The following is a 54,973-nucleotide window of genomic DNA, read 5'->3' on the forward strand; positions in this document are numbered from 1 at the left end:
CCGACGCCGAGACGGCATTCGCGCTGCTGAGCGATGGTCTCCGCAAACTCTGACCGGCGCGCCGAACCCACCCGTGGCGCAGACCGAGCGGTTCCGCGCGACGCAACTAGGAGTCGATGTGGGATCGAGCCAGGCAGAAGGGTTTCGTGGTTGCCGACTCGCCCCATCACCTTCTACCGCGCCCTGGGCCGGTTCACCAGGCGGTCGATCATGCCCGCGACGACGACATCGCCGCCGCCGCCGAATACTTCTCCCCCGGCGGCTGCGATGCAGCCACTCCGGCACAACCTCAAAATCTCACCGACGCAACGCATTACCTTCGGAAACCCAGCGTGGCGTCGTTGAAATCTACACGGAGTCCCCATACGTTAGATGTCATCGAACACACGGCATAAACAAATCTGCCGCACCGAGGGGAACGAGTCCTCACCTGCACTCGGCTTTCCGACACATTCGCCAACTCTCGGCCCACGAAGCCCAGTGATGCCAGCATCGACGAGCGGGCCGCAGAGCGCGTCCTCATCACTCACCCGGTGCCCGCTCATGCCGATTTATGTGATGACTGTGACGGACTGCGCCATGGGGTTGGCGGGGTAGGTCAGGTATCGACGGTCCGTGCGTGGTGTGTGGTGGCGTGGAGGCTGCTCAGCAGTGCGAGGGCGTGGGCACTGGGTGTGGCGGGTTCGGCGTGGTAGATGACCAGTTGTTGGCCGGGGGCGCTGCGCACGTCGAATGCCTGGTAGGTGAGAGTGAGCGGGCCGACGTCAGGGTGCACGAGGTGTTTGGGTTCGCGGGTCTTGCCGCGCACCTGATGGGTGTCCCACAAGACACGGAAATGCTCGCTGCCCTTGCTGAGTTCGGCCACCAGGTGTCGCAGAGCGGGATCGTGGGGATCGAAGCCCGCGGCTACTCGCAGGTTCGCCACCGTAGCCTGAGCGGTCCAGTCCCAGCGTGCGTAGAACCGTTGCCCCGCGGGGTCGAGGAAGGTCATGCGAGCGAGGTTGTCCACCGCGCGGAATGGTGAGAACAGGGCGTCGGCAAGGGCATTGGTGGCCAGCAGGTTCAGGACGCGGTCGAGTACGAAAGCGGGGGTCTGCGGGTAGCCGTCCATGAGTTGTCGCAGTTCAGGACTCACGGTCTGGGGTACCGGCTCGGGTGTGTTGTTCGGTGTGGTGTCGGCCAGTCGGTGCAGGTGCTCGCGGGCATCGGGGTCGAGGTCCAGTGCGCGGCACAGGGCGTCGAGCACCTGCGGTGAAGGGTGGGTCTCACGGCCCTGTTCCAGGCGGGTGTAGTAGTCGGCGTTCACCCCAGCGAGTACGGCGACTTCTTCGCGGCGCAGTCCGGTCACCTTGCGCCTGCCGGAGTACAGCACGCCCGCGTCCGCCGGAGATCGTTGTGCGCGGCGCGCTGGCAGGAACGCACCCAGTTCACCAGTGGCCATGGCCTCAGGGTAGGTCGTGGTCCGCTCGGTTGGGTGGGTGCGGCGCACCCAGCCAGCACACGTCCTGCCATCGTTTGCCCGCGTCGCCGACGCTGGACGGTATGACGAACGACATCGATGTGACCGGAATATGGGTCACCGCGGACGGACACATCCGCCAGGAACTACGCGCCGACGGACGCTACGACGAAGCGCGTGGCGGGCGGCGCAGCGCCTACACCGGCCGCTACACGGTGACCGGGAACCACCTCGACTACGTGGACGACACCGGCTTCACCGCGACGGGCGACATCCGCGACGGCGTGCTCTATCACGAGCATCTCGTCCTCTACCGCGAGTCCACCGCTGACGGTCACCGAGGGCAGGCAAGGCGATGAGCGTGCCACCCGCCGACCGCGAGTTGATGAGCCGTGAGCTGGAGGGCAAGGTCGCGCTGGTCACCGGCGCCGCCCGCGGGGTCGGCGCGGCCACGGTCGCCTGGCTGCACGCCCGCGGCGCGCGAGTGCTGGCCGCCGACCTTCGCCCCGAGGTGGATGATCTCGCCACCCGCTTCAACGGCGTATCCACCCTGGTCGGCGACGTGGCCCTGGAGGACACCGCGGTGCGGTCGGTTGCCGCGGCGCTCGACCGGTTCGGCAGCGTGGACATCCTGATCAGCAACGCCGGTCGGTCGGTGAACAAGCCGATCACCGAGACCACCGCGGCCGACTGGGACGAACTGATGTCGATCAACGCCCGTGGGGCATTTCTGCACGCCCGAGAGGCGTTCCGGTTGATGTGCGAACGCGGCGGGGGTGCGATCGTCACCGTCGGGTCGTTCGCCTGCACGGTCGGCCTGGCCGAGGCGGCGGCCTACAGCGCGTCCAAGGCAGCGCTGGCGCAGCTCACGAAAGTGCTTGCGCTGGAAGGAGGTCCGCACAGTATCCGGGCTAATGTCGTCGCTCCCGGTGTGATCGAGACCGACATGCTCGACAACTTCCGCGCCGACAGCCGGGAGTATCTGCGCTCCTTCGGTGACGCCCACCCCCTGGGCCGCGTCGCGCAACCCGAGGAAATCGCCGAGGTGATCGGTTTCCTGGCCTCGCCCCGGTCCAGCTTCATCACCGGCGCGGTCGTCGCCGCCGACGGCGGCTACACCGCGGCCTGAACTCCCAAGCAACCACAACGAGAGAAAGAGCACCCTATGATTGGACGGCTCGTCGGCAAGGTCGCGTTGATCACGGGCGCGACCGGCGGCATCGGACAAGCTACCGCGGAACTGTTCGCCCGTGAAGGGGCCAGCCTGGTCGTCACCGACCTCGCCCAGGACGCGGTGGAAAGCCTCGCCGCGTCCCTGCAAGCCGAGGGCGCCGATGCGCTGGCGGCCCGGTTGGACGTCTCCTCGCAGGAGAACTGGAACGAGGCGATCGAACTGGCCCGGCGACGCTTCGGCCGCCTCAATGTCCTGATCAACATCGGCGGCGTCGTGGACTGGCCCGGTATCGAGGAGACCACCAAGGACGCCTGGGACCGAGTGATCGCGGTCAACCAGACCGGCACCTGGCTCGGGATGAAGACCGCTATGCCTCTGCTGCGCGCCTCCGGCAACGCCTCGGTCATCAATACCTCCTCGGTGCTCGGGATCGTCGGCAGCGGTGCCGCCGCCGCGTACCAGGCATCCAAAGGAGCGGTGCGGCTGCTGACCAAGACCGCCGCCGTCGAATACGCGACCCGCGGCGTCCGGGTCAACTCGGTGCACCCCGGGGTCATCGCCACCTCGATGATCCAGGAACTACTCGACGAGCAGGGCGATCGACAACCCGACATCGTGCGCACCCCCATGCGCCGCGCGGGCAGCCCCGCCGAGGTCGCTCCCATAATGCTGTTCCTGGCCAGCGACGAATCCTCGTTCGTCACTGGAGCCGAGTTCGTCGTCGACGGCGGACTCACCGCACACTGACGGTCAGCCCGAAAATCACCCGGAGCGCCCGAACATCCGCACATGCCGCTGGCCGAGCGGTCCCCGCGCTGCGCAGGGCCGGGTCGGTGTGGGACCGAGACGTGCAGAATCGTTTCATCGTTGCCAACTCGAAACGCCATCTGCTGTTTCTCGACGTCGACGGGACCTTTGCTTCCACACAAGGACGGCACGTCGCCGGTGAGCGAAATGGATTGGGCGGCATGGCAACATCCGTCGAACCCGGCCCTGTCCGCGCTGAACCCAGACCTCGGAGACCGACTGCTGGCATTGGACTGTGACCTGATGTGGGCCACAGGGTGGGGCGAGAACGCCAACCATGTACTGGTTCCGGTCCTGGGCCTGCCGGTACTGCCGGTGATCACACTTCCCGAGTACCCCGGCGGCGACCATTACGAAGACGAGTTGCATTGGAAAACGAGGACTTTGGTCGCTACCGCCGCCAGCCGCCCATTCATCTGGGTCGATGACGAGATCAGACAGCAGGATCGAACCTGGGTCGTAGACAACCATCCCGCGCCCGCCCTCCTCCATCGGATCGACGGCGCCTCAGGTCTCCTGGACGTTGATTTCACGACCACCACAGACTGGATGCGGGCATCACCATAAGTGCGCGAAATCGGGCATTTGGCCCCTCATTCTATCCGCGCTCGCCTCCCGCGCACTGAAATCAAGCTGGTGTCCGAACACGCGCTCGTGCCGAATTGGGTTCGCCAGTCCGGAATGCACGTCTGCTGGGCGGAACCGTTAGAGCTGATCTCGGACCGCGCTGTGGTGGTCGGGGGTGCCCGCGTCACGCGAACCGACGGGCTGCGGACACTCCCTCGTCGATATCCGCTTCAACAGGACCCAGCGCAGCTCGCAGATCGGCGGCGGTCAAACGCCGCCCGGCCGTCAGCAGCGCGTCGAAAGCGGCTTCGTCGATCACGAAATCCTGGTCGTGGTCCAGATCCTGCTCTGCTGCGGCCTCCTCGATCAGCTCCCACGCGAAATCTCCACCGTCCGCCGGGGTTGTTCTCAGGCTGTCGAATCCGTCCGTCGCCTCGTACTCGACGCGCTGCCAGAGTGTTCCATCGAAGCCGTAGGCGAAAGCGACTGGCGGGCCCCAGCTCTGCTTGTTGCGGTCGAGCGCATCGATCGCGTCCCGCCACCAGTCGGGAACCCCCGCGAGCACGTCGGTTTCCTCGAAACGCTCCATACCCTCGCCAAAGAACGTGCGAGAGAACTCGTGATCGCGCCCGTACAGCACGGCCCGTCCGCCGGGTAGTGGCATCAGCTCCAGCCAGTTGCCGCCACCATCGTCGTAATGCATGAACAGCTCAGGAGACCGCTCCGCCTCGATGTTCGAACGGCGGCGGACTGCGCGGACACGACCCGCGTGCCGGCAGCTGGCTCCACCTCTTCTGTGGTTCCGGCACCAAATGACCGTGGTTCCGCGAAAGGTTAGCAACGAGTACGGACAACCTCTCCTGTCTCGATCAGGATTCGTGCCTTCCCGCACTTGTTGCGCGGGCAGAGCTCGCTGATGCCGCATATCGCGTGTCAGGGTCAGGCATTGGTCTCAGCGGCGGGAACGCGGCCAAGATCACGGTCCCCGAGGCGGTAGCTGTCGCCCTCACAGGAGACGACCTCGGCGCGGTGGACCGGGCGGTCGATCATGGCCGCGGCGACGACGTCGTCGCCGAATACTTCAGGCTTGCAAATCTTGGGCTGGCTCGATCGAAATGATTCGAAGTAGCTAGCGATACAAAGGGCTCGCGTCACGCTGATCCAGCGAAGCCACAGAGGCAGCTCCGGCACCACGCCGAAACACTGTTATAAACTTTTCATCGCTGACGCATAGCCCGAGCGGCGGCCGGCGCACTGTCATCCACCAGATACCGGCCGCGCCAAGCGATTTCAGCTGGCCTTGTTGTACGCCGCTACCACATCCGCCTGAATACGACCCCGGCTCGACACGTTGTAACCGTTGCGGCGCGCCCAATCCCGAATCGCCGCGGTCTGCTCACGATCAGTCGACGAACGGCCGACCACACGACTGCCCTTACCCTTCGGGATACGGCCCACCTTCCGCGCAGGCCCGGTCCACTGCTCGAACACACCACGCAGCTTGCCCGCGTTCTTCGCCGACAAGTCGATCTCGTACTCCACACCGTCCACCGCGAAACGAACCGTCTCCTCCGCCGTCGACTTACCGTCATAGTCGTCCACCAACTCGACGATGACCTTCTTCGCCATACGATCCGCCTTCTTCGTCAGAAAAACGAGAACAACAAACAACCATAAACCGCTCGCGAAACAATAAACGAAAAAACGAGCGGAACACAACCAGGTGACTCCTCCCGAACCTCGACCGACGCAACCATCCACCCGCCGCGGAGACAAGCCTCGGCACCCGGACTCCTACCTCCGCCACCAAACAAATCCCACAAGCCGCGACGCCAACACCCACCTGTCTCACCTTGACCAACCCGTTGACCCAACCCGCGAAGGTCGACGCGATCATCCGCAAGATGGACTCGAGAGCGCCGCGCAATCACCATCGCGGGCCACCAGCATCCACGGCCAGACTCCCATCCCCGGCCACCCCGCGACAGCACGCGACACGCCGAGGGACACGCCGTACGTGGCGCCGACGAGACCCGCGCAGCAGCCACACCGAGCGCAAAATCGCAGGCCCGACCCCTGATTCCCAGGCCGCATACAGGCCGTCACAGGGTCGCCGACGAGACCGAGCAACACCCACCAACACCCCGAAACCGCAGGTCACGGCAGAACGGCTGCGGAGGAGGCGGGGTCAAAAGTACAGTATCCATATGCGGTCCATTTGGAAGGGCTCGATTGCATTCGGCCTGGTGAATGTCCCGGTGAAGGTCTATACGGCCACCGAGGACCATGACATCAGGTTCCATCAGGTGCATGCCAAGGACGGCGGGCGGATCAAATACGACCGGGTGTGCACGGTGTGCGGGCAGTCGGTGCAGTACGCCGATATCGATAAGGCGTACGAGTCTCCGGAGGGCGACAAGGTCGTGCTCACCGACGAGGATTTCTCGAAACTGCCGGTGGCGGAGAAACACGAGATCCCGGTGTTGCAGTTCGTGCCGTCGGAACAGATCGACCCGATTCTGTTCGACCGGAGCTACTACCTGGAGCCGGATTCCAACACGCCGAAAGCGTACGTGCTGCTGGCGAAGACGCTCGACCAGGTGGACCGGGTGGCGCTGGTGCATTTCACGCTGCGGCAGAAGACGCGGCTGGCCGCGCTGCGGGTGCGCGACGGGGTGCTGGTTCTGCAGACGCTGCTGTGGCCCGACGAGGTGCGCTCGGTCGATTTCGAGTCGCTCGACGGTGCCGCCGAACCGCGCAAACAAGAGATCTCGATGGCCGAGACGCTGGTCGACAGCATGTCCGACGATTTCGATCCCGGTCTCTATACCGACGAATATCAGATCGAGTTGAAGCGCCTGCTCGACGAGGCGATCGCGTCGGGGTCGAACAAGGTGATCCAGCGTGAGGAGCCCGCCCCCGCGGAAATGGATGCCGAGGTCGTCGATCTGGTGGCCGCGCTGCAGCGCAGCCTGGAAGCCACCGGCCGCCGGCCCGAGTCGAAATCCGGATCCGGCGGTAAGACCGCGGAAAAGAAGCCGGCGAAGAAGGCCGCCAAGAAAGCCGCGCCCAAGGCGGCCGCCAAGACGGCGAAGAAGACCACCAAGCAGACGGCCCGCAAAGGCGCCTGAGCGGGTCGCCGCGGCATACGCCCGGCGGCTGGCAAACTGGCCGGCATGCAGTCCGATATCGCCATCGTCGCCATGGGCCTCGGGCATCTGCGCGAGGTACTGGACCTCGGGGCCGAGGTGTTCGACACCGAGGCGAAGCCCTATACGTCCTGGTCGCTGACCTCGGTGGCCGAGCATCTCGACAGCCCGGACGCCTCGTGCTGGGTCGCGCTCGATTCCGACCGCGTGGTCGGCTTCGTGCTCGGGTCGATGGAGTTCGAGCTGCGCGAGGACTGGGCGTATCTGGAATGGATCGCCGTCGCACCGGATATGCAGGGCCGCGGCATCGCGGGGCGGCTGGTGGAGATCTGCTGCGCGGCGTTGTTCGCGCGGGGCGCGCGGCGCATCGTCACCGATGTCGAGTCCGGCAATACCGCGTCGGCGACGATGATGGCGCGTCACGGCTTCACCGACACGACCACGGTCACCCTGTTCGTGCGGCCCCATCCGGACGAGCCCGAGACCGCCGACGCCGAGGCCGCGCCGGGCCTGTCCCCCGCCACCAAGCGCACGTTCGCCCGGACCGGCCGGCTGCGCCGCTGACTCGTCCCGAACTTGTCGGTGCCCGGGCCTAGTGTGGTCGCCATGACACAGACGGATGCGACGATGGCGGCGATCACCGAGGCGATCACCCTTGGGCGGCAAGGGGATTCGGCTGTCGCGCGGGAGCGATTGGTGGCGCTGTGGGAGGAGATCGGCGCGGGCGGCGATCCATTGCATCGCTGCACTCTCGCGCACTACGCGGCCGACCTGTTCGACCACGCCGCGGAGTCGCTGGTGTGGGATGTGCGCGCCCTCGACGCCGCCGATTCGCTCACCGACGAACGGGCGCAGCAGCACCATTCGTCGCTGAGCGTGCAGGGCTTCTATCCCTCGTTGCATCTGAATCTGGCGGACAATTACCGCCGGCTGGGCGCCTTCGAGGCCGCCCGCCGCCACCTGGATGCCGCCGAGGCTCGGACCGGAGTGCTGGAAGACAACGGCTACGGGTCCGTGGTGCGGGCCGGAATCGAGAACGTGCGCCGGGCTCTCGCCGAGGGCTCCACCGAGCGACTACCCACGCACTAGCCCTACTTGCGGAACTTCGCCTCCAACTCGTGCAGCGCGGCCTCCAGTTCGGCCCGGTCGTCGGTCCGGAATATGCCGTCGAATCCGGCCTCGGCACGGACGGCGGCCTCGACCTCGGGATCGTGATAGAGGCGGGCCACCGCGAGTAGTCGCGGATCGTCCTTGTCGGCGGCGCGAGCGGCGAAGACGTTGACGTACTGGCGCAGTTCGGGGCGTTGCGGATCGTCGGTGAAGATCACCTGGTCGCGGCCGAGTCCGGCCTGGCGGGCGAAGGTGTCGTCGACGAAGGCCGCGTCCACGCTGTCCAGTGACTGGGCCGTCAGCGTCGGATCGATGGTGGTGAGCCGCACCTTGGAGGCGGCGGTGTCGACGTCTTCGAGCTTGGAGTCCCAGCTCGCGCCGCCCTTCAGCACGATCAGTCCGGCGGCCGACAGGCCCAGCAGCGGCCGGACCTGATTGGCGGGGTTGTTGCTCAGGGTGATCTGGCCGCCGGGCGGGATATCGCCCACCGATCGGTGTTTCTTCGAATACAGGGTGAGGGGGTAGATTTCGGTCGCACCGATCGGCACGAGCGAATCATCGTTGCGTGCATTGTAATTCGCCAGATAGCGAATGTGCTGGAACTTGTTGAGGTCGATACGGCCCTGCGCCAGTGCCGGATTCGGCTGATTGTAATCGGTGAAATTGACGTACTCGACCGTAATACCTTGCGCCGCCGCCTTTTCCCGCAAGACATCCCAGTGCGGCAGCGCGAGATCGTTCACACCGATCCGGACCACGTCGGGCCGGTGTTGCCCACCACAGGCCGTGAGCACGGCGGCCAGCAGGAACAGGGCGGCAATCGCCGGAAATCGGCGCAGAACTCGCATTGTCGGCAACCTAGCGCCGCGGATCGGCACCGACGAGGGTTTCGCTCACCTCAATCGCAACCGTTGTCGACGCCCGTCCCGCGCCGCTTGGATGGCCGAGGTCCTATCGCCACGAACATTCGGGAGCACGAGTGAAATTCCATCGGATACTGGTGACCCCGGTCCTGGTAGCCACCGCGGCCCTCACCCTCACGGCCTGCGGCGGCGACTCCTCCTCCGACGACGTCGTGCGCATCGGCACCACCGACCGCGACCACTCCTGGGACGTATTCGAGCAGAAGGCCAAGGAGAAGGGGATCAACCTGAAGATCACCAACTTCTCCGACTACAAGCAGCCCAATCTCGCGCTGTCACAACGGCAGATCGACGTGAACCTCTTCCAGCACCTGCAGTTCCTCGGTCAGTACAACGTCGCCAACAACGACGACCTGACTCCCGTCGGCGCCACGTACATCGTGCCGCTGGGGTTGTACTCGAAGAAGCACAAGCAGGTCGCCGACATCCCGCAGGGCGGCGAGGTCGCGATTCCCAACGACCCGACGAATCAAGCCCGGGCACTGAACGTGCTACAGAAGGCGGGGCTGGTGAAGCTCGCGCCCGGCGTCGCCCAGCCGACCCCGGCCGACGTGGACAAGAACGCGTCCAAGGTGAAGGTGACCACGGTCGACGCCGCGCAGACCGCGCTGTCGCTGGACTCGGTCGACGGCTCGGTCATCAACAACACCTTCCTCGAACGCTCCGGCGTCGACCCGAATTCGGCGCTGTTCAAGGACGATCCGAAGGATCCGGCCGCTGAGCCCTACATCAATGTGGTCGTCACCCGCGCCGAGGACAAGGACAAGGCGGTCTACCAGACGGTCGTCGATCTCTGGCACGATCCGGAGGTGCAGCGGGCGCACGCCGAGATCACCAAGAACACCGCCGTCGAGGTGCGCCGCTCCGGGCCGGAGGTCCAGCAGATCCTGCAGCGCGTGCAGGACGGCATCCGAGCGCAGAAGTGAGCGCCTCGGACACCGCCCCGCCGGCCGTCGAATTCCGTTCGGTCAGCAAGGTTTTCACAGTCGGCAAGCAGCAGAGCACCGCACTCGACGCGATCGACCTGCGCATCGAGTCCGGTGAGATCTTCGGTGTCATCGGCTATTCCGGCGCCGGGAAGAGCACGCTGGTGCGGCTGATCAACGGATTGGAGAAGCCCACCGGCGGCACCGTGCTGGTCTCGGGAGACCCGATCACCGGTGTCCCCGAGGCGCGGGTGCGGCGGCTGCGCCGCGATATCGGCATGGTGTTCCAGCAGTTCAACCTGTTCCGGTCGCGCACGGCGGCGGGCAATATCGAGTATCCGCTGAAGGTGGCGGGGTGGCGGCGCGACGAGCGCAAGGCACGGGTCGCGGAGCTGCTCGACTTCGTGGGCCTCGCGGACAAGGCGCGCAGCTACCCCGATCAGCTGTCGGGCGGGCAGAAGCAGCGCGTCGGCATCGCGCGGGCACTGGCCACGTCGCCGTCGCTGCTGCTGGCCGACGAGGCCACCTCGGCGCTGGACCCGCAGACCACCGGCGAGGTGCTGCGGCTGCTGAAGAAGATCAACCGGGAGCTGGGTGTCACCATCGTGGTGATCACCCACGAGATGGACGTCATCCGCGCCGTCGCCGACCGCGTCGCGGTGCTCGCGCAGGGCCGCATCGTGGAACTGGCCCACACCTTCGACGTGTTCGCCGCACCGCGCGCCGAGGCGACCCGCACGTTCATCGAGACCGTGCTGCACAATCGGCCCAGCGCCGAGGAACTGCGCCGGCTGGGCGAACGCCACGACGGCCGGCTGGTGACCGTCGACGTCGACGACCAGCGCGGCCTCGGCGCGGCGCTGGCGAATGCCACGCAGGCCGGGGTGCGGTTCGAGATCGTCTACGGCGGAGTCGGGGCCTTGCAGGACAAGACCTTCGGCAGCGTCACCCTCGCGCTGGACGGGCCCGCCGACGCGGTCGCGAAGGTGGTCGACGACCTGGAGCGGAGGACCGCATGAACCTGGCTGCCGCGCACACCGATTGGGACAAGCTGCGGCCGGTGCTCACCGAATCCATCGGCACCACCATCTATCTGGTGGCGGTGACGTTCGTGGTCGGCGGAATCATCGGGCTGTTCCTCGGGACCGCGCTCTACACCACCCGCAAGGGCGGCCTGCTGGCGAACGCGCCGATCCACCTGCTGCTCAACGTCCTGGTGAACGTGGTGCGGCCGATCCCGTTCATCATCCTGCTGGCCGCGCTGGGACCGGTGACGCTCGAGGTGGTCGGCACCACGATCGGCACGGAGGCGGCGGTGTTCGTGATGATCGTCGCGGCCTCGTTCGGCATCGCGCGCATCGTGGAACAGAATCTGGTCACCGTCGACCCGGGTGTCATCGAGGCCGCGCGCTCGATGGGCGCGGGGCCGCTGCGCATCATTCTCACGCTGCTCATCCCCGAGGCGCTGGGGCCGCTCGTGCTCGGTTACACCTTCGTGGTGATCGCGATCGTCGACATGTCGGCCATGGCGGGCACCGTCGGCGGCGGCGGGCTCGGCGACTTCGCGCTCGTCTACGGCTATCAGCGCTTCGACTGGCAGGTGACGCTGGTCGCGACCCTGATCATCATCGCGGGCGTGCAGGGCGTGCAGTTCGCGGGCAACTGGCTGGCGCGAAAGGTGTTGCGGCGCTGAATATTCAGGACTCGGGCCGGATCTGCATGAGGAGGTCCCATTCGACCTCCGGGAGGTGGCGGCCGGCGGCGGCCGCGACGATATCGCGGACCGTGCCGTCCAGGTGCGCGGTGGTCCGGCGGGCCAGGTCGACGCCCCAGCTCAGCGTGCACAGCACCTTCCACCAGCGGAACCGGTCGGGGTCGAAGCGCCCGCCCGCCGTCTCGTAACCGCGGACGAACGGTTCGCGGCCGGCGAAACCACCGATTTCGGCGGCGTCGGCGCGGAACCGCCACCTCCGCAGCGCCGACCAGGCCGCGTCGCGCATCGGGTCGCCGAAGCGGCGGGCGCCCTCCCAGTCCAGCACCCCGCGCACACCGTCGCCGTCGACGATCAGGTTGCCGTTGCGCATGTCGTTGTGCAGCAGCACTTTCCGCTCCGGCGCGGGCGGCACTCGCCGGTCCAGCCAGCGCAGGGCGGCGGCGAACACCGGACGGTCGGGCAGCAGTGCGCGGACGCCGCAGTGGGCGGCGGCGAGGTCGACGGCGACCGGGTCGTCGTCGATCGTTCCGGGTAGCCGGTCGGGCGCCGCGGCGGGGTCGACGAGGTGCAGCTGTGCCATCGACCTGCCGAGCTGGTAGGCCACCCGCTCTCCGATGCCGGCGGCGTGCACGAGCCGTAATACCTTGCGCGGCACCGTTTCCCCGTCCATGTGCTCGGAGACGACGAACGGGACGCCGACGAATTCGGGATGGGTGCACACGGCGACCACCGGCGGTACGGGGACGCCGTGTTCGCGGGCGAGTTCGCGCACGGCCGCCTCCGCGGACACGGGCAGGTGTTCGACCACGGGCGGCACGAGTGTCGCGACCAGCCGCCGGGTGCGGCCGTGGCGGCGCGCGTCGAACAGGACGGTGCGCCGCCGCGCGCCCGCCGAGATCTCGCGCAGGTTCGAAACACCTACCGTGCCACCGAGTTCCGCGGTGAGGAAGCGGCTCAATCCGGCACAGATGCTGCCGTTCACGTCCCCTCCCAGACGTCGTATCCGGGCGTGGCGACGGCCAGGTCCGCCCGCACGATCTCCCGCAGCGCGCGCCAGTGTTCCGCCTCGGAGGTGGCGGAGTCGGCGACGGCGAGCAGTTCCCGTTCGGGCAGCGCCGCCGCCGGGTTCGATTCGATCTCGCGGCGTACGGTCCGCGCGATGGCCGCGCCCACCCGCGCCCGCTCCCATTGGTGCTCCGGCAGTTCGGGCAGCAGCACATCCTCCAGCAGTTCGGCGAGCGCCTCCAGCATTTCCCCGGCAGTCGGTCGATACTGCATCCGGTCCTCCCTCGCACCCGCTTCCCCAGCATGACACGAAACTCGCCGCCGCCCACCGCCTTTCACCTCGAACACTTCGAGCAATCCCGGCATCCCAGCGGCCCGCGCCCTCACCACCATGCCGAAGGAAGGCCGACCCTGTTGAGCCAGGTGCGCACCGACGAGGCCCGGCACAAGCGTTGATCGGTCTGCGTAGGCCGACGTTCGTCTTGCGGGGTTGTAGAACCGCCGGTGCGGCGGTCCGCTGTTACCCCGCGCGCTCGCCGGTTCGCATGTAGCGGGCGGCGAGGTGCCAGACGGGGCGCTTCGTGCCCGCGCCGAGTCGCTTGCCCCAGCTGGAGCCAGCGGACGCGACCTCGGTCGCCGCGGCGGGACGGATTGCGGTGAGTCGCAAGCCGTGCGCCGCGAACGGCACCGCCAGGGCGGCGAGGGTGTGCGGTTCGTCGAGGGCGGGGATTCCGGGCAGCGCGTCGTGTTCGGTGACCGATAGCAGAATCTCCAGGGACGCTTGGGGTTTCATGAGGGAGGTGAGGCCGGTGAGGACCGCCGGGTCGGCGGTGAGCAGGCCGCGGAGCAGCGAACCCCACGGGAAGTACACCGTCACCTCGTCGGCGACCCCGGACAACTCGACCGGCGGATGCTCCACCGCCGCCGCGACGAACAAGGCGTTCGCCGCACCACGCCGCGGTTGCGCTGCCCGGCGGGACGATTCGGCCATCCCGGCCGCGTTCGCGTCGACGCCGATCACCAGTCGCCGCGGATCGGCCGCTGCCGCCGCCAATACCGCCCGACCGTCCCCGGTACCCATATCGATCCGCACCGCCCCATACCGAGCGATCAGCTCCTCGGCTTAACCGATGTCCACTTCCCGGACCCGCTTACCACAAACAATTCGCATGCCCGCCACGCTAGCCACGCGAATCCCGCCTCGCATCCGAATTTTCGCCGCGCCCGGGACAACCGCCGCTCGCCCACAGCACCGCAACGACTCCTCCACGTTGCGCCCGACGATCACGACCATCCCCGACGCGGCAGCCTGCCCTGGATCTCGGCAGGAGAGAAACGATGCGGATCTCCCCGAACCGCGGCGGGCCGAACACAACCACGGCCGACCCGGAAAGCCGGGCCAGCCGTGGAATTCATGCCGGGTGAGGCGTTGACCCGTGTCCGCCCGGATTACTTGGTCAGGCGGCGTTGGCTGTGCAGGCGTGCAGGACGATGGTGGCTGGGCGAGGGCTGGCACTGCCCAGGTCCGGGAAGGGCGGGGCGCTCAGGCCCAGTACGTCGCGGGCCTGCTTCTCGGCCTCCGCCTGGGTGGGGCCCCAGCCGACGGCGACGCGCCGGTCGACCCCTTGCGCCACCGCACCGCATCCGTCGGTGAAGTGCAGCACGACGCGGCAGTCGGCACGGCCGCAGTGCTGGTTGGCGGCGGCGTCCGCGGCGGCGGGGTCGCTGTAGTTCACCGCCGACGCGACCGTGCCGGTGCTGTCGGACAGCGAGATCGCCCCGTGCAGGGTGTCGGCGGCCGCGGCGGGCCCGGCGAGCCCGAACCCCGCGACCGTCGTGCCGGCCAGCACGACCACTGCCTTGGCTACCAAGGACATAAAGGATTCCACTCCGTTTCGAGAAGACAATGTGACGGAGAGAATCCTTCTCCACCGCGGCACGCTCTGTCCACCACCGCGGCGCGCCGAGCGCTATTGGTCCTCGTCGGTCTCGCCGCCGCTGCGCAGTGCCTTGTCCAGTTCGCCGCGCAGGCGGTTGGCGTTCTCCTCGTCTCCGGCGTCCTCGGCGGTGGTGATGTCCTGGCGCAGCTGGGCGATGATGTCATTGAAAGCCACGGTGGTTACTCCTTCCGTCGTGGTCCTACCCTCTGCGGATGTCCCGTTGCCGAAGATCGAAACGGTGTGGTGCGGGAGTGCTCCGGCGCACGCGGTGGGCGGACGGCGTTCGTGCCGGTGGTGGGCGCTTCCCCGCGGTGGCCACGGTCGGCGGACTGCGCGAAATAGACTGTGGCGCGTGCGTGAGACGGTGAAAGTCGGCGGTGGGCAAGCGGTGAGCTACATCGATCACGGTGGCTCGGGGCCCGCGGTGTTGCTGCTGCACAGTTACCTGATGGACGCGGAGATGTTCGCGCCGCAGGTCGCCGCGTTCGGCGACGCGTTCCGGCTGATCGCCATGGACGAGCGTGGGCACGGCGGCACGCCCGCCGACGGGCCGTTCACCTACTGGGACGTGGCGCGCGACGCGCTCGGGCTGCTCGACGCGCTCGACGTCACCCGGTGCGCGGTGGTCGGGACGAGCCAGGGCGGATTCATCGGCCTGCGGATGGCGCTGCTGGCACCGGACCGGGTGACCGCGCTCGCGCTGCTCGGCACCTCGGGCGCCGCGGAGGATCCGGCGGTGGCCGACGGTTACCGCCAGGCGGCCGCCGCGTGGCGCGAACACGGCCCGACCCCCGAACTGCTCGACCTCAACGCCGCGATCTGCCTGGGCTCGCACGACTCCACCGCCTGGCGCGCCAAATGGCGGCAGGTGTCGGCCGACCACCTCGATCGCGTGCTGACACCTCTGGTCGAGCGTGACGACCTCCTCGACAGGATCCCGGAAATCGACTGTCCCGCAGTCGTTCTGCACGGCACCGCCGACGCCGCCTACGCCGTCGAGAAGGCCCGGGAACTCGCCGACGCCCTCCCCCGCGCCGCCGCCCCCGTACTCGTCGAGAACGGCGCGCACTTCCTCAGCCTCACCGACGCCGACGCGGTGAACCCGGTCCTGCGCGAGTTCCTGCTCGCGTCGGCGGGGCTCGAGTAGTCCCGAGCAAAGCGCATTGGATCCCCTCCGGAGCACACCGGCAGGCAGTCACATCAGGCGACTGCCGCGACAACCATAAGGGTGGACGGCTGCCGCAACAGTCCGGGGAGGACGACAGCCGCAACGGCGCTGGGGCGGCGTGACAGTGCGGAGGAACGGTTCGGCCCGGTGCGCCGACGGTAGCGTCCGTTTCCCGCCGGACGTGGGGGCTCGGCGTTTCTAGCGTCGGAGCTATGGAACTCGATACCGATACCCGTGCCGCGGTGCTGCGCGCTCCCGTGGTGTGGTTCATGGCGCTGGCTGCCGCGCTCGGCACCGCGAGCATCTATCCGTTGCAACCGGCGATCGCGGAAGTTGCTGGGGCGCTGGGTGTTTCGCTGTCGGTGGTGGGCACGGCGCTGGCGTGCGGGCCGGTTGGTTACCTCGCCGGGCTGGCGCTGCTGGTGCCGCTGGTCGATCGGTTCTCCCCCGCGCGGGTGCTGTCGTGGCAGTTCGGTGCGCTGGCGGTCGTGCTGGCGGGGAGTGCGGCGGTCGGTTCGCCGTGGCTGCTCGGGCTCGCCGTCGGGCTGATCGGGGCGGGATCGTCGGTGGGCGCGCAATTGAGTTCCGTGGCAGGGCGTTTCGCGCGGGCGCGGGAGCGGGCGACCGTGCTGGGGATCGTCACCGCCGGGATCTCGGCGGGAATTCTGTTGGGGCGCATCGCGGGTGGCTGGCTGGCGAGCGTGATCGGGTGGCGGTCGATGCTGCTCGTGTTCGCGGTGGCGTGCGCGGCCGTCGCGGTCGCGGCGCGGCTCGTGCTGCCCGCCGCCGCGGGGTCGGCGACCGGCAGCTATCTGGCGACGCTGCGCGGTATGCCCGGGCTGTATGTCCGGTATCCGGTGTTTCGTTCGGCCGCGGGGCGGGGTGCGCTGTGGTTCTTCGCGTTCTGCGCGGTCTGGTCCGGGCTCGCGGTCGCGCTCTCCCAGCCGCCGTTCTCCTACTCTCCCGACCGCATCGGCCTGTACGCCTGCGCCGGACTGCTCGGCATCGCCGCCACCCGCGTCTCGGGCGCTTGGACCGACCGTGTGGGCGCGCGTCGGGTGATCCTGATCGGCTTGCTCCTGGCCGCCGCCAGTGCGGTGACGCTCGCGGCGTCCCTCTCGAACACCGCGATCACGCTGGCCTGCCTGGGTTTGTTCGATGCCGGACTGTTCGCGGCGCAGGTCGCGAATCAGAGCACGGTCCTGGCCCTCGACCCGCCCGCGCCCGCCCGATTCAACGGCGCTTACATGACCGTGTACTTCGTCGGGGGCAGCCTCGGCACCGCGTTCGGAGCCGCCGCCGTCGGCTGGTTCGGGTGGACCACCACGGCGGTTCTCGCCGCCGCGGCCATCGGCGTCGCCGCGGCGGCCGGTCTTGCGGGGCGATGGTCGCCGGGGCGAGAAGCGAGCGTCCGGGTAGCCGAACGAACCACCGTAGACAGCTCGCGGTGAGATGCGGCCCGGCAGCGGCGCGGTGATCTACCTGATGACAACGGAAGACTGTTCGCGACAACCGTCGAGGTTGGCCGTTTACGATTCAGGGAGCGTCTCGATGTGTCCGAATCGCGGGGCGGCTGTGGTTTCCGAGTCCGAGAAGCGAGATGGTCGCGTGCCGGGTGGACGTGTGTGTGCTGCGTTGACGGCGCTGGTGGTCGTCTCGGCCGTGCTCGCCGCGTGTGCCGCCGACGACGATGCCCTGACCGCGCCGCCTGGAGCCCGGCCGCCGCCCAGCGGAGTGCGGCTGCCGCCCGCCGGTGCGATCGCGGATTATCAACTGGGCGGGCCCTATTCACCGCCCGAGGAGGTGGCGGTGGTGACGCGGGACAGTACCGCGCCACCGCTGCCCGGCCGGTACAACATCTGTTACGTCAACGCCTTCCAGACCCAACCCGGGGAGCGCGACCGCTGGTTGCGAGAGCATCCCGAACTCGTGCTGGCCGACGACTCGGGCACGCCGATCACCGATCCCGGCTGGCCGGACGAGTTGCTGCTGAACACCTCCGGCGAACCGCACCGCCGCGCGATTGCCGACATCCTGTCCGCGACCATCCGCCGGTGCCGCGACACCGGTTATCAGGCCGTCGAATTCGACAATCTCGACTCCTACGACCGATCGCAGGGACAACTCACCTCGGCGGACAACCTCGCCCTCGCCGCCCTCCTGGCGACCGGGGCGCAGGGGTCCGGACTGGCCGTCGCACAGAAGAACTCCGCCGAACTCGCCGAGACCGCGGCGGCCGCAGCGGGATTCGACTTCGTCATCGCCGAGGACTGCTTCCGCTATGCCGAATGCGACAGCTACCGAAGCGTTTACGGCGACCTGGTCCTCGACATCGAGTACACCGACACCCTCGGCCTGCCGTTCGACCGAGTCTGCCACGACCCGGACCGGGCGCCCTCGACCATCCTGCGCGACCGCGCACTGGTCCCCGCCGGCAGCCCCGGACATGTCTACGCGCACTGCTGATCCCGTCCGCCGAATCGCCCGAATGCCACGAATGTCCGGCGCGGCTGCTAGTTTGCGGGACGTGGATCTGTTCGCGCGCGCTTGGTCGGCATTGCGAGTCGCGGTAGACGGACTCGCGGACGAGGATTTCGACCGGCCGTCCGGATGCACGGGCTGGCTGGTGCGGGACCTGGTGTGCCACTTGATCATCGACGCCCAGGACGTGCTCATCACGCTCGTCACTCCCGCCGACACGGAACCGACCCGGGACGCGGTGACCTACTGGGAGATTGCCGACACACCGCCGAGCGGACTCGATCCGCTCGACGCGCTGACCGTCCGGCTCGCCGCCGCCTACGAGGAACCGCGGCTGCTGAAATTCCACCTCGACGACGTCGGCGCGGCCGCGGGCCGGGCGGCCGAACTCGCCGATCCGCGGCTGTGGCTGGCCACCCGCGACGCGGTGATCACCGCGGGCGACTTCCTCTCGGCCTACGTGCTGGAGTGGACGCTGCACCACCTCGACCTGATCGCGCATGTTCCGGACGCGTCGCCACCGCCCGCCGAAACCCTCGCCCGCTCCCGCGAAATGCTGGAGAAGATCGCGGGCACGGCCTTCCCCGCGACCTTGTCCGACATCGACGCCCTGCGCATCGGCACGGGACGCCGCGCGCCCACCGACGAGGAACGCGCCCAGCTGGGCGCACTGGCGAACCAGCTGCCCTTCGTCCTCGGCTGAGCAGCGCCGCGAATCACCAAGGGCCGATGAAGAATTCGAGCACAGCGAGCACGAGCGCGCCCGCCACGGCCACACCGAACGCGGCCGCGACGCTGAGCCCCACCACGCGCCGCGTATCGGTTCCGGCCGCCCGCTGCACCAGCCAGCCGACGACCGTGCCCGCCACCGCGAGCACCACCACCCCACCGAATATCAGATAGAAAACGCTGGCCAGCGCCGCATCACCGGCACCCGACCAGCCCCGCGCGTACTCGCCGAACGGCACCGGGAACCGGTACGAAATCGCCACCGCCGCCGCCGCGATCGGCGCGGTCAGCACCGCCGCCACGCCACCCGCGAACGGCCCCACCCAGCTCAGGCGAGTGGGACCACTCAACGGCACGAGCCGATCTTTGGCAGGCACACCACGACCCGCGAGCAAGACCCGCCCACGCGGCGTACTAAACCGTGAACCCGAGGGCGCGCAGCTGTTCGCGACCGTCCTCGGTGATCTTGTCCGGACCCCACGGCGGCATCCAGACCCAGTTGATCTTCAGATCCTCGACCAGGCCGCTGCGCACCAGGGCGTTGCGGGACTGATCCTCGATGACGTCGGTCAGCGGGCAGGCGGCCGAGGTGAGCGTCATGTCGAGAATCGCGACGTCCTCCTCCAGCCGCAGTCCGTAGACCAGGCCCAGATCGACGACGTTGATGCCCAGTTCCGGGTCGACGACGTCGCGCATCGCCTCTTCGATGTCCTCGAGCTGCCGCTGTTCCTCGGCGGACAGCTGCTGCTCGCCGGCGGGCGTCTCGGCGGCGGCCTGCGTCTCGGCGGGTGTCTCAGTCATGGCGTTCCCCGTTCGTGGAAAAGCTGGTGCGCTGGTTGTCCTCCGCGGAGGTTATCCGGACCACGGCGTCCTTGAACGCCATCCAGCCCAGCAGCGCGCATTTCACGCGCGCCGGATACTTCGAGACGCCGGCCAGTGCGACGCCGTCGCCGAGCACCTCCTCGTCGCCCTCGACGGTGCCGCGGCTGGAGATCATCTCGCTGTAGGAGTCGACCGTCTTCAGCGCCTGCTGCACCGGCAGGCCGATGACCTGATCGGTGAGGATCGAGGTGGCGGCCTGGCTGATCGAGCAACCCTGCCCGTCGTAGGAGACGTCGGCGACATCGCCGTTGTCGTCGATGTGGACGCGCAGGGTCACCTCGTCACCGCAGGTCGGGTTGACGTGGTGCACCTCGGCACCGAACGGGTCCCGCAGGCCGCGGTGATGCGGGTGCTTGTAGTGGTCCAGGATCACTTCCTGGTACATCTGCTCCATGCGCATGATCTATGCAACTCCGAAGAAGCTCTGTGCCTTCCGCACGGCGGCCACCAGTGCGTCCACCTCGTCGACGGTGTTGTAGACGGCGAAGGAGGCGCGGACGGCGGCGGGCACGCCCGTGCGCCGCAGCAGCGGCCACGCGCAGAAGTGCCCGACCCGCACGGCGACGCCCTCGTCGTCGAGAATCTGGCCGACGTCGTGCGCGTGGATGCCGTCCACCACGAACGACACCGCCCCGCCGCGGTCGACGTTCTCGACCGGGCCGACGATCCGCACACCCTGCAGCGCGCTCAGGCTCTCGAGCGCCGCGCCGGTGAGCGTGTGCTCGTGCGCCGCAACGGCTTCCATGCCGAGCTCTTCCAGATACCGCACCGCCGCACCCAGGCCGACCACCTGCGAGGTCATCGGCACACCGGCCTCGAACCGCTGCGGCGGCGGGGCGTAGGTGCTGTGGTCCATGTACACGGTCTCGATCATGGAACCGCCGGTGATGAACGGCGGCGTCTGCTCGAGCAGCTCGTAGCGGCCGTACAGCACGCCGACACCCGACGGCCCGAGCATCTTGTGCCCGGAGAACGCGGCGAAGTCGACGCCCAGCGCGCGGAAGTCCACCGGCATGTGCGGCACCGACTGGCAGGCGTCGAGCACCGTCAACGCGCCGACGGCCTTGGCGCGCCGGACCAGCTCCTCGACCTGGCCGAAGGCGCCGGTCACATTGGAGGCGTGGGTGAACGCCACGACCTTGGTCCGCGACGACAGCTCGAGCGAATCGAGGTCGATGCGGCCGTCGTCGGTGACGCCGTACCACTTGAGCGTCGCGCCCGTGCGGCGCGCCAGCTCCTGCCACGGCACCAGGTTCGCGTGGTGCTCGAGTTCGGTGGTGACGATCTCGTCGCCCGGACCGACGTGGAACGGGAACCGGTCGTCGGCGAAGGAGAAGGCCACCAGGTTCAGCGATTCGGTCGCGTTCTTGGTGAACACGATCTCGTTCGCGTCGACGCCGACGAAGCGCGCGATGTCGGCGCGGGCGCCCTCGTAGGCGTCGGTCGCCTCCTCGGCGAGCTGGTGCGCGCCGCGGTGCACGGCGGCATTGTTCTCGGTGAGGAAGCGGCGCTCGGCGTCGAGCACGGCCGTCGGCCGCTGCGAGGTCGCTCCGGAATCCAAGTAGACCAAGGGTTTTCCGTCGCGCACGGTGCGGCTGAGGATCGGGAAGTCGGCCCGGATCTTCGCGACGTCGAGGGCACGCGACCCGGGGACCCGGCTATCGGAAACCGTAGCGGTCATCTCAGGCTCCAGCGGTGGCGGCCGCGGCGGAGGTGAACCGCACGTAGCCGTTGGCGTCCAGTTCCTCGGCGAGCTCGGGCCCGCCCTCGGCGACGATCCGGCCGCCCACGAACACGTGCACGAACTGCGGCTGGATGTAGCGCAGGATGCGGGTGTAGTGGGTGATCAGCAGGATGCCGCCGTTCTCGCGCTCCTTGTAGCGGTTGACGCCCTCGGAGACGATGCGCAGCGCGTCCACGTCCAGGCCGGAGTCGGTCTCGTCGAGGATGGCGACCTTCGGCTTGAGCAGGCCCAGCTGCAGGATCTCGTGGCGCTTCTTCTCGCCGCCGGAGAAGCCCTCGTTCACCGAGCGGTCGGCGAAGGCCTGGTCGATCTCCAGCTCGCCCATCGACTCCTTGACCTCCTTGACCCAGTGCCGCAGCTTCGGGGCCTCGCCGCGCACCGCGGTGGCGGCCGTGCGCAGGAAGTTCGACATCGAGACGCCGGGCACCTCGACCGGGTACTGCATCGCCAGGAACAGGCCCGCGCGCGCCCGCTCGTCGACGGACATCGACAGCACGTCCTCGCCGTCCAGGGTGATCGAGCCCTGGGTGACGGTGTACTTCGGGTGGCCGGCGATGGCGTAGGACAGCGTCGACTTGCCGGAGCCGTTGGGGCCCATGATGGCGTGCGTCTCACCGGACTTCACCGTGAGATCGACGCCCTTGAGGATCTTGATCGGCTCCCCGGACTCGTCCGGGTTGGCGACCTCGACGTGCAGGTCCTTGATTTCGAGGGTGGTCATGAAGTTCCTTCTGGGGCTGTGGTTCCCGGCCACGCCGGGAGGACGGATGGTCTAGGCGCCGACGGCGGCGAGTTCGGCCTCCACGGCCGCCTCCAGCCGCTCCCGGACCGCGGGCACCGCGATCTTCTGGATGATCTCGTGGAAGAACCCGCGCACCACCAGACGGCGCGCGGCCTCCTCCGGGATGCCGCGAGCACGCAGGTAGAACAGCTGCTCGTCGTCGAAGCGGCCGGTTGCCGAGGCGTGTCCGGCGCCCACGATCTCGCCGGTCTCGATCTCCAGGTTGGGTACCGAGTCGGCGCGGGCGCCGTCGGTGAGCACCAGGTTGCGGTTCAGCTCGAAGGTGTCGGTGCCCTCGGCCTCGGCGCGGATCAGCACGTCGCCCACCCACACGGTGCGGGCGTCGCCCTTGGGCGAGTGCGGATCTCCCTGCAGCGCGCCCTTGTACATCACGTTGGACTTGCAGTTCGGCACCGCGTGGTCGACCAGCAGGCGCTGCTCGAAGTGCTGCCCGGCGTCAGCGAAGTAGAGGCCGAGCAGTTCGGCGTCGCCGCCGGGGCCGGCGTAGCGCACCGTGCCGGTCAGGCGCACCAGTTCGCCGCCGAGGGTGACCGAGGTGTGCCGCAGCGTGGCGTCGCGGCCCAGCTTGGCGTGGTGCGCGGTGGCGTGCACCGCGTCGTCGGCCCAGTCCTGCACCGCGACCACGGTCAGCTTCGCGCTGTCGCCGAGTACGAATTCGACGTTCTCCGCGTAGGTTCCGCTGCCGCGCTGGTCGATGACCACGGTGGCGGCGGCGAAGGCGTCCAGCCGGACCTGCAGGTGCCCGTAGGCGGTCCTGCCCTCGCCCGGGCCGGTGATCGTGATCGACACCGGTTCGGGCACTTCGGTTTCCCGGCCGACCGACACGACGGTGGCCTGCTCGAAACCCGAGTACGCCTGCGCGGCGACACGATCCGAGGGCACGCCGCCCTCGCCGAGGCGGGCGTCGTCGCGCCCGACCGTCTCCACCGAGACGCCGGCGACCTCGTTCACCTCGACCGTCGCCTGCCCGTCGCGGGTGGCGGTGCCGTCGTGCAGGCCGCGCAGCCGGCGCAGCGGGGTGAACCGCCACGCCTCGTCCTTGGCGGAGGGCACCTCGAAGGCGTTCACGTCGAACGACGAGAACACCTCGCCCTTGTTGATCGCGGGGGTGCGAGCGCCGGGGTTCTCCAGGGCCTCCGCCACGTTCTCGACCGGCATCAGCCGACCGCTCCTTCCATCTGCAGTTCGATCAGGCGGTTGAGCTCGAGCGCGTACTCCATCGGGAGTTCCTTGGCGATCGGCTCGACGAAGCCGCGCACCACCATCGCCATCGCCTCGTCCTCGGTCAGGCCGCGGCTCATCAGGTAGAACAGCTGGTCCTCGGAGACCTTGGAGACGGTGGCCTCGTGGCCCATCGTCACGTCGTCCTCGCGGATGTCGACGTAGGGGTAGGTGTCGGAGCGGCTGATCGTATCCACCAGCAGCGCATCGCATTTCACGGTCGACTTGGAGCCGTAGGCGCCCTTGTTGACCTGGACCAGGCCGCGGTAGGAGGCCCGGCCGCCGCCGCGCGCCACCGACTTGGACACGATGGTCGAGGAGGTGTGTGGCGCCAGGTGCAGCATCTTGGAGCCGGTGTCCTGGTGCTGGCCCTCGCCCGCGAACGCCACCGACAGCACCTCGCCCTTGGCGTACTCGCCGGTCATCCAGACCGCCGGGTACTTCATGGTGACCTTGGAGCCGATGTTGCCGTCGATCCACTCCATGGTCGCGCCCGCCTCGGCCTTGGCCCGCTTGGTGACCAGGTTGTAGACGTTGTTCGACCAGTTCTGGATGGTGGTGTAGCGGCAGCGGCCGCCCTTCTTCACGATGATCTCCACGACCGCGGAGTGCAGCGAGTCGGACTTGTAGATCGGCGCGGTGCAGCCCTCGACGTAGTGCACGTAGGCGCCCTCGTCGACGATGATCAGGGTGCGCTCGAACTGGCCCATGTTCTCGGTGTTGATCCGGAAGTAGGCCTGCAGCGGGATGTCGACGTGCACGCCCGGCGGCACGTAGATGAACGAACCGCCCGACCACACGGCCGTGTTCAGCGCGGAGAACTTGTTGTCGCCGGCCGGGATGACCGAGCCGAAGTACTCCCGGAACAGCTCCGGGTGCTCCTTGAGGCCGGTGTCGGTGTCGAGGAAGATGACGCCCTGGGACTCCAGGTCCTCGCGGATCTGGTGGTAGACCACCTCGGACTCGTACTGGGCGGCCACACCGGCGATCAGCCGCTGCTTCTCCGCCTCGGGGATGCCCAGCTTGTCGTAGGTGTTCTTGATGTCCTCGGGCAGCTCCTCCCAGGACGCCGCCTGCTTCTCCGTGGAGCGCACGAAGTACTTGATGTTGTCGAAGTCGATGCCCTCGAGGTTGGAGCCCCAGGTCGGCATGGGCTTGCGGTCGAAGATGCGCAGCGCCTTCAGGCGGACGTCGAGCATCCACTCGGGCTCGTTCTTCTTGGCCGAGATGTCGCGCACGACCTCTTCGGACAGGCCACGCTTGGCGCTGGCACCGGCGGCATCCGAGTCGGCCCAGCCGTAGCCGTAGTTACCCAGCGAGGCAATGGTCTCCTCCTGGGTCAGCGGCTGCGCCTGGTCGGCGGTGGTCGTCATTCGGCACTCCTTCCGGAGTCGTTCGTGTTCGCCGCTGCGGGCTGTGCAGCGGTCTGTCGGGCGTTCGATGTCGGGTCTTCGGTGGCCTGGTCGGGGCCGGCGGCGTTGGGCAGCACGAACAGCGGCACGTGCGTGGTGCAGGCGCAGTCGCCGTTGGCGATGGTGGCCAGCCGCTGCACGTGGGTGCCCAGCAGCTCGCGGAACGCCTCCAGCTCGGCGGCGCACAGTTCCGGGAACTCCTCGGCCACGTGCGACACCGGGCAGTGGTGCTGGCAGATCTGCACGCCCGCGCCCACCTTCCGGGTGGACGCCGCGAAACCGGCCTCCGAGAACGCCTCGGCGATCTCCTCGGCCTTCGCGGCGGTGGATTCGGGCGTGTGACCGGCCAGTCTGTCGATCCCCGCGACGATCGTCGCCACCCGCTTGCGGGCGAATTCGGCGATCGCGGAATCTCCGCCGATCTCGCGCAGCTGGCGCATCGCCGCACCGGCCAGATCGTCGTAGGCGTGGCCGAGCCGGCCCCGCCCCGTCGCGGTGAGCTGGTACTGCTTGGCGGGACGGCCGCGGCCCTGCTGCTGCCACGGCGCCGAGCGGGTGGCGCGGGCCTCGCCGGATTCGATCAGCGCGTCGAGATGGCGCCGCACCCCGGCCGGGCTCAGGCCCAGGCGCTTGCCGATGGCCGTGGCCGTGATCGGGCCCTGTTCCAGCAGCAGCTGGATCACGGCCTCGCGGGTGTGCCCCTCACCGGCGGGCGCCGCGGGCGCGACAGTGTTCCGGGCGCCTGTTCGACGCCCGGTGTCTGCCTTCGTCCGCAAACCCACGGTTTTCACAACATCAGTGTGACGGAATTCCTTCCCGCATTCTAGTAAGGGTGACCTGACCGAACCGACCGGAAGGCGTCCGCCCGGACGTTCGCCGGTGCGCCCGAGCTCCGTCGCTGCGGCGGATACCTACGGGGCCGAGAACGCGAACTCGTTTCGGCCGCAACGAAAGCCGTCGGCGCTGTGCGAGCCTCGGAAGTCTCCAGGTGTTCGCCGCGCCGACCGATACGGGCGCCCGCATCCCGGACTGCGACCAATCCCACACCCTCCGATCCTGGTCGGATCGAATAACGAAACAGTCGCGGACCGACTCCCGGCCCCGCGGCGGGGACGTGTCCCGTTCCACCCGGTGCGCGAACTAGGCTCTCTGTTCGTGGCGGTATTGGAGGGCGCGCGGCGCAGAACTATCGACATGGGTCGCCGGGCTCTGGGCCTGGACGTCCCCGCCGCCGATCACACCATCGCCGTGCTGCACACGGCCGAGTCCGAGGTCCCCGGACTGGACCCGCGGGAGACGGTGCAGTTCAAGCGGATTCGGCTGCTCGGCGCGACCGGGTCGGTGCTGATGGCGATCAGCGCGCTCGGGGTCGCGGCCCAGCCGGTGGTGCAGAACCCGGTGTCGGGCGTGCGGGTGATCGGGGTGTTCGCGCGCTGGCAGACCTCGTCGCTGGCGCTGTGCATGATCGGCACGGTGCTGGTGGTGATGGCGTGGCTGCTGCTGGGCCGCTTCGCCGTCGGCGGTTTCGGCGGCGCGCCCGCGCACCGGCTCAGCCGGTCGCAGCTGGACCGCACGCTGCTGCTGTGGATCATCCCGATGTCGGTGGCGCCGCCGCTGTTCTCCAACGACGTGTACTCGTATCTGGCGCAGAGCGAGATCGCCGCGCGCGGGCTCGACCCCTACGAGGTGGGTCCGGCCACGGGCCTGGGCCTGCACAACGTGCTCACCTACAACGTGCCCAACATCTGGCGCGACACCCCCGCGCCCTACGGGCCGCTGTTCCTCTGGATGGGCCGCGGCATCGCCCACCTGACCGGGGACAACATCATCCTCGGCGTGTGGGCGCACCGGCTGCTGGCGCTCGCCGGCGTGGCGCTGATCGTGTGGGCGCTGCCCCGGCTGTCGCGGCGCTGCGGCGTGGCGCCGGTGAGCGCGCTGTGGTTGGGGGCGGCCAATCCGCTGGTGCTGTTCCACCTGGTCGGCGGGGTGCACAACGACGCGTTGATGCTGGGCCTGATGCTCGCGGGCACCGAGTTCTGCCTGCGCGCCATCGCCGGGGAGCGATGGGTGGGGTCGGTCACCGACGTGGTGTGCCCGACGAACGGATCCGAGCACATCGGCAAGCCGTTCGACCGGCGGGCCTGGTCGCTGCTGATCTTCGGGGCGGTCGTGATCACGCTGTCGTCGACGGTCAAGTTCACCTCGATCATCGCGCTCGGGTTCGTCGGGATGGCGCTCGCGCGGCGCTGGGGAGGCGGGGTGCGGCCGCTGCTCGCCGCGGCCCTCACCCTCGCCGGGATCATGGCCGTGACCACGCTGTTCGTCAGCTGGACGAGCGGGCTCGGATTCGGCTGGACGCACACCCTCAACACCGCCAACGCCGTGCGCAGCTGGATGTCGCTGCCGACCGCGGTCGGCATCGTCACCGGATTCGGCGGCGTGCTGCTGGGCCTGGGCGACCACACCACAGCACTGTTGAGCATCACCCGGCCGATCGCGGGCGCGGTCGCCGCGTTCATCACGCTGCGCATGCTCATCGCGACCTGGACCGGGCGACTGCAGCCCGTCGGGGCGATGGGCGTCTCGCTGGCCGCGATCGTGCTGCTGTTCCCGGTGGTGCAGCCGTGGTATCTGCTGTGGGCCATCGTGCCGCTGGCGGCGTGGGCCACCACTCCGGCCTTCCGGGTTCCGGCGGTGGTGTTCTCGGCCGTGGTGAGCGTGATGCTGATGCCGCGCGGCGCCGATTTCGGGGTGTTCCAGATCATCGAGGCGGCGGTGGCCGTCGTGATCGTCGGCGTGGGATTCATCGTGGTCACCCGCAACCTGCTGCCGTGGCGGGGCGGCGCGGGGGTGTCTGCTCGGTCACAGCGGCCCGCGGCATACGGTGTCTCCTCGTGAGTGAGCTTGCGAGCGAACCGTCGACACCGCCGTCCTCGGTCGCCGGGCCGCCGGGCGAAGGCGAGGCGAGCGCGTGAGCACTGCCGCGTCGCCGGCCGTGCGCATCGACGGCGTCGTGAAACGCTACGGCGACCTCACCGCGGTCGACGGCATCGGTTTCGAGGTGGGGCGCGCGGAAGTGGTTGCGCTGCTGGGACCCAACGGCGCGGGCAAGACCACCACCGTCGAGATGTGCGAGGGATTCACCGCCCCCGACGCCGGTTCGGTGCGAGTGCTCGGCCTGGACCCGATCGCCGACTCCGACCGGTTGCGCCCGCGCATCGGCGTGATGCTGCAGGGCGGCGGAGCCTATCCCGGGTCGCGGGCCGGGGAGATGCTCGAACTGGTCGCGGCGTATTCCGCCGATCCGCTCGATCCGGAGTGGCTGCTGAGCACGCTCGGCCTGCAGGACGCGCGGCGCACCCCGTACCGGCGGTTGTCGGGCGGGCAGCAGCAGCGTTTGGCGCTGGCCTGCGCGCTGGTGGGGCGGCCGGAGATGGTGTTCCTCGACGAGCCCACCGCGGGGATGGACGCCCAGGCCCGGCACCTGGTCTGGGAGCTGATCGACGCGCTGCGCCGCGACGGGGTCGGCATCCTGCTCACCACGCACATGATGGACGAGGCCGAGCAGCTCGCCGACCGGCTGGTCATCATCGACCACGGGCAGATCGTCGCGGCGGGGACGCCGGCCGAGGTCACCTCCACCGGCGCGGAGGGTCAGCTGCGCTTCACCGCGCCGCCGAAGCTGGATCTGCGGTTGCTGAAATGCGCTCTGCCGGAGGGTTTCTCGCCGTGCGAGACGGCGCCGGGGTCCTACCTGCTGCGCGGCGACATCACCCCGCAGGTGCTCGCCACGGTGACCGCCTGGTGCGCGCGGATCGACGTGCTGCCCAGCGACATCCGCATCGATCAGCGGCGGCTCGAGGATGTCTTCCTGGAACTGACCGGACGGGAGCTGCGCAGTTGACGTCGAACGGAGAGCCGTCGTGACCACCGACGCCGAGCACCGCTTCGCCCCCGGCACCTTCGCGCCCGCACCGCGCCCGGCCGCCCGCCCGGCGATGCTGGCGGCGCAGACCCGCATGGAGCTGATCCTGTTGCTGCGCAACGGGGAACAGCTGCTGCTGACCATGTTCATTCCGATCGCGCTGCTGATCGGCCTGGCGCTGCTGCCGCTGGGCAGCCTCGGGGACGACCGGGTCGAGCGGGTGGTGCCGGCGGTGATGATGGTGGCGATCATGTCCACGGCGTTCACCGGTCAGGCCATCGCGGTCGGCTTCGACCGGCGCTACGGGGCGCTGAAACGCTTGGGCGCCACCGCGTTGCCGCGCTGGGGCATCGTCGGCGGCAAGTGCGCCGCGGTGCTGATCGTGGTGGTGCTGCAGTCGATTCTGCTGGGGCTCATCGGATTCGCGCTGGGATGGCGGCCCGGGCTGGGCGGTCTGGCGTTCGGCGCGCTCGTGATCGCTTTGGGCACGGCCACTTTCGCGGCGATGGGGCTGCTGCTGGGCGGCACGCTGAAGGCCGAGATCGTGCTGGCGCTGGCGAACATCCTGTGGTTCCTCATGCTCGGGACGTCGAGTCTGGTGTTCGCCGCGGAGGACGTGCCGCGCTGGCTGAGCATCGTCGCCCGGCTGATTCCCTCCGGGGCGCTGGCCGAGGCGCTCGAACAGGCGATGCGGTTGAGTGTCGACTGGTACGGCTTGGCGGTGCTGGCGGTGTGGGGTGTGGTGACCGGGGCGCTCGCGGTGCGCTGGTTCCGTTTCGAGTGAGATACGGGGCCATCCGGTAATCAGCCCTCGATCAGCTCCCGCGGGAGCAGCGGGTGGTCGAGCACCGCGCGCCACGCCAATTCCCAAGGGAAGGAAGCCAACCGGTCCGCGCCCAGCCCCGGTTCGTGCGCCGCGGGCAGATCGTCGCCGGCGAGCATCGTGATACCCCACTGCGCGAGCTTGCCCATCGCGTCCTGTAGCGCGGGAAAACTCAGCTGCGCCCGGTTGGAGAACGGCACCGCCACCACGGGCAGCCCTTTTCCGTGCGCCTCCACCAGCAACCCGAGCGGCAACGTATCCGAAATCCCCGCAGCCCATTTCGCGAGTGAGTTCCCCGAGAGCGGCGCGGCGATCATGGCGTCGGCCGGCGGCAGCACATCGGGCGTGCCGGGATCCTTGTAGTGACTGCGCACCGGGTGCCCGGTCCGGCTCTCCAACTCCTCGACATCGATGAATCGACGCCCGTCGGGAGAAGCGACCACGCACACCTCCCACCCGTCTCCCCGAGCCAGATCCACCAGCCGCCCCACGTCCCGCGCCGCCGGAGAGCCGGTCACGATCGCATACAGCACAGGCCTACCCAGTTCGTCCACGCGCACCATCGTCGCAGCCGTTCCCCTCGCCCGCACCCCGCGACACCGGTCCGCCGGCAGTTGTGGCGTCGGCCAGTAAGGGGCGGGCGGCCAGGGCCGTGAGGACGGTGACCAGGAGTAGGGCGATGATGTAGAGGGAGAAGAGGGCGGGGTGGGAGGCGAATTTCTGTTTCAGGGCGGGGGTGGTGCCGCCGAAGAGGGCGCTGGTGATGCTGTAGGGCAGGGCCATGATCGTTACCCGGTGGCGGGCGGGGGCGACCATGGCGGTGGCGCCGGTGACCGTGGCGGCGAGGGTGACGACGCCGACGGATCCGACGATCATGAGCGCCCAATACGTCAGGGGCGTAGCGGAATTCAGGAGCACCTGCATGGGGAGGGTGAGTGCCGCGAGGACCGCGGCCGCGCCCGCCACCCAGCGCAGCGGGCCGACCCGATCGGCGAGGGCACCGCAGACGGGGGCGGCGGCCATGTAGGCGAGCTGCGCTACCACGCCCGCCCAGAGTACTTGCGCGTCAGGCAGTCTCAGGACCGTGATGCCGTAGCTCGTCGGCGCGCTGATCCAGAGGTAGTAGGAGGCCAGGCAGCCCGCGGTGAGACCGGCGACGGCCAGCGCGGGTCCGAGCAGTCCGCGCCACTCGCGTGGACGGTCTTCTTCCTCCGGTAGAGTCTCGAGGGTTTCGGGAATGTTCCTGCGCGCCACCATGAATCCGAGTGACAGGACGGCGGCGACCAGGAACGGGATGCGCCAGCCTCCGTCGCGCAGTACCGCCGGGCCCGCCCACGTCGCCAGGCCGGCCACGAGCAGGGTGGCGGTGATCGTGCCGAGACCGTAGAAGATCGAGTACACGCTGGTGCCGAGCATGCGCCGCCGGGGCGGCGCGGACTCGTACAGGTACGCCTGCGCCACGGCCTGCTCGCCGCCGAACGAGACGCCCAGCACCAGCCGCCACACCAGCAGCAGGACCGGCGCCGCCGCGCCGAGAGTCTCCCGGCCCGGGGTCAGCGCCATGCCGAGCGTCGCCACCCCGGCCAGCCCGATCGACAGCACCAGGGCCGGTCGGCGGCCGCGCCGGTCCGCCAGCCGGCCCAGCACCAGCGCGCCGATCGGCCGGATCAGGAACCCGACCGCGAACACCCCGAACCCGTACAGCACCGAATGCCGCAGGTCGCCGCCGAAGAATCGCGGCGAGAAGTAGGTGACCAGCAGCGCGTACAGCGACCACTCGTAGCTTTCCAGGGCCGCGCCCGCCGAGGAGGCGGTGACGCGGCGCGCCCGCGAACCCCGGGCCTCGATCACAGTACTCATGAGCAGCGCTCACTTTAACACCGTTCAAGTGCCTGCGCTGCCTGGGGTTTCGCCAGAAAGCCGGGCAGGGCGGTCAGCCGCGCGTCTTGCGATCCACCTCTTCCCGCAGCTTGCGGAATTCGTCGGCGAGCGCGTCGAGCGTGTAGTGGGCGTTGAGGCCGCTCGGGTTGGGCAGCACCCAGACCTCGGTGTCGCCCAGCGACTCTTCCTGGCGGCCGACGGCGGTGCGCGGCCGCCCGAAGGCCGTGCGGTAGGCGCCCAGCCCGAGCACCGCGAGCACCAGCGGACGGTACTTCTCCACGCGCTCGACGAGCGCCCGTCCCCCGTCCCGCAACTCCTGTGCCGTCAGCTGATCCGCTTTCGCCGTCGTCCGCTCCGCCACGTTCGTGATCCCCAGCCCCAGCGCCAGCATCGCGTCCTGCTCGTCCGGCCGCAACAACCGCGGCGTGAACCCCGACCGGAACAGCGCGGGCCAGAACCGATTCCCCGGCCGCGCGAAGTGATGCCCCGTCGCACCGGACCACAACCCGGGATTGATTCCGCAGAACAACACTCGCAACCCAGGCGCCACCAGATCCGGAATGGTCTTGCCCTCCGCGGCGGCCAGATCGGCGGGCGTGGGGCGGTACACAGCGGAACGAGCCATCGTCTCAGTCTGCCCGAGCGGACGGACGCACCCGCCGGACCACCACCCACTACAGGCTGTAGTTGAGGCTGGGCTACGATCGTGGCGTGCTGTCTCGCGCGTTTCTGCGACTGGTCGATCTGCTGCCGCTGCCTTCGTTGCGGGTGCAGCGGATCATCGCGTTCGCCGTGATCCTGTCCCAGGCCGGGATTTCGGTGACGGGGGCGATCGTCCGGGTGACGTCGTCGGGGCTGGGGTGCCCGACGTGGCCGCAGTGCTTTCCGGGGAGCTTCACGCCGGTGGTGCATGCCGAGGTGCCGGTGCTGCATCAGGTGGTCGAGTTCTCGAACCGGCTGCTGACGTTCGTGGTGACCCTGTTCGCAGCGCTGGTGGTGCTCGCGGTGGTGCGGGCGCGGCGGCGGCGCGAGGTGGTGGTGTACGCGTGGCTGATGCCCGGCGGGACGGTGTTGCAGGCGGTGATCGGCGGGATCACGGTGCGCACGGGGCTGCTGTGGTGGACCGTGGCGGTGCATCTGCTGGCGTCGATGCTGATGGTGTGGCTGGCGGTGCTGCTGTTCGCGAAGATCGGTGAACCCGACGACGGCGTCGATGTCGTCCAGGCGCCGAGGCCCTTGCGCCTGCTGACCGCGCTGAGCGGAATCGCGCTGTGCGCCACCATGATCGCCGGAACGCTGGTGACGGGCGCCGGCCCGCACGCCGGGGACAAGAGCGTCGAGCGCGCCGTCGAGCGGTTGCAGGTGGAGATCGTGACGCTGGTGCACCTGCACGCCGAGTTGCTGATCGCCTACCTGGCGCTGCTGGTCGGACTGGCCTGCGGGCTGGCGGCCGTCGGCATGAACCGCGCGCTCCGGTTGCGCCTGATCACCGTGATCGCGCTGGTGTGCGCGCAGGGCCTGGTCGGCGTCGTGCAGTACTTCACCGACGTTCCGGCGGCGCTGGTGGCCGTGCACGTCGGCGGCGCCGCGGCCTGCACCGCCGCCACCGCCGCGCTGTGGGCCGCGATGCGCAACCGCGAACAGGTGACGGCGACGGCGCCGGAACCGGTGGCCCAGGCCTCCTGACCCGCACCAGGAAGTCCAGCGCCACAAAGAGACTGGCGCGTTCGTCCCGGAAGTTGGCGCGTTCCGCCCTCCCGCGAGCCGCCGCGGTCCCGCACACTGTGTAGCGGCCGCACAACCGGGTGAGGTTGATCGTGGCCAGGGGTTGCCTCGCACGCTGTCTCCCAGCACGCCATCCCTGCGGAGCACGGACGAGGCGCGGGTCGGTGCGCGGTAGGTGTGGACAACGGTGTCGGCCGCGCCCGCCCTTTCCAGGCGGATTGTGCCCGCGCCGCGACCCCGGCGATAATCCCCCCATGCCGACCTACGCGTACCGCTGCCGCGAATGCACCGAGACGTTCGAAGTGATGCGGCCGATGAGTGAATCGAGCGCACCGGCCCCGTGCCCGGACGGCCACGCCGACACCGTCAAACTCCTCACCACGATCGCCCTCACCGGTTCGGGCGGCACCACTCCGGCTCCCGCACCCGCTCCCGCGGCAGGCGGCTGCTGTGGTGGCGGCTGCTGCGCCTGACCCCATCCCGCAGGATCGCGCTCACCGGCTCAGGCGGCACGGCTCCAGCCCACGGCCGCTGGTGGCCGCCGCGCCTGACTCCTATTCGGCGCGCAGGTCCGGCTTGTCGGCGATCACCACGCGTCCGAGCCCGTACATCCGGGACTGCCGGATCTCGAGCGACAGTTCCCGCGCCACCGTGAGCAGATGCTCGTCGGAGGTCACCCGGAAACCCCGCGCGACGAGCAAGGCGCGCATCTGCTCGACCGTCCACGCCGACACGTGCCGCTCGTGCCGCAGCGGGTCCTGCCGCCCCGCGACCTTGCTGAAGACCCGCAAGGCCAGCCGGCCCAGCCGCGCCGCCCGGTTCGGGGTCGGATACGTGGCGATCAGGCGACTGCCGGGGGCCGACAGATCGGCGACGGCGTCGAGCGTGCGCTCCGTCTCGACCCGCGTGAGGTAGGGCAGCACGCCCTCCCAGATCCAGGTGGCGGGTTCCGCGGTCCGAAAACCCGCCTGCGCCAACGCCGTTGCGAGGGTGTCCCGGCCGAAGTCCACCGGCACGTAGGTCACCGACTTCGCGACCGGCGCCAGTTCGCCGACGCGCTCGCGCTTGTTCTGTTGCGACGCGGGGTGATCCACCTCGAACACGTCGACGCCCGCCAGGTCGGCCATCCGCCAGGCGCGCCCGTCCAGGCCCGCGCCGAGGATCACCAGCTGCGAATTCCCTTGCGCGCGAACGGCATCGTCGATGGCGACGGTGCGCGGCACCAGCACCGCGGCGGTGGCGGCGAGCAACTCGTACGCCATGCGGTCGCGCCAGTCCGCGGGCGGATCACCCGCGCGCACTCGATCGACCAGAGCCCGTTCGTCGGGCAGCAGCAAATGCGCGGCCACGTCGTCGCCGAACCGCTCTGGGGCCATCCGCCCATTGCCGGCCGCCCGGCCCTGGCACACCAGCACCGCCGTCCGGCTCGCCTGTTTGTCCGCCACGGAGGCCATTATGCTCGTCGGCGACGCGGCAGGTCGCGTGCGCCGAGCGACGCCCTGCCGCACATTGTGCGCGGACCTTCTCGTGTGAACCGATCCGGTTGTGCCGCAGCGGCACTCGTCACGCCGTGGCGTTCGGCCCGATCCAGTCCGCGAACAACCGGTCCACCCCGCCGGTCGCGGTCTGGGCGGCGAGCCAGGCGTTCACCTCGGCGGCCAGCAGCGGGTCGTTCTTGCGGAGCAGGAACACCTTGCCGAAGGAGTCGAACGGCCGCTCGGGGTGCAGCACGGTCAGGTCGGGGTGGGTGCGCACGCGATAGCGCCCCTCGACCGAATCGGTGGCGAACACGTCGGCGCGGCCCTGCGCGATCTCGTCGAAGATGGTGACGTTGTCGGGCCACAGCGTGAGTTGCGCGTCCGGGAAGTTCTTGCGCGCGAACTCCTCGTTGGTGCCGCCGCGGTTCACGATGACGCGCACCTCCGGCCGGTTGATCTGCTCGATCGTGGCGAACCGGTCGGCGTCGGCGACCCGGGTGATCGGCGCCTTGCCGTCGGTGCCGTAGGTCATCGAGAAGTCCGAGAAGGCCCGCCGCGCAGGCGAATCGGAGATGCCGCCCGCGGCGATGTCACAGTTCAGCGGCGCGAAGTCGGTCTTCAGGGACGACCAGGTGGTCGGGACGAACTCGACCGGCCGCCGCAGGGTCTCCCCCAGGCCGCGCGCCAGATCGATGTCCACGCCCCGGAATCCGCCGTGGCCGTCGGACACCGAGTACGGCGGATAGTCGCCGGTGGTGCACACCCGCAGGGCGGCCGGGTCCTGGGCGGTCGCCGGGACCACCGCGGCGCACAGGGCAATCACTCCGGCCGCCAACGCGGCCATGGCATGTCGAACTCGCATAGGACGCACGACGCTAGCAGACGACTCAGCGCTCGTTGCGCGCCTTCGGGTAGCGCGCCTGGTGGGCGACCCAGCCGGCCATCCGCGCCCAGTGCCCCTTGGCGGGGGTGACCACGGAGGTCAGCTCGCGGTCCCAGTGCTCGGTCTCGCTCAGGCCTTTCACGGACTCCACCAGCGACTTCGCGGCGGCCAGATCGTCGACGACCCGGTCGCCCAGCACGCCGTCGGCACCGACGAGGGTGACCCGGACGCCGATGCGGCCGATCGGCTGCAGCACGGCCGTGGCGGACCCGCCGTGCTCGGAGACGAACTTCTGCACCGAGTCCACGACGGACGACGACAGCTTCGCGGGGGCTGCGGTATCGCTCATGCGGCCGAGTTTACCGTCCAGTAGGTTCCGGTCCACCGCCCGGCGGCCGCCGTCGCGGGGCCCGGGGTGTAGAACGTTGTCATGCGCGCCATTCAGGTTTCCGAACACGGTGGTCCCGAGGTCCTGCGGCTCGTCGAGGCGCCGGATCCCGAGGCCGGCGCCGGGCAGCTGCTGGTGACCACCGACGCGATCGGCGTCAATTTCATCGACACCTACATCCGCACCGGCACTTATCCGCAGGAGGTGCCCTACATCCCCGGCACGGAAGGCACGGGCACGGTCACCGCGCTCGGGCCCGGGGTGACCGAGTTCGCCGTCGGCGACCGGGTGGCCTGGGCGTCCGCGCCCGGCAGCTACGCCGAGCAGGTCGTGGTGCCCGCGGCCGTCGCGGTGCCGGTTCCGGCGGGCGTCGAGGCGGCGGTGGCCGCGTCGGCGCTGTTGCAGGGCATGACGGCGCACTACCTCCTCGAATCGATCTACACGCCCCAACCCGGCGAGTCGATCCTCGTGCACGCGGGCGCGGGCGGTGTGGGTCTGCTGCTGACCCAGTTGGCCGCGGCGCGCGGCGCGCGGGTCATCACGACCGTCTCGACCGACGAGAAGGAGGCGCTCTCGCGCGAGGCGGGCGCGGCCGAGGTGCTGCGCTACGGCGACGATCTCGCGCGGCAGGTGCGCGAGCTGACCGACGGGGTCGGCGTGGCGGCGGTGTACGACGGCGTCGGCAAGGCCACCTTCGACGCCAGCCTGGCGTCGTTGCGCGTGCGCGGCATGCTGGCGCTGTTCGGCGCGGCGAGCGGACCGGTGCCGCCGGTCGACCCGCAACGGCTCAACCGCGGCGGATCCCTGTTCCTGACCCGGCCCGCCCTCGTCCACTACACCCGCGACCGCGACGAATTGCGCTGGCGCGCAGGCGATATCTTCGACGCCCTCGCCGCGGGCAAGCTGCACGTCCGGATCGGCGCGCGCTACCCCCTCGCGGAAGCCGAACGCGCACACCGGGACCTGGAAGCCCGCAAGACCACGGGCTCCATAGTCCTGGAACCCTGACGCACGAGCCAGTCACGCCAGGCGTCGATCGGCATAGCCTCGACCCCGACGCACGGGGCCGTCATGCCACGGCGTGCCAGCGGGCGTCGGTCTGTTCCGGGTCGCGCAGGCTGCGGAGGCGGTGGCGTAGTTCGTTGCCCGCTGCCGCGTCGCCCTGTTCGGCGCGGCGGATGTAGGAGGTCAGCGTGTGCAGGTCGCGCATGGCGGCCAGGATCGGGAAGCCCGGCCAGGTGCGCACGTCCCAGCCGTACGCGAGGGCGAATTCACGCAGTTCGTGTTCGGTGTGGCCGAAGCGGAACCCGCCCTGGTAGGTGTTGACCAGGTCCAGTTCGCGGGGCGCGATGCTGGCCTCGTCCCAGTCCCCGAGCAGCGCCGACTCGTGGTTCCACAGCGTGTTGCCGGGATAGGCGTCGCCGTGCACGAGGCCCACGCCCAGCACGGAATCCAGCCGGTCGTACTTCTCGATCAGCACGGCCGCCTTCTCCGCGAGCCAGTGCCGGTCGGGTGCGCCGAGCACGCGCGGGGCCGCCGCGAGGGTCTGGGTGAGCCCGGCCAGCGGCACATACCTCGGCAGCGGGAACGGCGGCGCGGCCGTCCGGTGCAGCTGCCGCAGGATGCCGCCGAGTTCGCGCGCGGGCGGACGCGGCCGGGCGTGCTGCGGGTAGTACCGCCAGAACGTGACGGTCGCGCCGTGGCAGTGCACCGGGCGATCGATCAGCGGTTCGGTGACGGGCAGGCCGTGCCGGCTCAGCCAGCGCGCGACGGTCACCGCGGTGTCGGCGCGGATCCCGTGCTCCGGTGAGCGCGAGATGCGCACGACCACGCGATCGTCGACGACATAGACGGCGTTGGAGTGCGCCCGCAGCAGGTGCGCGCCCTCGGCGCGCAAACCCACCTGGCGACAGGCCGAGAGGAGAATCTGTTCGGTCGATACGTCGATCATCACTTTGCCGGAGGTTCGCAGAGGGGAAACGACGCGAGTGCCTCACGCAGGCTCGCGACGGCCGGAGACTGTGGGCACGCGGCGGCACCGAGGTGCTGTCCCACCTGCTTCATACCCTCGATCACCGGGTGTATGCGCTGGCCGGGGGGAAGTTGCAGAACCGGTGCCAAGATCTCGGCGGCGTCGTCGACCGCCTGCCGGGCGATCGAGGCGATGGCGATGTCGGCGCGCGCCAGCGCCTCGTCGCCGTAGCTGCGTTCGTCGCTCGGACCTGCGGCGTAGGCGGCGATCGCGTCGGTGGCCCAGCGTTCGGCCTGCTGATAGTCGCCGATCAGGCGAAAAGTGCTGCCCGCGTAGTAGGAAGCCTTCGCCGCCGGGAACCGCAGCACCCCGCCGAACCCGGTGACATCGTCGCGATCGGCCGGCTGCTGCGCGGCGGCCACCGCCCGCGCGACCGCCGCGCGGGCCTCCTCGACCCGGCCCAGCCGCGCCGCACAGCGCGCCTCCAGCGCGGCCAGCCGGACCCGCTGCTCCCCGGCCGGTGCCACCGCCGTGCCCCGCTGCGCGAATTCCAGAGCGCGCGAGGGGTTTCCGCTCCACTCGGCGATCAGCGCCTTGGTGCCGGCCAGCCACGCCAGCAGGCCGGTGTGCTCGGCCTGCTGCGCCAGCCGCTCGGCGGCCATCGCGTGCTGCATGGCGGCCATCGGCCGGCCGAGATTCCCGGTGAGCTGGGCCAGCAAAGCGACCGCCACACCGCCGAGGAACATCAGCTCCCGCGCCTGGGTCGGCGCGGGCCCCGCGCGCAACAACTGCCACACCTGGTCGCGCAGCGCTTGCAGGTCGTCGAGTAGCGGGCGCGGCGGCGAGTGCACGTAACTCGTGGCGATCCGGGCGATTTCGTAGTTCAGGCTCTCCACCGACAACCGCCCCGAACGGTCGTCGGTGGCCCAGTCGGCGAACGCCAGCGAATCCGCGGCGGCCGCGCTGATCTCGTCGGCGGCGGTGGCCCCGCCGCCGGTGGCCAGGCGGATCAGCGAACCGGCGGCGTCGAGTTCGGTGTCCAGGGCCTGCACGATCTGGGACGGCGGCTTGCGGATGCCGTTCTCGATCCGCGACAGCGCGCCGACGTCGTAACGGATACTCTTCGCGAGGCCGCGCAGAGTCAGGTTGCGCTGCAGGCGAAGTCGCCGCAGCTCACTACCGAAGGCTTGCCAGTCGTTCATACAGCTAACAATTCCGTTCCCGCGCAACGACTTCGACCAGCGTTGCAGTCCTTGGCAACGACCGGCAACACAGCAACGCTATCGCATCGCGGCCGAATGCAAGCACAATTGCACAAACATTCGGCGCCCGCGGCCGGTCGCGGATCTCGGGAACCGAAGACGAACCATCGGCATCGCAACGAGGCAGACCATGGCTTACTTCCCGGAGACCGGTGGCCGTACGCCGACGATTGCCGGTGTGCCGCCCAGACAGTGCCGTGCCCCGCGCACGAGATTGCCGAGCGGGCCCGTGCCCGCCGCGGCGCGCGATCGCGTGCGCCCCGCAACCATCCGGCGTCGCCCCGCGCGCCGAATTCGTCCACTGCGGCACACTTCCGGCGACCGGAGGTGCGGCCGATGACCGTCCCGAAACTGCGGTGAGCCGTGCGTACGGATCCACACACCCCCTGCGCGCCCATGCCGGCCCCGCCGGTCGACCAGTGGCAGGACGCTGTGTGCACACCTTCGGATGAGGTGCACATCCGGCTGCGCTTTCCCTTCGGCGGTGTCGCGGTGGACTACCGCGCGCCGCGCCGGGTGGCGGGCCGGGTCGCGCTGGAGCTGCAGCGGTACGGCGTCGAGGTCACCATCGACGACGAGACGAACGCCGCGCACCCGCCCCTGCCCGACGCGCACGCCTGGGAGTAGACGGCGAAAGCAGCCCGGCACCACGGGTTTTCGCGGCTCCGCGCCGTCGGCGGCGACGGGGGACAGCGTTGCATTCGCCGGACCCGGCCGAACTCGTGGCCGACCGGCGGTGGCCATGGCTGCGGGCGTCAGTAGTCGCGACCGGTGAGGCCCCGGTAGACGAACCTCGTCAGGTGCTCGACGGCTTCCTCGTCGGTCAGTCGCACCGTGCCCTGCTCCACCGCTTCGAGCAGGGCGTGCACGGTGAGGAACATGAGCGCCAGGCTGCCGTCCGGGGTGCTCGGCAGGCGCAGCCCGGCCGCGGCGAATCCGTCCAGATGGTCGCCGAGTTCGGCCCGCTGCTCGACCGCGAACCGGGCGGTGAGCCGCGCGAAGTCCTCGTTCACCAAGGCCGCCTGGTTCACCGCGCGCAGCACCGGCCAGTTCCGGCGCGAGAAGGTCCAGTACTGCTCGATGTGGAATCGCACCGCGTCCGGATCGGTGAAGTCCGGATTGTGCCCCGCCTCTTCGGCGGCGGTGTCGCCCTGCGCCGCGAAGTCCGCGAGCAGCGCCTGCAGCAGCTCTTCCTTGCTCGCGAAGTGGTTGTAGAACGACCCGGCCGCGCGCCCGGCCGCCGCGGTGATGTCGGTGATCTTGGTGTTCAGGTACCCGCGCTCGGCGAACAGCCGGCGCGCCGCGTCCTTGAGCGCCTGTTCGGTTTCCGCCGAACGCTCCTTGCGCCGACTCGCCTGCCCGCGATCCGTGGCCATCCACCACCTCCTTGACAGCGGACCCTACCAATCACAATACTGAATCCAGTTTCACTGAATATGGATTCATATTGGAGGACACGGTGTCATCGCAGGTACTCATCGCCGGAGCCGGGCCGACCGGGCTCACCCTCGCCATCGACCTCGCCCGCCGGGGTATCGGGGTCCGGATCGTCGACCGGGCCGCCGAGTTCTTCGCCGGGTCGCGCGGCGACGGCATCCAGCCGCGCACGCTGGAGGTGTTCGACGATCTGGGCGTCCTCGACGCGGTGCTGGCCGCGGGCGCGCCGCCGGCCCCGATGCGGGCCTATCTGAGCGGGGAGTTCGCCGGAGAGCGCCGGATGACGGAGGTCCGGGAGCCGACATCGGCTGTGCCGTACCCGAACCCGTGGGTACTCGGCCAGTCCGACACCGAGGCGATCCTGCGCGAGCGGCTCGCCGGACTCGGGGTGCGGGTCGAATTGTGCACGGCGCTGCGCGATGTCACGCAGGACGACGACGGCGTCGCCGCGACGCTGGACGGGCCCGGCGGCGCCGAGACCGTGCGCGTGGACTATCTCGTCGGCGCGGACGGCGGCGGCAGCACGGTGCGCAAGGCACTCGGCATCGCGTTCGAGGGCAGCACCGACGAGTCGCTGCGGATGCTGCTCGGCGACGTCCGCGCGGACGCGCTCGATCACGACTACGGCTACTGGTTCGCCGACCGCGACGCGCCGATGCGCGGAATCGCCTTGAGCCCCTTGCCCGGCCGCCGACTGTTCCAGTTCGCGGCACCACTGGCAGACGACACCGCACCGACGCGCACGGGGTTGCAGAGTCTGGTCGACCGGTTCGCCGGGCGCGCGGACATCGAACTCGCGGAGCCGGTCTGGTCGACGGTGTGGCGGCCGAACGTCCGGCTGGCGCAACGCTTCCGGGTCGGGCGGGTGTTCCTGGCCGGTGACGCCGCGCACGTGCATCCGCCGACCGGCGGGCAGGGCATGAACACCGGTGTCCAGGACGCTTACAACCTCGGATGGAAGCTCGCCGCCGCCCTCTCCGGCGACAGCGCGCCGCTCGGCCCGGAGTTTCCCGGCGACGCGGCGGCCCTGCTCGACAGCTACCAGTCCGAGCGGCGCGCCGTGGCCGCCCGGGTGCTCGGCATCAGCACCGGCCTGCTCGAGAAGCACACCGCGGGCGACGAGGACGCCATGCGGCGCGGCGAGGAGACCCAGCAACTCGACATCAGTTACCGGAGGCCCGGGGCGGCAGGCGGATTGGCGGCGGGCGACCGGGCGCCCGACGCGCTGCTGCGCCGGGCGGACGGGACCGCGGTGCGGCTGTTCGATCTGTTCCGGGGACCGCACGCGACCCTCCTGCACTTCGGCACGGCCGCCACGCCGAACGGCGCAGGGGTGCAGCACTATTCGATAGTCGGGGCGGAGGCGACGCCGCGCGACGGTGAACTCGTCGCGGTCGGCGGGCACGCCTTCGACGACTACGCGGCGCGGGCGGGCACCCGGGTTCTGGTTCGCCCGGACGGCTATCTGGGCTGGCGCAGCGACGTCTGATCGGTGCGGGCCCCACGGCCGGTCCGGAGCGGCGAGCGCGAGGAGACTTCCACGGCTCCGTGCGCCGCCCACGGCCGTATCGGCGCGGTACAGCGGCTCCGACCGGCGCGCACCGCTTCGTGACCCCCGCGCCTGCCCGGACCTGTGCCGTCGCCGCGAACGGTGGTTGTCTCGGCGGGGGCTACTGGAGAGTATTCGATCCGTTTCCCGGTCGGCTCGTGTAAAGAGGGGTGACCCGCCCGCGACGCGGCCGTACCGATGCTGGATGATCTGTGCTGCCGCGCAAGCCGATTCGCCCGGTTCGTCGCTTCGACGTACGGACCGGACGGTCGCGGGGCGGCAGGCAGATACGCATCGATCAGGGGTTGATCAGGATGTTGGTGAAGGTCCGCAACGACGACCCGTCACGACTGTCCAGCACCGAACGGACGGTGGTGAACTGGTTGAAGTCGTGGACCGGGTCGCACGCACTGTCCGGAATCGCGGTGGTGAAGGCACAGGGCGCCGACCTGATCGTGTGGACCCCGAGAACGTGCGTGGTGCTCGTGGTCAAGGGCTTCACCGAGCGGATCAACGGCCCGCTCACCGTCGCCGACACCGCGCCGTGGATGATCGACGGCCACATCGCCCCGCTCGAGGGCGTGCAGACCGGCACCGAGCCCATGGACGAGTTGCGCACCCGCACCACCGAGATCGAGCGGGTGCTGCGGGCCGCGCCGGGTCGCCAGCACATCGCGGTTGTCGGTGTGGTGCTGGTGATCCCGCAGCTGGGGACCCGCGTCAGCCTCGAGAAGGGTGCGCTCGCGCCCGGACTGGACGTGGTCGTCGGGGACGGGCCGTCCTCGCTGCGCGCCTACTTCACCAAGCTGAACGGCGCGGACGCCGAGGGCGGGCAGGCCGGTCCCGACGCGTGGGACGCCGCGCAGGTGAGCCAGGCGCTCGGCGCGCTCGGATTCGCGGCGGCCGCAACCTATTCCGACCTCATCGCGGAGGGCTTCCCGCCGCCGCGGGGCGACCGGACCGCGGCGTCCGCGCAACCCGCGGCCGCGGTGCCGACGGGTGCGCCCGCTGCCGGTGCCGGTGCGCCGGTGGGTGGCGGCGCGCCGATTCCCGTTCCCGGCGGCGCGCAGCAAGGCACGCCGACGCGCGAATACACCTCGGCCACACCCGCTTACGGCGCCGCCGCTACCCGGGGTCCGGGTGGGTACGGTGCCGCCGGCGCTCAAGGGTCCGGTGGGCCTGGATTCGGTGTTCAGGGTGCCGGAGCCGCTGGTGCCACCGGAGCCGCGTTCGGTGCCGCTGGCGCTCAGGGTGCCGGTGGAGCCGCGTTCGGTGCCGCCGGTGCCCCGGGTGCCGGTGGGCCCGCGTTCGGTGCCGCCGGTGCCCCGGGTGCCGGTGGGCCCGCGTTCGGTGCGGCCGGTGCTCCGGGTGCTGGTGGAGCCAAGTACGGCGCGGCCTCCGCTCGAGGCTCGGCCACCTCCGAGAGTCCGCGGCGACGGCGCACCCGGCGCGAATCGGCGGCCGCGGCAACGGGTTACGGCGCGGCCGGTCAGTTCGGCGGGTCCGGAAGCGGATCGTCGCAGCGCGAATTCGGGTCCGCCGCACCGGGATACACGCCGGGCGGTTTCGCGGGGCAGCCTTCCTACTCCTCCCCCGCGCAGCCCTACTCGGTGCCTTTCGAACCCCGTCCGCCGAAGCCGCCGCGCCAACGCGGCCGGGGCATCGTGCCTTTGGTCCTGCTGGCGCTGTTGGTCCTGATCCTCGCCGTCGTCGCCATGTGCACGGGTGGCGACGACAAGCCGTCGTCGCCGACCTCCCCCGCGAGCCGCACGACCGAGTCGACGACCCTGCGGACGACGGCACCCGACATCACCATCCCGTCGGAAACCCCTGCGCCGGCGTGCTTCCCGCTGCAACCCGACTGCCCACCGGCCGGCCCCGGCCCCGCGGCCGAACCCCAGGCCCCCGCGGGCCCGCCACTACCGCCCGGCCCGGGCGAACCGGTACCCCCGCCCGCCCCGGCCCCCGCCGAACCGGCCCCTCCGGCGCCACCCGCGGAACCGGCGGCCCCGGTCGGCCTTGCCGTCTCGACGCACCCCGCCGTCCCGGCCGAACGCCCCGCAGCCGCCGAACCCCCGGCCCTGGCGGAACAGGCGCCCCCGGCCGAACCCGCCGCCCCCGCTCCCCCTGCCGAGCCCCCGGCCCCCGCCCCGGCGGAACCAGCCGCCCCGGCAGCGCCCGCGGCACCGGCCGAACCCGCCCCACCCGCTCCGGTGGAGCCCACTCCCGCGGGTCCCCCGGAACAGCCGTAACCACCTCCGGGGCAACAGCTCCCACAGCTCCGCACCCGACAGAAGTTCGTGACGCCAGGGCACGCAACCGACCAATCAGAAAGCACAACTCGCGCAGAAGGTGGGACGTGCGCGAGCTGTGGCACATCGAGCACACCACCGATCGACGGTCGTGAACGCACATGCCCGCCGACGACCGGCGCGCACAACAACTATCCGCACGCACACACCCACCGATGACCCTCGCGCACAACAAGAACTATCCGCACGCACACACCCGCCGATGACCGTCGCGCACAACTGTCCGCACGCACCTGAGGGAACAGGGGTTCGCAGGGGTCGATACGTCCTGGCCGGGCGGGGACGATCGGCGGTGTCAGCCGAAGAGGGTGTGGCCGATGGTGTGCCAGCCGAGGACCGAGTCCACGGCCAGGCCGCAGAAGACCACGGCGAGGTAGTTGTTGGATTGCAGGAACAGGCGCAGGGGTTTCACGGATTCGCCGCGCCGGACACCGGAGTAGAGCTGGTGGGCCATCAGCAGGAACCAGGCGCCGGCGGCGAGCGCCACGGCCGCGTAGACCACGCCCGTGGCGGGGATGAGGGCGAGCGTGGCGGCGACGGTCAGCCAGGTGTAGATGACGATCTGCTTGGTGACCGCCTGCTCGGTGGCCACCACCGGCAGCATCGGCACCCCGGCCGCGCGGTAATCCTCCTTGTAGCGCATGGCCAGCGCCCAGGTGTGCGGCGGCGTCCAGAAGAAGATCACCAGGAACAGCACCAGCGCGAACCAGCCGATGGTCCCGGTGGCCGCCGACCACCCGACCAGCGCCGGCATGCACCCGGCCGCGCCGCCCCAGACCACGTTCTGCGAGGTGCGGCGCTTCAACCCGAGCGTGTAGACGAAGACGTAGAACAGGATCGTCGCCACCACAAGCAGCCCCGACAGCAGATTCGCCTGCCACCACAACCACGCGAACGACCCCGCGCCCAGCACGACGCCGAACACGAACGCGTGCCGCGTCGGCACCGCGTCGCGCGCGAGCGGCCGCTTCGAGGTCCGCTTCATCACCTTGTCGATGTCGGCGTCGGCGACGCAGTTCAGCGTGTTGGCGCTGGCCGCGCCCATCCAGCCGCCGAACAGCGTGGCCAGGATGAGCCGGATGTCGATGTGGCCGCGGTCGGCCAGCAGCATCGTCGGAATCGTCGCGACCAGCAGCAGCTCGATGACGCGCGGCTTGGTCAGCGCGATGTACGCCAGCACGCGCCGGGTGAGCGCCGAGAGCGGACCGCTGCCCGGGACGCGATCGGCGAGCGCCGTCGCGGAGGAGCCGTGCGCGCCACCCGGCTGTTGCCCAATCCGCACTGTCTCTCCTCGCAGGTGGTGCATCGATCCGGTTCGGGAATCAGCAGCACGCCGCCCTCGATCCGCCTGCTCGTGGGGGCTGATCCACGGGCGCGAACCGGCGCGGCGCTGCAACTACTACACGCGATGGTAGACCTTGTCGGGTTGTGGTCCAGCACCCACCCGGCGCGAAACTCCCGCTGCCACAGGCCTCGTGCGCCGATCCCGGCCCGGCCGCACCCGATTCGCCCGCGCGCAGGGGATCCACCCGCCGCGGTAACGAGGCGGCGACAACCGCGCCCGCGACCCCGGATCGGGGTAACGAACCCGCGACACGGGCCCGTCGTTGCCGGGTTCCCGCGTGCGGGAATTCCCGCGGCCTCTAGGGTGGGTGGTGCATCCAGCGCTCGCAAGCAGCACGCCGCCGTAACCGCATAGTTGACGAGAAGGTCAGGAGAACCTCGGTCGTGTCAGTCACAGACGACATCCGCGCCCTCACCCAGCCGAACCACCCGGACGACTGGACCGATCTGGACACCAGAGCCGTCGACACCATCCGCGTGCTCGCCGCGGACGCGGTGCAGCAGGCCGGCAACGGCCACCCCGGCACCGCGATGAGCCTGGCCCCGCTGGCCTACACCCTCTACCAGCGGGTCATGAACTACGACCCGGCCGACCCGGACTGGCCCGGCCGCGACCGCTTCGTGCTCTCGTGCGGCCACTCCAGCCTCACCCAGTACATCCAGCTGTACCTGGCGGGCATCGGCCTCGAGCTCGACGACCTGAAGAACCTGCGCCAGTGGGGTTCGCTCACCCCGGGCCACCCGGAATACCGGCACACCCCCGGCGTCGAGATCACCACCGGCCCCCTCGGTCAGGGCCTGGCGTCCGCGGTCGGCATGGCGATGGCGGCGCGCCGCGAGCGCGGGCTGTGGGACCCGGCCGCCCCGGCCGGCGAGAGCCCGTTCGACCACTACATCTACGTGATCGCCTCCGACGGCGACATCGAGGAGGGCGTGACCTCCGAGGCGTCCTCGCTGGCCGGCACCCAGCAGCTGGGCAACCTCGTGGTGATCTACGACGACAACAAGATCTCCATCGAGGACGACACCTCCATCGCCCTGACCGAGGACACCGCCGAGCGCTACCGCGCCTACGGCTGGCACGTGCAGGTCGTCGAGGGCGGCGAGGACGTGGTCGCCATCGAGCGGGCCCTCACCGAGGCCAAGGCGGTGACCGACAAGCCGTCGTTCATCCTGCTGCGCACCATCATCGGCTATCCGGCCCCGAACAAGATGAACACCGGCGCGGCGCACGGCGCGGCCCTGGGCGCCGACGAGGTGGCCGGCACCAAGAAGGCCCTCGGCTTCGACCCCGACAAGACCTTCGAGGTCGACGAGGCGGTCATCGCCCACACGCGACAGAACGCCGCCGACCGCGCCAAGGCCCTGCGCGCGACCTGGCAGGAGCGGTTCGACGCGTGGGCGCAGGCCAACCCGGACAACAAGGCGCTGTTCGACCGCCTGATCGCCCGCGACCTGCCCGAGGGCTGGGCCGACAGCCTCCCGTCGTTCGACGTGGACGACAGCGTCGCCACCCGCAAGGCCTCCGGCAAGGTGCTCGCCGCGCTGGCCCCGGTGCTGCCGGAGCTGTGGGGCGGCTCGGCCGACCTGGCCGAGTCCAACAACACCACCATGCCGAACGTGCCGAGCTTCGGCCCGGAGTCCATCTCCACCGGCATGTGGAAGGCGAACCCGTACGGCCGCACGCTGCACTTCGGTGTTCGCGAGCACGCGATGGGCGCGATCCTCAACGGCATCGCCCTGCACGGCCCGACCCGCCCCTACGGCGGCACCTTCCTGGTGTTCTCCGACTACATGCGCCCGGCCGTGCGCCTGGCCGCGCTGATGCGGGTCCCGGCGGTCTACGTCTGGACGCACGACTCGATCGGCCTCGGCGAGGACGGCCCGACCCACCAGCCGATCGAGCACCTGGCCGCGCTGCGCGCCATCCCGGGCCTGAACGTGGTCCGCCCGGGCGACGCCAACGAGACCGTGTACGCCTGGCGCGCGGTGCTGGAGCTGGAGAGCGCCGAACACGAGTCGCCGTACTCGGTGTCGGAGACCCCGCACATCGACGGCCCCTCGGCGCTGGCGCTGACCCGCCAGAACCTGCCGGTCCTCGCGGGCACCAGCTACGAGGGCGTCCGCCGCGGCGGCTACGTGCTGGCCGAATCCTCCACCGGCACACCGGAGGTGATCCTGATCGCCACCGGTTCGGAGTTGCAGCTCGCCGTCGAGGCCCGGACTACGCTGGAGTCGCAGGGCATCGGCACCCGCGTGGTCTCGATGCCGTGTGTGGAGTGGTTCGACGCGCAGGAGCAGTCCTACCGCGACGAGGTGCTGCCCCCGGCGGTCCGGGCCCGGGTCACCGTGGAGGCCGGCATCTCGATGCCGTGGTACCGCTTCGCCGGTGCGGACGGCCGGATCGTGTCGATCGAGCACTTCGGTGCCTCGGCCGACTACAAGACCCTGTTCCGCGAGTTCGGCATCACCGCCGACGCCGTGGTCGAGGCCGCTCAGCGTTCACTCGACAAGGTGAAGGGATAAGCGACATGGCACAGAACGAGAAACTCGCCGCACTGTCCGCCGCGGGAGTGTCGGTGTGGCTCGACGATCTGTCGCGGGACCGCATCCGGTCCGGCAACCTCGCCGAACTCATCGCCACCCGCAGCGTCGTGGGCGTCACCACGAACCCGACCATCTTCCAGGGCGCCCTGAGCAAGGGCCATGCCTACGACGAGCAGGTCAAGGAGCTGGCCGCGCGGGGCGCGGACGTCGAGTCGGCGATCCGCACCATCACCACCGACGACGTGCGCGCCGCCTGCGACGTGTTCGCCGAGGTGTTCGAGGCCTCCGGCGGCGTCGACGGCCGGGTGTCGATCGAGGTCGACCCCCGCATGGCCTTCGACACCGACAAGACGGTCGCGCAGGCGATCGAGCTGTGGAAGATCGTCGACCGGCCCAACCTGTTCATCAAGATCCCCGCGACCGAGGAGGGCCTGCCCGCGATCACGAAGGTGCTCGCGGAGGGCATCAGCGTGAACGTGACGCTGATCTTCTCGGTCGCCCGCTACCGCAGCGTCATGGGCGCCTACCTGGACGGCCTGCGCAACGCCCGGATCGCCGGGCACGACCTGGCCCGCATCCATTCGGTCGCGTCGTTCTTCGTCTCCCGCGTGGACACCGAGATCGACAAGCGGCTCGAGGCCATCGGCACGCCGGAGGCGCTGGCGCTGCGCGGCAAGGCCGGAATCGCCAACGCGCGCTTGGCCTACGCCGAGTACCAGGACGTCTTCGACGGCGGCAAGCACACCTCGACCTTCGCGCACCTGGCCTCCGCGGGCGGCAACCGGCAGCGCCCGCTGTGGGCGTCGACGGGTGTGAAGAACCCCGAGTACTCCGACACCATGTACATCACCGAGCTGGTCGCGCCCAACACGGTGAACACGCTGCCGGAGAAGACCCTCGAGGCCTACGCCGACCACGGCGAGCAGCGCGGCGACGCGGTCAGCGGCACCGCCGAGCAGGCTCAGGCGGTCTTCGACGAGCTGCGCGCGGTCGGTGTCGACATCGACGACGTCTTCGTGGTGCTCGAGCGCGAGGGCGTGGAGAAGTTCGAGAAGTCGTGGGAGGAACTGCTGTCCGCGACGGCCACCGAGCTGCAGACCACCGGGAACAACTGACCCGATGGCCGGCGCAGAGACGACGGCCGCGCCGGGGAATCCGCTGCGCGAGGAGCGCGACAAGCGGCTGCCCCGGATCGCGGGCCCGTGCAGCATGGTGATCTTCGGTGTCACCGGTGACCTGTCCCGCAAGAAATTGATGCCGGCCATCTACGACCTCGCGAACCGCGGGCTGCTCCCGCCCGGGTTCGCGCTGGTCGGCTTCGCCCGGCGGGACTACGCGGACGAGGACTTCGCCAAGGTCGTGCTGGAGGCGGTGAAACAGCACGCGCGCACGCCCTTCCGGCAGGAGGTCTGGGACCAGCTGTCGGAGGGCATCCGCTTCGTGCAGGGCACCTTCGAGGACGACGCCGCCTTCTCCCAGCTGGCGGCGACGCTCAAGCAGCTCGACCACGATCGCGGCACCGGCGGCAATCACGCCTTCTACCTGTCGATTCCGCCGAACGCGTTTCCCCTTGTGCTGGAACAGCTCTCCCGCACCGGGCTGGCCCAGCCGCCGGATCCCGGTGCGGGGCGGCAGAAGCCGTGGCGGCGGGTCGTCATCGAGAAGCCGTTCGGGCACGACCTGAAGAGCGCGCAGGAGCTCAACGCCCTGGTGAATCGGGTGTTTCCCGAGGAGACGGTGTTCCGCATCGATCACTATCTCGGCAAGGAGACGGTGCAGAACCTGCTGGCGCTGCGCTTCGCCAACGAGATGTTCGAGCCGATCTGGAACTCCAACTTCGTCGACCACGTGCAGATCACGATGGCCGAGGACATCGGATTGGGCGGGCGCGCGGGCTATTACGACGGGATCGGCGCGGCGCGCGACGTCATCCAGAACCACCTGCTGCAACTGCTGGCGCTGACCACGCTGGAGGACCCGGTCAGCTTCCAGCCGCGGCAGTTGCAGATCGAGAAGATCAAGGTGCTCTCGGCCACCAAGCTGGTGGAGCCGCTGGACGAGACCACCGCCCGCGGCCAGTACACCGAGGGCTGGCAGGGCAGCGAGAAGGTGGTGGGCCTGCTGCAGGAGGAGGGTTTCGATCCGCACTCCCGCACCGAGACCTACGCCGCGATCACGCTGAACGTCGACACCCGGCGCTGGGCGGGGGTGCCGTTCTACCTGCGCACCGGAAAACGCTTGGGGCGCAGGGTGACCGAGATCGCGGTGATGTTCAAGCGGGCGCCGCACCTGCCGTTCGACCAGACCATGACCGAGGAGCTGGGGCAGAACGCCCTGGTGATCCGGGTGCAGCCGGACGAGGGCATCACGCTGCGGTTCGGGTCCAAGGTGCCCGGGTCCTCGATGGAGGTCCGCGACGTCAACATGGACTTCAGCTACGGCGAGTCGTTCACCGAGTCCTCGCCGGAGGCCTACGAGCGGCTGATCCTGGACATGCTGCTCGGTGAGCCGTCGCTGTTCCCCGTCAACGAGGAGGTCGAATTGTCCTGGCGCATCCTCGATCCCGTGCTCGACCACTGGCACGCCGACGGCAAACCGGAACCGTACGAGGCGGGGACCTGGGGGCCGGCCTCGGCCGACGAGATGCTCGCCCGCACCGGGCGGGAATGGCGGCGGCCGTGATCGTCGACATGCCCACGACCGATACCCGGTCGGTCGCCAAGCGCCTGGTGAAGCTGCGGGAGAGCAACGGCGTCATCACCACCGGCCGCGTGCTGACGCTGGTGGTGTGCACCCTCGACAGCTCCGAAGCCGAGGACGCCATCGACGCCGCCAACGACGCCAGCCGCGAACATCCCTGCCGCGTCATCGTTCTCGCGCGCGGCGACCGGTTCGCCGAGACCAAGCTGGACGCCCAGATCCGCGTCGGCGGCGACGCCGGGGCGGCCGAGGTGATAGTGCTGCGGCTGCAAGGGGAGCTGGTCAATCACGAGAGCAGCGTGGTGATCCCGTTCCTGCTGCCCGATACGCCGGTGGTGGCGTGGTGGCCGCGGGGCGCGCCGGAGTTCCCGTCGAAGGATTCGGTGGGGCGCTTGGCGATTCGGCGCATCACCGACGCCACCTTCGCCCCCGACCCGCAGGCCGCCATCCGCCAGCGGGTCGCCTCCTACGCGCCGGGCAACACCGACCTGGCGTGGAGCCGCATCACCTACTGGCGGGCGCTGCTGGCCGCCGCCCTCGACGAACCGCCTTACGAGGCAGTCGAATCGGTGACGGTGTCGGGTCTGAAGGAGGAACCGGCACTGGACGTGCTGGCCGGGTGGCTGGCCGCGCGGCTCAACTGTCCCGTGCGGCGGCGCACCGGCGAGCTGCGGGTGGAACTGCACCGCCCGACGGTGTCGATCGCCATCTCCCGTCCCCAGACCGGCCGCACCGCAACCCTTTCCCGCACCGGGGAACCGGATCAGCGCTTCGCCCTGGCGCGCCGCGAGACGAAAGACTGTCTCGCGGAAGAGCTTCGCCGCCTGGACGACGACGAGATCTACGCCGAAGCCCTGTCGGGTATCGAGAAGGTGACCTACGAGTGAGGGACCTATGAGTGAGATCAACGTCGAAGTCTTCTCCGGCACGGAGGAATTGGTGGCCGCCGCGGCCGCGAAGTTCGTCGCCGTGGTGACCGAGGCGCAGGCGGCGCGGGGGTCGGCCTCGGTGGTGCTCACCGGCGGCGGCACCGGCATCGGGCTGCTGGAGCTGGTCCGCAAGGACCCCGGCGCGATCGACTGGTCGCGGCTCGACGTGTTCTGGGGCGACGAGAGGTTCGTTCCCGCAGGCGATTCCGAGCGCAACGACCTGCAGGCCCGGCAGGCGCTGCTGGACCACGTGCCGGTCGACCCGGCGCGGGTGCACCCGGTCGCGACCTCCGACGGCGAATACCCGGACCCGGTCGAGGCGGCCGCGGAGTACTCGGCGGCGGTGCACGCGCACCTGGCCGAGCACGGCGCGTTCGACCTGCACCTGCTCGGCATGGGCGGCGAGGGACACGTCAACTCCCTGTTCCCGCACACCGACGCCGTCCGCGAGGAGCACGAACTCGTTGTCGCCGTGACGAATTCGCCGAAACCGCCGCCGGTCCGCGTCACCCTCACCCTGCCCGCCGTCCGCCGCGCCCGCCACGTCGTCCTCATCGTCGGCGGCGCCGCCAAGGCCGAGGCCGTGGCCGCCGCCCTCGACGGCGCCTCCCCCGCCGACATCCCCGCCGCCGGGGCCCAGGGCACGGCCTCCACCACCTGGCTCCTAGACACCGCGGCGGCCGCGAACCTTCCCCGCTGACCCCAGCACCGCCCTACCTCAGCCGCGACCTACGCCGCCGAGCCGCAGCCCGCGCTCAGCCGACCTACGCTGTCGGGCCACAGCAGACGCCCTCGGCGGCGCTCTCCCCTGCCGGGCCGCAGCACGCCCGCACCGCCTCGGTGTCGGCGAGTTGCGGTGCGGCACCGAAGGTTTCGCTGTCGGCGAGGACGGTGTAGACCTCCCACCGCTCACCGTCGGGGGCGGTGACCCACACCTTGTCCTGGGTGGCGAAACAACATGTGGTCGCGCTCTGCTCCTCGGTGCACAGGCCAGCCTCCGACAGGCGTGCGATCTCGCCGTGGACCTGTTCGGAGGTCTCCACTTCGACGCCGAGGTGGTTGACCGTGCCGCCCTGCCCGGTGTTCTCGAGCAGCACCAGCTTCAGCGGCGGCTCGGCGATCGCGAAGTTGGCATAGCCCGGCTTGCGTTTCGCGGGTTCGGCGCCGAACAGGGTCGAGTAGAAGTCGACGGCTCGGTCGAGGTCGTCGACGTTGAGGGCGAGCTGGATTCGGGACATGGTGGCGAACCTCCAGTTGTGAGATATATGTCGAAGAACCGACGGCACCGAGTCTGCGCTACTTCTTCGACATATGTCAATACGGTGGGTAGGGTGGTTGGCATGCCCAAGGCGCTGCCCGTGATCGACATGTCCGCCCCCGTCTGCTGCGCGCCCGTGGCCGCCGGGCCGGTCGGCGACGAGGCCGCGCTGGAAGTGGCGTTGCGGCTCAAGGCGATTGCCGATCCGGTCCGGGTGAAGCTGCTGTCGCTGCTGCTGACCAGCGCCCGGGGCGAGGAGAACAATGGCGACCTGGCGGCGGCCGTCGGTCTCTCGGAGTCGACGGTCAGCCATCATCTCGCCCAGCTGCGCAACGCCGGACTCACCGAAGCCGAACGGCGCGGCATGAACACCGTGCACCGCGCTCGCCGCGACGCCCTCGCCGCGCTGTGCGTGGTGCTCGATCCCCACTGCTGCCGCTGACCTCGCGCCGCGGGCACATCGATAAGCTGGGCTGATGCCGCTCGTCGAAGTTACCTACGCGTCGCACGTGCCCGAAGCGCAGTTGCTGGACTTGGCGCGGGACCTGCCGCATCTGGTGTCGCTGGCGGTCGAGTGCCCCGAGGAGCCCTATGACGGGGACCTGCGGCCCGGGGATGTCGAGGTCCGGTTCCGGGCGCTGGGACCGTTGGATCGCAGCGGGATGGACGTGGTGGTCGAGGTGCGGTCGAAGTGGTTCGCCAGCCGCGCGGACAACCGGCAGCAACGTTGCGAGCGACTGCACCGCGACATCGAGCGGGCGACCGGGCTGGAGAATTTCGGCGTCTACCTGTCGCTGCCGATCGCGGCGTGGGAGCAGAGCGAGTGACGGAGACGATCAGGGCCCTGCGGTCGGTGCGGCACTTCCTCCCGACCGCGGTGCCGCGCGCCACCGTCGAAGAAATGGTCGAGGCGGCGCGCTGGACGGGGTCGGCGCGCAATCGGCAACCATGGCGCTTCGTCGCGGTGACCGACCCGGGCGTGCGCCGGGAGCTGTCGCAGTGCGGGAACTTCGCCCTGCACTTGGCGGACGCGCCGCTGGTCGTGGTGCTGCTCTCGCAGGACAACGGTTTCGCCGACACCGAATTCGACATGGGCCGGGTGGCGCAGTCGCTCTGCCTGGCCGCCCACGAACGCGGCCTCGGCAGCTGCCTCACCACCTTCCATCCGCAGGACAACGTCCGCCGCGCCGCCGAGCTGCTCTCGACCGCGTCCGGCTGGCTACCGCGTCACGCCGTCGCGCTGGGCTACCCGGCCCCCGACCGCGCGGCGCCCACGGCGATTCCGCGCGGGCGGCTGCCCGTCGACGAACTACTGACCTGGATCTCCTGACCGGGCGGCACTGTCGG

Annotated in this window: 60 protein-coding genes and 1 pseudogene (1 of these 61 cut by a window edge); 31 read left to right on the forward strand and 30 right to left on the reverse strand. The window is 69.8% G+C overall.

The window, feature by feature from the left end; translation table 11 throughout:
- Nucleotides 1–598: 598 nt before the first annotated feature.
- Complete coding sequence (locus IU476_RS34745; protein WP_195106592.1) at nt 599–1,441, reverse strand: helix-turn-helix transcriptional regulator; 843 nt, start codon at nt 1,439–1,441, stop codon at nt 599–601.
- A gap of 101 nt (nt 1,442–1,542) precedes the next feature.
- Here IU476_RS34745 and IU476_RS34750 point away from each other — a divergent pair, with 101 nt between their 5' ends.
- The 4 genes from IU476_RS34750 (at nt 1,543) to IU476_RS34765 (ending at nt 4,007) form a co-directional block, all read left to right on the forward strand.
- Entirely contained in the window at nt 1,543–1,818 is a 276-nt protein-coding gene (locus IU476_RS34750; RefSeq protein ID WP_195106593.1) for an Atu4866 domain-containing protein, read from the forward strand.
- Nucleotides 1,815–2,588, forward strand: a complete 774-nt coding sequence (locus tag IU476_RS34755; protein WP_195106594.1) for an SDR family NAD(P)-dependent oxidoreductase — start codon at nt 1,815–1,817, stop codon at nt 2,586–2,588. The genes IU476_RS34750 and IU476_RS34755 overlap by 4 nt, the downstream gene beginning before the upstream one ends.
- A 36-nt stretch (nt 2,589–2,624) precedes the next feature.
- Nucleotides 2,625–3,380, forward strand: coding sequence for an SDR family NAD(P)-dependent oxidoreductase (locus tag IU476_RS34760; protein WP_195106595.1), 756 nt, complete (start codon nt 2,625–2,627; stop codon nt 3,378–3,380).
- Nucleotides 3,381–3,578: 198 nt separating this feature from the next.
- Complete coding sequence (locus tag IU476_RS34765) at nt 3,579–4,007, forward strand: hypothetical protein (protein WP_228824808.1); 429 nt, start codon at nt 3,579–3,581, stop codon at nt 4,005–4,007.
- A gap of 184 nt (nt 4,008–4,191) precedes the next feature.
- Here the strand turns inward: IU476_RS34765 and IU476_RS34770 are convergent, their stop codons facing one another.
- From IU476_RS34770 to IU476_RS34780, 3 genes and pseudogenes are all read right to left on the reverse strand, one after another.
- Nucleotides 4,192–4,710 carry a hypothetical protein gene (locus IU476_RS34770; protein WP_195106596.1) on the reverse strand — a complete coding sequence of 173 codons (519 nt, stop codon included), beginning with the start codon at nt 4,708–4,710 and terminating at the stop codon, nt 4,192–4,194.
- A gap of 236 nt (nt 4,711–4,946) precedes the next feature.
- Nucleotides 4,947–5,090: pseudogene (locus tag IU476_RS34775) on the reverse strand (ATP-binding protein); the annotation flags it as partial.
- A gap of 207 nt (nt 5,091–5,297) precedes the next feature.
- Entirely contained in the window at nt 5,298–5,636 is a 339-nt protein-coding gene (locus IU476_RS34780; protein WP_195106597.1) for a histone-like nucleoid-structuring protein Lsr2, read from the reverse strand.
- Nucleotides 5,637–6,214: 578 nt separating this feature from the next.
- Here IU476_RS34780 and ku point away from each other — a divergent pair.
- From ku to IU476_RS34795, 3 genes are read left to right on the forward strand one after another with little or no spacing between them, the layout of a single operon-like run.
- Nucleotides 6,215–7,138 (forward strand): non-homologous end joining protein Ku, encoded by a 924-nt coding sequence (gene ku, locus IU476_RS34785; RefSeq protein WP_195106598.1) that lies wholly within the window; start codon nt 6,215–6,217, stop codon nt 7,136–7,138.
- A gap of 45 nt (nt 7,139–7,183) precedes the next feature.
- Complete coding sequence (locus IU476_RS34790; protein WP_195106599.1) at nt 7,184–7,720, forward strand: GNAT family N-acetyltransferase; 537 nt, start codon at nt 7,184–7,186, stop codon at nt 7,718–7,720.
- A 42-nt stretch (nt 7,721–7,762) separates the two neighbouring features.
- Nucleotides 7,763–8,245, forward strand: coding sequence for a hypothetical protein (locus tag IU476_RS34795; protein ID WP_195106600.1), 483 nt, complete (start codon nt 7,763–7,765; stop codon nt 8,243–8,245).
- Nucleotides 8,246–8,247: 2 nt separating this feature from the next.
- Here IU476_RS34795 and IU476_RS34800 read toward each other — a convergent pair whose 3' ends face one another.
- A complete protein-coding gene (locus IU476_RS34800; protein WP_195106601.1) occupies nt 8,248–9,114 on the reverse strand; it encodes a MetQ/NlpA family ABC transporter substrate-binding protein in 867 nt (288 codons plus the stop codon).
- A 131-nt stretch (nt 9,115–9,245) separates the two neighbouring features.
- Between IU476_RS34800 and IU476_RS34805 the strand changes: the two genes are divergently transcribed.
- Genes IU476_RS34805 through IU476_RS34815 form a run of 3 tightly spaced genes read left to right on the forward strand, consistent with a single transcriptional unit; the run spans nt 9,246 to nt 11,808 of the window.
- Nucleotides 9,246–10,115: a MetQ/NlpA family ABC transporter substrate-binding protein gene (locus IU476_RS34805; protein WP_195106602.1), complete on the forward strand. Its 870-nt coding sequence runs from the start codon at nt 9,246–9,248 to the stop codon at nt 10,113–10,115.
- Nucleotides 10,112–11,134: a methionine ABC transporter ATP-binding protein gene (locus tag IU476_RS34810; protein WP_195106603.1), complete on the forward strand. Its 1,023-nt coding sequence runs from the start codon at nt 10,112–10,114 to the stop codon at nt 11,132–11,134. Before IU476_RS34805 ends, IU476_RS34810 begins: the two co-directional genes overlap by 4 nt.
- Entirely contained in the window at nt 11,131–11,808 is a 678-nt protein-coding gene (locus IU476_RS34815; RefSeq protein ID WP_195106604.1) for a methionine ABC transporter permease, read from the forward strand. The genes IU476_RS34810 and IU476_RS34815 overlap by 4 nt, the downstream gene beginning before the upstream one ends.
- A gap of 4 nt (nt 11,809–11,812) precedes the next feature.
- Here IU476_RS34815 and IU476_RS34820 read toward each other — a convergent pair whose 3' ends face one another.
- From IU476_RS34820 to IU476_RS34840, 5 genes are all read right to left on the reverse strand, one after another.
- A complete protein-coding gene (locus IU476_RS34820) occupies nt 11,813–12,811 on the reverse strand; it encodes a phosphotransferase family protein (RefSeq protein ID WP_324194571.1) in 999 nt (332 codons plus the stop codon).
- A complete protein-coding gene (locus tag IU476_RS34825) occupies nt 12,808–13,107 on the reverse strand; it encodes a hypothetical protein (protein ID WP_195106605.1) in 300 nt (99 codons plus the stop codon). The genes IU476_RS34820 and IU476_RS34825 overlap by 4 nt, the downstream gene beginning before the upstream one ends.
- Before the next feature lie 247 nt (nt 13,108–13,354).
- Nucleotides 13,355–13,948: a hypothetical protein gene (locus tag IU476_RS34830; protein WP_438944104.1), complete on the reverse strand. Its 594-nt coding sequence runs from the start codon at nt 13,946–13,948 to the stop codon at nt 13,355–13,357.
- Nucleotides 13,949–14,291: 343 nt separating this feature from the next.
- Nucleotides 14,292–14,711, reverse strand: coding sequence for a DUF4189 domain-containing protein (locus IU476_RS34835; RefSeq protein ID WP_195106607.1), 420 nt, complete (start codon nt 14,709–14,711; stop codon nt 14,292–14,294).
- A 93-nt stretch (nt 14,712–14,804) separates the two neighbouring features.
- Nucleotides 14,805–14,948, reverse strand: a complete 144-nt coding sequence (locus IU476_RS34840; protein WP_195106608.1) for a hypothetical protein — start codon at nt 14,946–14,948, stop codon at nt 14,805–14,807.
- A 178-nt stretch (nt 14,949–15,126) separates the two neighbouring features.
- Here IU476_RS34840 and IU476_RS34845 point away from each other — a divergent pair, with 178 nt between their 5' ends.
- The 4 genes from IU476_RS34845 to IU476_RS34860 all read left to right on the forward strand — a co-directional run bounded on the left by IU476_RS34845 (nt 15,127) and on the right by IU476_RS34860 (nt 19,126).
- On the forward strand, nt 15,127–15,921 hold the full coding sequence (locus tag IU476_RS34845; RefSeq protein WP_195106609.1) for an alpha/beta fold hydrolase: 795 nt from the start codon (nt 15,127–15,129) through the stop codon (nt 15,919–15,921).
- Between the two features lie 233 nt (nt 15,922–16,154).
- Nucleotides 16,155–17,393 (forward strand): MFS transporter, encoded by a 1,239-nt coding sequence (locus IU476_RS34850; RefSeq protein WP_228824809.1) that lies wholly within the window; start codon nt 16,155–16,157, stop codon nt 17,391–17,393.
- Nucleotides 17,394–17,565: 172 nt separating this feature from the next.
- On the forward strand, nt 17,566–18,408 hold the full coding sequence (locus IU476_RS34855) for an endo alpha-1,4 polygalactosaminidase (RefSeq protein WP_324194572.1): 843 nt from the start codon (nt 17,566–17,568) through the stop codon (nt 18,406–18,408).
- A 61-nt stretch (nt 18,409–18,469) separates the two neighbouring features.
- Nucleotides 18,470–19,126, forward strand: coding sequence for a maleylpyruvate isomerase N-terminal domain-containing protein (locus IU476_RS34860; RefSeq protein ID WP_195106611.1), 657 nt, complete (start codon nt 18,470–18,472; stop codon nt 19,124–19,126).
- 13 nt (nt 19,127–19,139) lie between these two features.
- On the opposite strand, the gene IU476_RS34865 is transcribed toward IU476_RS34860, so the two are convergent.
- The 8 genes from IU476_RS34865 to IU476_RS34900 form a co-directional block, all read right to left on the reverse strand.
- Complete coding sequence (locus IU476_RS34865; protein WP_195106612.1) at nt 19,140–19,502, reverse strand: hypothetical protein; 363 nt, start codon at nt 19,500–19,502, stop codon at nt 19,140–19,142.
- Between the two features lie 64 nt (nt 19,503–19,566).
- Entirely contained in the window at nt 19,567–19,953 is a 387-nt protein-coding gene (locus IU476_RS34870; protein ID WP_195106613.1) for a metal-sulfur cluster assembly factor, read from the reverse strand.
- A complete protein-coding gene (sufU, locus tag IU476_RS34875) occupies nt 19,946–20,434 on the reverse strand; it encodes a Fe-S cluster assembly sulfur transfer protein SufU (protein ID WP_195106614.1) in 489 nt (162 codons plus the stop codon). The genes IU476_RS34870 and sufU overlap by 8 nt, the downstream gene beginning before the upstream one ends.
- A gap of 3 nt (nt 20,435–20,437) precedes the next feature.
- The gene (locus IU476_RS34880) at nt 20,438–21,715 is read right to left on the reverse strand and encodes a cysteine desulfurase (RefSeq protein ID WP_195106615.1); all 1,278 of its coding nucleotides are present in this window, start codon (nt 21,713–21,715) and stop codon (nt 20,438–20,440) included.
- 1 nt (nt 21,716) lies between these two features.
- Nucleotides 21,717–22,499, reverse strand: coding sequence for a Fe-S cluster assembly ATPase SufC (gene sufC / locus IU476_RS34885; RefSeq protein WP_195106616.1), 783 nt, complete (start codon nt 22,497–22,499; stop codon nt 21,717–21,719).
- Nucleotides 22,500–22,550: 51 nt separating this feature from the next.
- Nucleotides 22,551–23,738 carry a Fe-S cluster assembly protein SufD gene (sufD, locus tag IU476_RS34890; RefSeq protein ID WP_195106617.1) on the reverse strand — a complete coding sequence of 396 codons (1,188 nt, stop codon included), beginning with the start codon at nt 23,736–23,738 and terminating at the stop codon, nt 22,551–22,553.
- Entirely contained in the window at nt 23,738–25,174 is a 1,437-nt protein-coding gene (sufB, locus tag IU476_RS34895; RefSeq protein ID WP_195106618.1) for a Fe-S cluster assembly protein SufB, read from the reverse strand. Before sufB ends, sufD begins: the two co-directional genes overlap by 1 nt.
- Complete coding sequence (locus tag IU476_RS34900) at nt 25,171–26,004, reverse strand: helix-turn-helix transcriptional regulator (RefSeq protein WP_195106619.1); 834 nt, start codon at nt 26,002–26,004, stop codon at nt 25,171–25,173. The genes sufB and IU476_RS34900 overlap by 4 nt, the downstream gene beginning before the upstream one ends.
- A 403-nt stretch (nt 26,005–26,407) precedes the next feature.
- Here IU476_RS34900 and mptB point away from each other — a divergent pair, with 403 nt between their 5' ends.
- The 3 genes from mptB to IU476_RS34915 all read left to right on the forward strand — a co-directional run bounded on the left by mptB (nt 26,408) and on the right by IU476_RS34915 (nt 29,922).
- Nucleotides 26,408–28,111 carry a polyprenol phosphomannose-dependent alpha 1,6 mannosyltransferase MptB gene (gene mptB, locus IU476_RS34905; protein ID WP_195106664.1) on the forward strand — a complete coding sequence of 568 codons (1,704 nt, stop codon included), beginning with the start codon at nt 26,408–26,410 and terminating at the stop codon, nt 28,109–28,111.
- A gap of 73 nt (nt 28,112–28,184) precedes the next feature.
- Nucleotides 28,185–29,117, forward strand: coding sequence for an ABC transporter ATP-binding protein (locus tag IU476_RS34910; protein ID WP_195106620.1), 933 nt, complete (start codon nt 28,185–28,187; stop codon nt 29,115–29,117).
- 19 nt (nt 29,118–29,136) lie between these two features.
- Nucleotides 29,137–29,922: an ABC transporter permease gene (locus IU476_RS34915; protein WP_324194573.1), complete on the forward strand. Its 786-nt coding sequence runs from the start codon at nt 29,137–29,139 to the stop codon at nt 29,920–29,922.
- A gap of 20 nt (nt 29,923–29,942) precedes the next feature.
- On the opposite strand, the gene IU476_RS34920 is transcribed toward IU476_RS34915, so the two are convergent.
- From IU476_RS34920 to mug, 3 genes are all read right to left on the reverse strand, one after another.
- Nucleotides 29,943–30,515: a flavoprotein gene (locus IU476_RS34920; RefSeq protein WP_324194574.1), complete on the reverse strand. Its 573-nt coding sequence runs from the start codon at nt 30,513–30,515 to the stop codon at nt 29,943–29,945.
- Nucleotides 30,499–31,821, reverse strand: coding sequence for an MFS transporter (locus tag IU476_RS34925; RefSeq protein ID WP_195106622.1), 1,323 nt, complete (start codon nt 31,819–31,821; stop codon nt 30,499–30,501). Before IU476_RS34925 ends, IU476_RS34920 begins: the two co-directional genes overlap by 17 nt.
- A gap of 73 nt (nt 31,822–31,894) precedes the next feature.
- Complete coding sequence (gene mug / locus IU476_RS34930) at nt 31,895–32,467, reverse strand: G/U mismatch-specific DNA glycosylase (protein ID WP_195106623.1); 573 nt, start codon at nt 32,465–32,467, stop codon at nt 31,895–31,897.
- A gap of 86 nt (nt 32,468–32,553) precedes the next feature.
- On the opposite strand from mug, the gene IU476_RS34935 reads away from it, so the two are divergent.
- Both IU476_RS34935 and IU476_RS34940 read left to right on the forward strand, forming a co-directional pair.
- A complete protein-coding gene (locus IU476_RS34935; RefSeq protein ID WP_195106624.1) occupies nt 32,554–33,528 on the forward strand; it encodes a COX15/CtaA family protein in 975 nt (324 codons plus the stop codon).
- Between the two features lie 293 nt (nt 33,529–33,821).
- Nucleotides 33,822–34,040, forward strand: a complete 219-nt coding sequence (locus IU476_RS34940; RefSeq protein ID WP_195106625.1) for an FmdB family zinc ribbon protein — start codon at nt 33,822–33,824, stop codon at nt 34,038–34,040.
- An 81-nt stretch (nt 34,041–34,121) separates the two neighbouring features.
- Here IU476_RS34940 and IU476_RS34945 read toward each other — a convergent pair whose 3' ends face one another.
- The 3 genes from IU476_RS34945 to IU476_RS34955 all read right to left on the reverse strand — a co-directional run bounded on the left by IU476_RS34945 (nt 34,122) and on the right by IU476_RS34955 (nt 36,277).
- Nucleotides 34,122–35,012 carry a class I SAM-dependent methyltransferase gene (locus IU476_RS34945; protein WP_324194575.1) on the reverse strand — a complete coding sequence of 297 codons (891 nt, stop codon included), beginning with the start codon at nt 35,010–35,012 and terminating at the stop codon, nt 34,122–34,124.
- 118 nt (nt 35,013–35,130) lie between these two features.
- Nucleotides 35,131–35,907 carry a transporter substrate-binding domain-containing protein gene (locus tag IU476_RS34950; RefSeq protein ID WP_195106627.1) on the reverse strand — a complete coding sequence of 259 codons (777 nt, stop codon included), beginning with the start codon at nt 35,905–35,907 and terminating at the stop codon, nt 35,131–35,133.
- A gap of 25 nt (nt 35,908–35,932) precedes the next feature.
- Nucleotides 35,933–36,277 carry a hypothetical protein gene (locus IU476_RS34955; RefSeq protein ID WP_195106628.1) on the reverse strand — a complete coding sequence of 115 codons (345 nt, stop codon included), beginning with the start codon at nt 36,275–36,277 and terminating at the stop codon, nt 35,933–35,935.
- 81 nt (nt 36,278–36,358) lie between these two features.
- Here IU476_RS34955 and IU476_RS34960 point away from each other — a divergent pair, with 81 nt between their 5' ends.
- On the forward strand, nt 36,359–37,324 hold the full coding sequence (locus IU476_RS34960; RefSeq protein WP_195106629.1) for a quinone oxidoreductase family protein: 966 nt from the start codon (nt 36,359–36,361) through the stop codon (nt 37,322–37,324).
- Between the two features lie 61 nt (nt 37,325–37,385).
- Here the strand turns inward: IU476_RS34960 and IU476_RS34965 are convergent, their stop codons facing one another.
- The gene (locus tag IU476_RS34965; protein ID WP_228824821.1) at nt 37,386–38,267 is read right to left on the reverse strand and encodes a phosphotransferase; all 882 of its coding nucleotides are present in this window, start codon (nt 38,265–38,267) and stop codon (nt 37,386–37,388) included.
- Nucleotides 38,267–39,490 (reverse strand): NsdA family TPR-like regulatory protein, encoded by a 1,224-nt coding sequence (locus IU476_RS34970; protein WP_195106631.1) that lies wholly within the window; start codon nt 39,488–39,490, stop codon nt 38,267–38,269. The genes IU476_RS34965 and IU476_RS34970 overlap by 1 nt, the downstream gene beginning before the upstream one ends.
- Nucleotides 39,491–39,913: 423 nt before the next feature.
- Here IU476_RS34970 and IU476_RS34975 point away from each other — a divergent pair, with 423 nt between their 5' ends.
- Nucleotides 39,914–40,177 carry a hypothetical protein gene (locus IU476_RS34975; protein WP_195106632.1) on the forward strand — a complete coding sequence of 88 codons (264 nt, stop codon included), beginning with the start codon at nt 39,914–39,916 and terminating at the stop codon, nt 40,175–40,177.
- A gap of 128 nt (nt 40,178–40,305) precedes the next feature.
- Here IU476_RS34975 and IU476_RS34980 read toward each other — a convergent pair whose 3' ends face one another.
- Nucleotides 40,306–40,926 carry a TetR/AcrR family transcriptional regulator gene (locus IU476_RS34980; RefSeq protein ID WP_195106633.1) on the reverse strand — a complete coding sequence of 207 codons (621 nt, stop codon included), beginning with the start codon at nt 40,924–40,926 and terminating at the stop codon, nt 40,306–40,308.
- A gap of 83 nt (nt 40,927–41,009) precedes the next feature.
- Between IU476_RS34980 and IU476_RS34985 the strand changes: the two genes are divergently transcribed.
- Both IU476_RS34985 and IU476_RS34990 read left to right on the forward strand, forming a co-directional pair.
- Nucleotides 41,010–42,476: an FAD-dependent monooxygenase gene (locus IU476_RS34985; RefSeq protein ID WP_195106634.1), complete on the forward strand. Its 1,467-nt coding sequence runs from the start codon at nt 41,010–41,012 to the stop codon at nt 42,474–42,476.
- 374 nt (nt 42,477–42,850) lie between these two features.
- On the forward strand, nt 42,851–44,788 hold the full coding sequence (locus IU476_RS34990) for a hypothetical protein (RefSeq protein WP_195106635.1): 1,938 nt from the start codon (nt 42,851–42,853) through the stop codon (nt 44,786–44,788).
- 355 nt (nt 44,789–45,143) lie between these two features.
- Here the strand turns inward: IU476_RS34990 and IU476_RS34995 are convergent, their stop codons facing one another.
- Nucleotides 45,144–46,130, reverse strand: a complete 987-nt coding sequence (locus IU476_RS34995; RefSeq protein WP_195106636.1) for a heme o synthase — start codon at nt 46,128–46,130, stop codon at nt 45,144–45,146.
- Between the two features lie 446 nt (nt 46,131–46,576).
- Here IU476_RS34995 and tkt point away from each other — a divergent pair, with 446 nt between their 5' ends.
- The 5 genes from tkt to pgl are packed head-to-tail and all read left to right on the forward strand — an operon-like array spanning nt 46,577 to nt 53,068.
- Nucleotides 46,577–48,718, forward strand: a complete 2,142-nt coding sequence (gene tkt / locus IU476_RS35000; RefSeq protein ID WP_195106637.1) for a transketolase — start codon at nt 46,577–46,579, stop codon at nt 48,716–48,718.
- 5 nt (nt 48,719–48,723) lie between these two features.
- Entirely contained in the window at nt 48,724–49,854 is a 1,131-nt protein-coding gene (gene tal, locus IU476_RS35005) for a transaldolase (RefSeq protein ID WP_195106638.1), read from the forward strand.
- Nucleotides 49,855–49,858: 4 nt separating this feature from the next.
- Nucleotides 49,859–51,421, forward strand: a complete 1,563-nt coding sequence (gene zwf, locus IU476_RS35010) for a glucose-6-phosphate dehydrogenase (protein ID WP_195106639.1) — start codon at nt 49,859–49,861, stop codon at nt 51,419–51,421.
- A complete protein-coding gene (gene opcA, locus IU476_RS35015; protein WP_324194579.1) occupies nt 51,418–52,326 on the forward strand; it encodes a glucose-6-phosphate dehydrogenase assembly protein OpcA in 909 nt (302 codons plus the stop codon). The genes zwf and opcA overlap by 4 nt, the downstream gene beginning before the upstream one ends.
- 7 nt (nt 52,327–52,333) lie before the next feature.
- Nucleotides 52,334–53,068 carry a 6-phosphogluconolactonase gene (gene pgl / locus IU476_RS35020; protein WP_195106641.1) on the forward strand — a complete coding sequence of 245 codons (735 nt, stop codon included), beginning with the start codon at nt 52,334–52,336 and terminating at the stop codon, nt 53,066–53,068.
- 64 nt (nt 53,069–53,132) lie between these two features.
- Here the strand turns inward: pgl and IU476_RS35025 are convergent, their stop codons facing one another.
- Complete coding sequence (locus IU476_RS35025) at nt 53,133–53,606, reverse strand: ArsI/CadI family heavy metal resistance metalloenzyme (protein WP_195106642.1); 474 nt, start codon at nt 53,604–53,606, stop codon at nt 53,133–53,135.
- Nucleotides 53,607–53,708: 102 nt separating this feature from the next.
- On the opposite strand from IU476_RS35025, the gene IU476_RS35030 reads away from it, so the two are divergent.
- From IU476_RS35030 to IU476_RS35040, 3 genes are read left to right on the forward strand one after another with little or no spacing between them, the layout of a single operon-like run.
- Nucleotides 53,709–54,068 (forward strand): Rv2640c family ArsR-like transcriptional regulator, encoded by a 360-nt coding sequence (locus IU476_RS35030; protein ID WP_195106666.1) that lies wholly within the window; start codon nt 53,709–53,711, stop codon nt 54,066–54,068.
- Nucleotides 54,069–54,102: 34 nt separating this feature from the next.
- The gene (locus IU476_RS35035) at nt 54,103–54,453 is read left to right on the forward strand and encodes a hypothetical protein (RefSeq protein ID WP_195106643.1); all 351 of its coding nucleotides are present in this window, start codon (nt 54,103–54,105) and stop codon (nt 54,451–54,453) included.
- Nucleotides 54,450–54,956, forward strand: a complete 507-nt coding sequence (locus tag IU476_RS35040; protein WP_195106644.1) for a nitroreductase family protein — start codon at nt 54,450–54,452, stop codon at nt 54,954–54,956. Before IU476_RS35035 ends, IU476_RS35040 begins: the two co-directional genes overlap by 4 nt.
- Here the strand turns inward: IU476_RS35040 and IU476_RS35045 are convergent.
- A protein-coding gene (locus IU476_RS35045) for an alpha/beta fold hydrolase (RefSeq protein WP_195106667.1) crosses the window boundary here: on the reverse strand, nt 54,936–54,973 show its end. It continues 928 nt past the right edge of the window; only the last 38 of its 966 coding nucleotides appear in the window; its start codon lies off the right edge, out of view — the gene reads right to left on this strand; it ends in the stop codon at nt 54,936–54,938. The genes IU476_RS35040 and IU476_RS35045 overlap by 21 nt on opposite strands.

Source organism: Nocardia blacklockiae, from assembly GCF_015477355.1.
Lineage (GTDB): Bacteria > Actinomycetota > Actinomycetes > Mycobacteriales > Mycobacteriaceae > Nocardia > Nocardia blacklockiae.

What these genes read in the sequence shown, in the direction of transcription:
- IU476_RS34815 (WP_195106604.1), top strand. Translation starts at nt 11,131, where the DNA reads ATGAACCTGGCTGCCGCGCACACCGATTGGGACAAGCTGCGGCCGGTG.
- IU476_RS34835 (WP_195106607.1), bottom strand. Translation starts at nt 14,711, where the DNA reads ATGTCCTTGGTAGCCAAGGCAGTGGTCGTGCTGGCCGGCACGACGGTC.
- mptB (WP_195106664.1), top strand. Translation starts at nt 26,408, where the DNA reads ATGGGTCGCCGGGCTCTGGGCCTGGACGTCCCCGCCGCCGATCACACC.
- IU476_RS34750 (WP_195106593.1), top strand. Translation starts at nt 1,543, where the DNA reads ATGACGAACGACATCGATGTGACCGGAATATGGGTCACCGCGGACGGA.
- tal (WP_195106638.1), top strand. Translation starts at nt 48,724, where the DNA reads ATGGCACAGAACGAGAAACTCGCCGCACTGTCCGCCGCGGGAGTGTCG.
- IU476_RS34870 (WP_195106613.1), bottom strand. Translation starts at nt 19,953, where the DNA reads ATGACTGAGACACCCGCCGAGACGCAGGCCGCCGCCGAGACGCCCGCC.
- IU476_RS34940 (WP_195106625.1), top strand. Translation starts at nt 33,822, where the DNA reads ATGCCGACCTACGCGTACCGCTGCCGCGAATGCACCGAGACGTTCGAA.
- IU476_RS35030 (WP_195106666.1), top strand. Translation starts at nt 53,709, where the DNA reads ATGCCCAAGGCGCTGCCCGTGATCGACATGTCCGCCCCCGTCTGCTGC.
- IU476_RS34800 (WP_195106601.1), bottom strand. Translation starts at nt 9,114, where the DNA reads ATGCGAGTTCTGCGCCGATTTCCGGCGATTGCCGCCCTGTTCCTGCTG.
- IU476_RS34770 (WP_195106596.1), bottom strand. Translation starts at nt 4,710, where the DNA reads ATGCATTACGACGATGGTGGCGGCAACTGGCTGGAGCTGATGCCACTA.
- sufC (WP_195106616.1), bottom strand. Translation starts at nt 22,499, where the DNA reads ATGACCACCCTCGAAATCAAGGACCTGCACGTCGAGGTCGCCAACCCG.
- IU476_RS35035 (WP_195106643.1), top strand. Translation starts at nt 54,103, where the DNA reads ATGCCGCTCGTCGAAGTTACCTACGCGTCGCACGTGCCCGAAGCGCAG.
- mug (WP_195106623.1), bottom strand. Translation starts at nt 32,467, where the DNA reads ATGGCTCGTTCCGCTGTGTACCGCCCCACGCCCGCCGATCTGGCCGCC.
- IU476_RS34825 (WP_195106605.1), bottom strand. Translation starts at nt 13,107, where the DNA reads ATGCAGTATCGACCGACTGCCGGGGAAATGCTGGAGGCGCTCGCCGAA.
- IU476_RS34990 (WP_195106635.1), top strand. Translation starts at nt 42,851, where the DNA reads ATGTTGGTGAAGGTCCGCAACGACGACCCGTCACGACTGTCCAGCACC.
- IU476_RS34955 (WP_195106628.1), bottom strand. Translation starts at nt 36,277, where the DNA reads ATGAGCGATACCGCAGCCCCCGCGAAGCTGTCGTCGTCCGTCGTGGAC.
- pgl (WP_195106641.1), top strand. Translation starts at nt 52,334, where the DNA reads ATGAGTGAGATCAACGTCGAAGTCTTCTCCGGCACGGAGGAATTGGTG.
- IU476_RS34850 (WP_228824809.1), top strand. Translation starts at nt 16,155, where the DNA reads ATGGAACTCGATACCGATACCCGTGCCGCGGTGCTGCGCGCTCCCGTG.
- IU476_RS35025 (WP_195106642.1), bottom strand. Translation starts at nt 53,606, where the DNA reads ATGTCCCGAATCCAGCTCGCCCTCAACGTCGACGACCTCGACCGAGCC.
- sufB (WP_195106618.1), bottom strand. Translation starts at nt 25,174, where the DNA reads ATGACGACCACCGCCGACCAGGCGCAGCCGCTGACCCAGGAGGAGACC.
- IU476_RS34760 (WP_195106595.1), top strand. Translation starts at nt 2,625, where the DNA reads ATGATTGGACGGCTCGTCGGCAAGGTCGCGTTGATCACGGGCGCGACC.
- IU476_RS34980 (WP_195106633.1), bottom strand. Translation starts at nt 40,926, where the DNA reads ATGGCCACGGATCGCGGGCAGGCGAGTCGGCGCAAGGAGCGTTCGGCG.
- IU476_RS34780 (WP_195106597.1), bottom strand. Translation starts at nt 5,636, where the DNA reads ATGGCGAAGAAGGTCATCGTCGAGTTGGTGGACGACTATGACGGTAAG.
- IU476_RS34880 (WP_195106615.1), bottom strand. Translation starts at nt 21,715, where the DNA reads ATGACCGCTACGGTTTCCGATAGCCGGGTCCCCGGGTCGCGTGCCCTC.
- IU476_RS34755 (WP_195106594.1), top strand. Translation starts at nt 1,815, where the DNA reads ATGAGCGTGCCACCCGCCGACCGCGAGTTGATGAGCCGTGAGCTGGAG.
- IU476_RS34790 (WP_195106599.1), top strand. Translation starts at nt 7,184, where the DNA reads ATGCAGTCCGATATCGCCATCGTCGCCATGGGCCTCGGGCATCTGCGC.
- IU476_RS34960 (WP_195106629.1), top strand. Translation starts at nt 36,359, where the DNA reads ATGCGCGCCATTCAGGTTTCCGAACACGGTGGTCCCGAGGTCCTGCGG.
- IU476_RS34950 (WP_195106627.1), bottom strand. Translation starts at nt 35,907, where the DNA reads ATGCGAGTTCGACATGCCATGGCCGCGTTGGCGGCCGGAGTGATTGCC.
- sufU (WP_195106614.1), bottom strand. Translation starts at nt 20,434, where the DNA reads ATGCGCATGGAGCAGATGTACCAGGAAGTGATCCTGGACCACTACAAG.
- IU476_RS34965 (WP_228824821.1), bottom strand. Translation starts at nt 38,267, where the DNA reads ATGATCGACGTATCGACCGAACAGATTCTCCTCTCGGCCTGTCGCCAG.
- zwf (WP_195106639.1), top strand. Translation starts at nt 49,859, where the DNA reads ATGGCCGGCGCAGAGACGACGGCCGCGCCGGGGAATCCGCTGCGCGAG.
- IU476_RS34970 (WP_195106631.1), bottom strand. Translation starts at nt 39,490, where the DNA reads ATGAACGACTGGCAAGCCTTCGGTAGTGAGCTGCGGCGACTTCGCCTG.
- ku (WP_195106598.1), top strand. Translation starts at nt 6,215, where the DNA reads ATGCGGTCCATTTGGAAGGGCTCGATTGCATTCGGCCTGGTGAATGTC.
- sufD (WP_195106617.1), bottom strand. Translation starts at nt 23,738, where the DNA reads ATGCCGGTCGAGAACGTGGCGGAGGCCCTGGAGAACCCCGGCGCTCGC.
- IU476_RS34925 (WP_195106622.1), bottom strand. Translation starts at nt 31,821, where the DNA reads ATGAGTACTGTGATCGAGGCCCGGGGTTCGCGGGCGCGCCGCGTCACC.
- IU476_RS34795 (WP_195106600.1), top strand. Translation starts at nt 7,763, where the DNA reads ATGACACAGACGGATGCGACGATGGCGGCGATCACCGAGGCGATCACC.
- IU476_RS34745 (WP_195106592.1), bottom strand. Translation starts at nt 1,441, where the DNA reads ATGGCCACTGGTGAACTGGGTGCGTTCCTGCCAGCGCGCCGCGCACAA.